The 57,671-nt window shown below is 58.6% G+C and carries 48 protein-coding genes, 1 other RNA gene and 2 pseudogenes (1 of these 51 running past the window's edge); 22 read left to right on the plus strand and 29 right to left on the minus strand.

Annotated features, from left to right (window positions below; genetic code table 11):
• Nucleotides 1–28: 28 nt before the first annotated feature.
• Nucleotides 29–1,222 carry a glycosyltransferase family 2 protein gene (locus tag G5168_RS01270; protein WP_421251738.1) on the plus strand — a complete coding sequence of 398 codons (1,194 nt, stop codon included), beginning with the start codon at nt 29–31 and terminating at the stop codon, nt 1,220–1,222.
• A complete protein-coding gene (locus tag G5168_RS01275) occupies nt 1,219–1,854 on the plus strand; it encodes a sugar transferase (RefSeq protein ID WP_421251739.1) in 636 nt (211 codons plus the stop codon). Before G5168_RS01270 ends, G5168_RS01275 begins: the two co-directional genes overlap by 4 nt.
• A 282-nt stretch (nt 1,855–2,136) precedes the next feature.
• Here G5168_RS01275 and G5168_RS01280 read toward each other — a convergent pair whose 3' ends face one another.
• The 6 genes from G5168_RS01280 to G5168_RS01305 form a co-directional block, all read right to left on the minus strand.
• Nucleotides 2,137–3,138: a glycosyltransferase family 4 protein gene (locus tag G5168_RS01280; RefSeq protein ID WP_069527367.1), complete on the minus strand. Its 1,002-nt coding sequence runs from the start codon at nt 3,136–3,138 to the stop codon at nt 2,137–2,139.
• A gap of 80 nt (nt 3,139–3,218) precedes the next feature.
• A complete protein-coding gene (locus tag G5168_RS01285; RefSeq protein ID WP_005351421.1) occupies nt 3,219–4,709 on the minus strand; it encodes a SpoIIE family protein phosphatase in 1,491 nt (496 codons plus the stop codon).
• A gap of 23 nt (nt 4,710–4,732) precedes the next feature.
• The gene (locus G5168_RS01290; protein WP_005333403.1) at nt 4,733–5,401 is read right to left on the minus strand and encodes a tyrosine-protein kinase family protein; all 669 of its coding nucleotides are present in this window, start codon (nt 5,399–5,401) and stop codon (nt 4,733–4,735) included.
• A 1-nt stretch (nt 5,402) separates the two neighbouring features.
• On the minus strand, nt 5,403–7,508 hold the full coding sequence (locus G5168_RS01295; protein ID WP_224969957.1) for an SLBB domain-containing protein: 2,106 nt from the start codon (nt 7,506–7,508) through the stop codon (nt 5,403–5,405).
• 18 nt (nt 7,509–7,526) lie between these two features.
• Complete coding sequence (locus tag G5168_RS01300) at nt 7,527–7,943, minus strand: hypothetical protein (RefSeq protein ID WP_019445317.1); 417 nt, start codon at nt 7,941–7,943, stop codon at nt 7,527–7,529.
• Nucleotides 7,940–8,290, minus strand: coding sequence for an STAS domain-containing protein (locus G5168_RS01305; RefSeq protein WP_005333409.1), 351 nt, complete (start codon nt 8,288–8,290; stop codon nt 7,940–7,942). The genes G5168_RS01300 and G5168_RS01305 overlap by 4 nt, the downstream gene beginning before the upstream one ends.
• Before the next feature lie 338 nt (nt 8,291–8,628).
• On the opposite strand from G5168_RS01305, the gene G5168_RS01310 reads away from it, so the two are divergent.
• The gene (locus G5168_RS01310; RefSeq protein ID WP_005351410.1) at nt 8,629–9,120 is read left to right on the plus strand and encodes a molybdopterin-dependent oxidoreductase; all 492 of its coding nucleotides are present in this window, start codon (nt 8,629–8,631) and stop codon (nt 9,118–9,120) included.
• Between the two features lie 8 nt (nt 9,121–9,128).
• Nucleotides 9,129–10,955: an ATP-binding protein gene (locus tag G5168_RS01315; protein WP_216977570.1), complete on the plus strand. Its 1,827-nt coding sequence runs from the start codon at nt 9,129–9,131 to the stop codon at nt 10,953–10,955.
• A gap of 317 nt (nt 10,956–11,272) precedes the next feature.
• Here the strand turns inward: G5168_RS01315 and ffs are convergent.
• The 8 genes from ffs to G5168_RS01355 form a co-directional block, all read right to left on the minus strand.
• An RNA gene (gene ffs / locus G5168_RS01320) (signal recognition particle sRNA small type) lies at nt 11,273–11,369 on the minus strand.
• A gap of 102 nt (nt 11,370–11,471) precedes the next feature.
• Nucleotides 11,472–12,260 carry a sulfite exporter TauE/SafE family protein gene (locus G5168_RS01325; RefSeq protein WP_421172156.1) on the minus strand — a complete coding sequence of 263 codons (789 nt, stop codon included), beginning with the start codon at nt 12,258–12,260 and terminating at the stop codon, nt 11,472–11,474.
• Between the two features lie 105 nt (nt 12,261–12,365).
• Nucleotides 12,366–13,802 carry an arginine-ornithine antiporter gene (gene arcD, locus G5168_RS01330; RefSeq protein ID WP_005336921.1) on the minus strand — a complete coding sequence of 479 codons (1,437 nt, stop codon included), beginning with the start codon at nt 13,800–13,802 and terminating at the stop codon, nt 12,366–12,368.
• Nucleotides 13,803–14,160: 358 nt separating this feature from the next.
• Nucleotides 14,161–14,940 carry an SDR family oxidoreductase gene (locus tag G5168_RS01335; RefSeq protein ID WP_421172157.1) on the minus strand — a complete coding sequence of 260 codons (780 nt, stop codon included), beginning with the start codon at nt 14,938–14,940 and terminating at the stop codon, nt 14,161–14,163.
• A 51-nt stretch (nt 14,941–14,991) separates the two neighbouring features.
• Nucleotides 14,992–15,894 carry a 3-hydroxyisobutyrate dehydrogenase gene (gene mmsB, locus G5168_RS01340; protein ID WP_421251740.1) on the minus strand — a complete coding sequence of 301 codons (903 nt, stop codon included), beginning with the start codon at nt 15,892–15,894 and terminating at the stop codon, nt 14,992–14,994.
• A 51-nt stretch (nt 15,895–15,945) separates the two neighbouring features.
• Nucleotides 15,946–17,058 carry an enoyl-CoA hydratase/isomerase family protein gene (locus tag G5168_RS01345; RefSeq protein WP_421172158.1) on the minus strand — a complete coding sequence of 371 codons (1,113 nt, stop codon included), beginning with the start codon at nt 17,056–17,058 and terminating at the stop codon, nt 15,946–15,948.
• A gap of 18 nt (nt 17,059–17,076) precedes the next feature.
• Nucleotides 17,077–17,859, minus strand: a complete 783-nt coding sequence (locus tag G5168_RS01350; protein WP_005345131.1) for an enoyl-CoA hydratase — start codon at nt 17,857–17,859, stop codon at nt 17,077–17,079.
• Between the two features lie 140 nt (nt 17,860–17,999).
• Entirely contained in the window at nt 18,000–19,157 is a 1,158-nt protein-coding gene (locus G5168_RS01355; protein ID WP_421172159.1) for an acyl-CoA dehydrogenase family protein, read from the minus strand.
• Between the two features lie 304 nt (nt 19,158–19,461).
• On the opposite strand from G5168_RS01355, the gene G5168_RS01360 reads away from it, so the two are divergent.
• From G5168_RS01360 to G5168_RS01400, 9 genes are all read left to right on the plus strand, one after another.
• Nucleotides 19,462–20,604 carry an isovaleryl-CoA dehydrogenase gene (locus G5168_RS01360; RefSeq protein WP_100645989.1) on the plus strand — a complete coding sequence of 381 codons (1,143 nt, stop codon included), beginning with the start codon at nt 19,462–19,464 and terminating at the stop codon, nt 20,602–20,604.
• Nucleotides 20,601–22,202: a carboxyl transferase domain-containing protein gene (locus G5168_RS01365; protein WP_421251741.1), complete on the plus strand. Its 1,602-nt coding sequence runs from the start codon at nt 20,601–20,603 to the stop codon at nt 22,200–22,202. Before G5168_RS01360 ends, G5168_RS01365 begins: the two co-directional genes overlap by 4 nt.
• 10 nt (nt 22,203–22,212) lie before the next feature.
• A complete protein-coding gene (locus G5168_RS01370; RefSeq protein ID WP_421251742.1) occupies nt 22,213–23,067 on the plus strand; it encodes an enoyl-CoA hydratase-related protein in 855 nt (284 codons plus the stop codon).
• Entirely contained in the window at nt 23,064–25,034 is a 1,971-nt protein-coding gene (locus G5168_RS01375) for a biotin carboxylase N-terminal domain-containing protein (protein WP_421251743.1), read from the plus strand. Before G5168_RS01370 ends, G5168_RS01375 begins: the two co-directional genes overlap by 4 nt.
• On the plus strand, nt 25,031–25,999 hold the full coding sequence (locus tag G5168_RS01380) for a hydroxymethylglutaryl-CoA lyase (protein WP_421251744.1): 969 nt from the start codon (nt 25,031–25,033) through the stop codon (nt 25,997–25,999). The genes G5168_RS01375 and G5168_RS01380 overlap by 4 nt, the downstream gene beginning before the upstream one ends.
• Before the next feature lie 2 nt (nt 26,000–26,001).
• Nucleotides 26,002–26,412 carry a MerR family transcriptional regulator gene (locus G5168_RS01385; protein ID WP_047436889.1) on the plus strand — a complete coding sequence of 137 codons (411 nt, stop codon included), beginning with the start codon at nt 26,002–26,004 and terminating at the stop codon, nt 26,410–26,412.
• A gap of 36 nt (nt 26,413–26,448) precedes the next feature.
• A complete protein-coding gene (locus tag G5168_RS01390) occupies nt 26,449–27,210 on the plus strand; it encodes a substrate-binding periplasmic protein (protein ID WP_421251745.1) in 762 nt (253 codons plus the stop codon).
• Nucleotides 27,211–27,262: 52 nt separating this feature from the next.
• A complete protein-coding gene (locus tag G5168_RS01395; RefSeq protein ID WP_421251746.1) occupies nt 27,263–30,265 on the plus strand; it encodes a DUF748 domain-containing protein in 3,003 nt (1,000 codons plus the stop codon).
• 224 nt (nt 30,266–30,489) lie between these two features.
• Nucleotides 30,490–31,086: an acetate uptake transporter gene (locus G5168_RS01400; RefSeq protein ID WP_005336948.1), complete on the plus strand. Its 597-nt coding sequence runs from the start codon at nt 30,490–30,492 to the stop codon at nt 31,084–31,086.
• An 81-nt stretch (nt 31,087–31,167) separates the two neighbouring features.
• Here the strand turns inward: G5168_RS01400 and G5168_RS01405 are convergent, their stop codons facing one another.
• A complete protein-coding gene (locus G5168_RS01405; RefSeq protein ID WP_421251794.1) occupies nt 31,168–31,938 on the minus strand; it encodes a zinc-dependent peptidase in 771 nt (256 codons plus the stop codon).
• A 76-nt stretch (nt 31,939–32,014) separates the two neighbouring features.
• Nucleotides 32,015–32,452: a GNAT family N-acetyltransferase gene (locus tag G5168_RS01410; protein WP_204483368.1), complete on the minus strand. Its 438-nt coding sequence runs from the start codon at nt 32,450–32,452 to the stop codon at nt 32,015–32,017.
• Nucleotides 32,453–32,801: 349 nt separating this feature from the next.
• Between G5168_RS01410 and G5168_RS01415 the strand changes: the two genes are divergently transcribed.
• Both G5168_RS01415 and G5168_RS01420 read left to right on the plus strand, forming a co-directional pair.
• Nucleotides 32,802–34,301, plus strand: coding sequence for an alanine/glycine:cation symporter family protein (locus tag G5168_RS01415; RefSeq protein ID WP_421251747.1), 1,500 nt, complete (start codon nt 32,802–32,804; stop codon nt 34,299–34,301).
• A 250-nt stretch (nt 34,302–34,551) separates the two neighbouring features.
• Nucleotides 34,552–35,395: pseudogene (locus G5168_RS01420) on the plus strand (replication endonuclease); the annotation flags it as partial.
• A 190-nt stretch (nt 35,396–35,585) separates the two neighbouring features.
• On the opposite strand, the gene G5168_RS01425 reads toward G5168_RS01420, so the two are convergent.
• From G5168_RS01425 to G5168_RS01445, 5 genes and pseudogenes are all read right to left on the minus strand, one after another.
• Nucleotides 35,586–36,869, minus strand: coding sequence for an ATP-dependent nuclease (locus G5168_RS01425; RefSeq protein ID WP_421251748.1), 1,284 nt, complete (start codon nt 36,867–36,869; stop codon nt 35,586–35,588).
• A 66-nt stretch (nt 36,870–36,935) separates the two neighbouring features.
• Nucleotides 36,936–37,415, minus strand: a complete 480-nt coding sequence (locus G5168_RS01430; protein WP_421251749.1) for an AAA family ATPase — start codon at nt 37,413–37,415, stop codon at nt 36,936–36,938.
• A 319-nt stretch (nt 37,416–37,734) separates the two neighbouring features.
• Nucleotides 37,735–37,986: an ogr/Delta-like zinc finger family protein gene (locus G5168_RS01435; protein ID WP_042067783.1), complete on the minus strand. Its 252-nt coding sequence runs from the start codon at nt 37,984–37,986 to the stop codon at nt 37,735–37,737.
• Between the two features lie 58 nt (nt 37,987–38,044).
• Nucleotides 38,045–38,571 (minus strand): annotated as a pseudogene (locus tag G5168_RS01440) (phage portal protein); the annotation flags it as partial.
• Nucleotides 38,572–38,589: 18 nt separating this feature from the next.
• On the minus strand, nt 38,590–39,396 hold the full coding sequence (locus G5168_RS01445; protein ID WP_421251750.1) for a crotonase/enoyl-CoA hydratase family protein: 807 nt from the start codon (nt 39,394–39,396) through the stop codon (nt 38,590–38,592).
• Between the two features lie 168 nt (nt 39,397–39,564).
• On the opposite strand from G5168_RS01445, the gene G5168_RS01450 reads away from it, so the two are divergent.
• The 5 genes from G5168_RS01450 to G5168_RS01470 all read left to right on the plus strand — a co-directional run bounded on the left by G5168_RS01450 (nt 39,565) and on the right by G5168_RS01470 (nt 45,807).
• On the plus strand, nt 39,565–41,352 hold the full coding sequence (locus tag G5168_RS01450) for a putative nucleotidyltransferase substrate binding domain-containing protein (protein ID WP_421251751.1): 1,788 nt from the start codon (nt 39,565–39,567) through the stop codon (nt 41,350–41,352).
• A 2-nt stretch (nt 41,353–41,354) separates the two neighbouring features.
• Entirely contained in the window at nt 41,355–41,981 is a 627-nt protein-coding gene (locus G5168_RS01455) for a 3'-5' exonuclease (RefSeq protein ID WP_421251752.1), read from the plus strand.
• Nucleotides 41,982–42,086: 105 nt separating this feature from the next.
• Nucleotides 42,087–42,398: a DUF485 domain-containing protein gene (locus tag G5168_RS01460; RefSeq protein WP_040068110.1), complete on the plus strand. Its 312-nt coding sequence runs from the start codon at nt 42,087–42,089 to the stop codon at nt 42,396–42,398.
• Nucleotides 42,395–44,047 carry a cation acetate symporter gene (locus G5168_RS01465; RefSeq protein ID WP_040068108.1) on the plus strand — a complete coding sequence of 551 codons (1,653 nt, stop codon included), beginning with the start codon at nt 42,395–42,397 and terminating at the stop codon, nt 44,045–44,047. Before G5168_RS01460 ends, G5168_RS01465 begins: the two co-directional genes overlap by 4 nt.
• A 167-nt stretch (nt 44,048–44,214) precedes the next feature.
• Complete coding sequence (locus G5168_RS01470; protein WP_040068106.1) at nt 44,215–45,807, plus strand: ABC-F family ATPase; 1,593 nt, start codon at nt 44,215–44,217, stop codon at nt 45,805–45,807.
• 274 nt (nt 45,808–46,081) lie between these two features.
• On the opposite strand, the gene ppiD is transcribed toward G5168_RS01470, so the two are convergent.
• The 6 genes from ppiD to tig form a co-directional block, all read right to left on the minus strand.
• Nucleotides 46,082–47,995 (minus strand): peptidylprolyl isomerase, encoded by a 1,914-nt coding sequence (gene ppiD / locus G5168_RS01475; protein ID WP_421251753.1) that lies wholly within the window; start codon nt 47,993–47,995, stop codon nt 46,082–46,084.
• Between the two features lie 150 nt (nt 47,996–48,145).
• Nucleotides 48,146–48,418, minus strand: a complete 273-nt coding sequence (gene hupB / locus G5168_RS01480) for a nucleoid-associated protein HU-beta (protein ID WP_005315375.1) — start codon at nt 48,416–48,418, stop codon at nt 48,146–48,148.
• A gap of 240 nt (nt 48,419–48,658) precedes the next feature.
• The gene (gene lon / locus G5168_RS01485; protein WP_005336976.1) at nt 48,659–51,013 is read right to left on the minus strand and encodes an endopeptidase La; all 2,355 of its coding nucleotides are present in this window, start codon (nt 51,011–51,013) and stop codon (nt 48,659–48,661) included.
• Nucleotides 51,014–51,154: 141 nt separating this feature from the next.
• Entirely contained in the window at nt 51,155–52,429 is a 1,275-nt protein-coding gene (gene clpX / locus G5168_RS01490) for an ATP-dependent protease ATP-binding subunit ClpX (RefSeq protein ID WP_005336977.1), read from the minus strand.
• A gap of 70 nt (nt 52,430–52,499) precedes the next feature.
• Complete coding sequence (clpP, locus tag G5168_RS01495; protein WP_005336979.1) at nt 52,500–53,123, minus strand: ATP-dependent Clp endopeptidase proteolytic subunit ClpP; 624 nt, start codon at nt 53,121–53,123, stop codon at nt 52,500–52,502.
• An 86-nt stretch (nt 53,124–53,209) separates the two neighbouring features.
• Complete coding sequence (gene tig / locus G5168_RS01500) at nt 53,210–54,520, minus strand: trigger factor (protein ID WP_005345092.1); 1,311 nt, start codon at nt 54,518–54,520, stop codon at nt 53,210–53,212.
• 441 nt (nt 54,521–54,961) lie between these two features.
• Here tig and G5168_RS01505 point away from each other — a divergent pair, with 441 nt between their 5' ends.
• Both G5168_RS01505 and yfbR read left to right on the plus strand, forming a co-directional pair.
• Nucleotides 54,962–55,396 (plus strand): YccF domain-containing protein, encoded by a 435-nt coding sequence (locus G5168_RS01505; RefSeq protein ID WP_005336982.1) that lies wholly within the window; start codon nt 54,962–54,964, stop codon nt 55,394–55,396.
• A 92-nt stretch (nt 55,397–55,488) separates the two neighbouring features.
• Nucleotides 55,489–56,079, plus strand: coding sequence for a 5'-deoxynucleotidase (gene yfbR / locus G5168_RS01510; protein WP_421172170.1), 591 nt, complete (start codon nt 55,489–55,491; stop codon nt 56,077–56,079).
• Nucleotides 56,080–56,167: 88 nt separating this feature from the next.
• On the opposite strand, the gene lolE is transcribed toward yfbR, so the two are convergent.
• Together lolE and lolD are read right to left on the minus strand one after the other, a co-directional pair.
• Nucleotides 56,168–57,409, minus strand: a complete 1,242-nt coding sequence (gene lolE, locus G5168_RS01515) for a lipoprotein-releasing ABC transporter permease subunit LolE (RefSeq protein ID WP_421172171.1) — start codon at nt 57,407–57,409, stop codon at nt 56,168–56,170.
• Nucleotides 57,409–57,671, minus strand: partial view of a lipoprotein-releasing ABC transporter ATP-binding protein LolD gene (gene lolD, locus G5168_RS01520; protein WP_005336988.1) — the end only. It continues 436 nt past the right edge of the window; the window shows 263 of its 699 coding nt (coding positions 437–699); its start codon lies beyond the right edge, outside the window; the stop codon is at nt 57,409–57,411. The genes lolE and lolD overlap by 1 nt, the downstream gene beginning before the upstream one ends.

Consider the following 57,671-nt stretch of genomic DNA (forward strand, 5'->3'; position numbering starts at 1 on the left):
AGCGACCCGATGACCAGAGGAGCATCCCATGGAATGGATCATGATCGTGTTCTGGCTGTGCGCTGTACTGGTGGTCTACCACCATGTCGGCTATCCCCTGCTGCTCAAATTCGGTGGTCGGCAGGCGCGCAAGGTCGCCAATCCGCCCCGCCCTCTGGATCGGGGATTCAAAGCAGAGGCCGCCGATGAGGCGCTGCCGACCATCACTTTGCTGATGCCGGTCTACAACGAGGCGGCGACCATCGGGGCCAAGCTGCAAAACCTCGCCAGCCTCGATTACCCCGCCGACAAGCTGTGGGTGCATGTGCATTTCGACGGCTGCAGCGACAACAGCTACCCCATTGCGCTCAGCCAGCTCGGTGATCCCGCCCTGCAGCAGTTGCAGATCAGGCTGTTTGATCACCCCCGCAATCGCGGCAAGGTCGCCGTGCTCAACGAGGCCATGACCCGGGTGCACAGCGATCTGGTAGCCCTCACCGATGTCTCGGCCCTGCTGCCCATCGACAGCCTGCTGCTGGCGGTCGCCCATTTTGCCGATCCCAAGGTAGGGGTGGTCGGGGAAGCGTACCGCTTCTGGCAACCGGGCTCCCAGGGCGAGGAGAGTTACTGGCACTATCAAAGCCAGATCAAGCTCTGCGAGTCGGCCCTTGGCGGCATGCTGGGGGCCCACGGGGCCTTTTACATGATGCGCCGGGAGTGCCTCACCCCGCTGGCCGCCGATACCATCAACGACGATTTCATCCTGCCGATGCAGGCCATCGCCAAAGGGTATCGGGCTGTCTATGACAATCGCTGCGCCGCACTGGAGCTGGAAGTTTCCGATGCCGCGCTGGAGGCGACACGGCGCAAGCGGATCGGCGCTGGCAACACCCAGCAGTTGTTGCGGTTGCTGCCCCTGCTGCACCCCAAATTCGGCTGGGTTGCCTTCAACTTTGCCAGTGGCAAGGGGCTGCGGGTGTTGATGCCGCTCTGCCTGACCCTGCTGTGGCTCTGCGCCATCCCGCTGGCCACCCAATCCCTGCTGTTTCAGCTGTTACTGGGGCTGCAACTGCTGGGGTATCTGCTGGTCATCCTGATCCAGCTGACCCCTGTGCACCCCTGGCCCAATCTGTTTCGCAAGATCCACTATCTGGTGATCGGACACTGGTACAACGGCATGGGCACCCTGCGCTACTGCCTGCGCGCCCCCATACGTTTCATGTCACAGGAGAAAGCCGTATGACACACCCCATTCCAAGATTGACCCTGGTGGTCAAACGCAGCATGGATCTGTTCGGTGCCACTCTTGGCCTGCTGCTGACGCTGCCGCTGTGGCCACTGATCATGCTGGCCATCCGACTCGATAGCCCGGGGCCGGTGTTCTTTCGTCAGCTGCGGATCGGGCGCAGCCACGCCACCCATACCGAGCTCTTTTTCATGATCAAGTTTCGCACCATGCGCGCCGACGCCGAGGCGGCCACCGGGCCAGTCTGGTGTGGCAAGGGGGACAGCCGGATCACCCGCAGCGGCGACTTTCTGCGCAAAACCCGGCTCGATGAGCTGCCGCAGTTTATCAATGTGCTCAAGGGGGAGATGTCACTGATCGGCCCCCGCCCGGAGCGACCCGGGATCGCCAATCGGCTGGAAAATGCGGTGCCGTACTTTATCGAACGCACCTATGAAGTGGCCCCCGGCATTACCGGTCTGGCGCAGGTCAATCAGGGCTACGACGAGTCGCTGGATGATGTGCGCAGCAAGCTCGCGTTCGATCTGGCCTACTCGGTCGCCCTGCTCCACCCCTGGCGCTGGCTGGTGCAGGATGTGCATATCATCGGCAAGACGATTGCCATCATGGTTGGCAAGAAGGGGCGCTAATCCCGCCAATCTCAGCCACATCTCAACCCCATCAGGCCATTGCCACTGCAATGGCCTTTTTTATGGCGCATCGTTGTGGCACGTCCGCGGTGATCACCGAGAAGTCAGCGACCTGATAGCCATCATCTGGCCCCATCCACAGGCCTGATGTCCGCTTGCCCCACCGCAGAAACCCGAGCGTTGCGTGATCACAGAAGCAATCCGCCCCCTGCAACCCCTAACACCGGCACATAAAAAAACGAGTAGCCAGCGGCCACTCGTTTTGACAGGTTTCTCCGTGATTCAGGCGCCGTAGACGGCCAGAATATCGGTCACTCGGTTGTTGACGCTGTACCCGCGGGCTATGGTGTTGCGGGCCGCCTGACTCATTTTGCTGCGCACCACCCCATCGCTGCGCAGCCAGTAGTTGACCAGCTCCGCCATATCCCGCACATGGCCTGGCTCCACCAGCCAGCCATTGGATTTGTGGTCGATCAGATTGACCAGGCCCCCCACTGCAAAGGTACAAACCGGTATGCCGTGAGCCATCGCCTCCAGGGCCACCAGCGGCAACCCTTCAAAGCGGGAGGTGATGCAGAGCAGGTCGATGTTGTGCCACTCATTGGCCATGTTTTGGAAACCATGAAGCTGGACGCGATCACCATACTGCTGCAACAAGGCGCTTTTCATGGGGCCATCCCCGTAGAGATGAAACGCCCCATCCGGGCAGAAGGCGGCCAGCTGGCAAAACGCCTCCGGCCCCTTTTCCGGCGAGAGGCGGCCGACAAAGGCAATCCGGTTGCCAGTTACCGTAGCCGGCGTCGCAGGCATGGGGACAAAGTTGCTGATCACCGTGCTTGGCACAGGCAATTTGCGAGCGATGGGCTCGCTTACTGCAATACACTTCGCAAAACGCGCTGTGGTGCGATCCAGCCAGCTGTAAAACTTCAGCAATCCCTCCCCGTCATCCCCGCTGTGAAAAGTCGAGACCACCGATTTACCGGTGAACCAGGCTGTCAGCCGCCCCAGCACCCCGGCCTTGTAGCCGTGGGTATGGATCAGCACAGAGGCAGGCTGGCGGGCCAGACGGCGCATAAAATCGCGGCTGTTGTGGCACACCTCGTAAGGCAAGCCCTGCTGTTTGAGCAGGGTTGTAAACGGGGTCATGCCATGGTTGCTCACCAGCACTATGGTGGGGCGAAATCCCCTGGCCAACAGATCGTTGGCGAGATGGATAATGTGAACTTCTATTCCACCGACCTGACGTGCATCGATGGCCAGCCAGATCTGCTGCATGGGTAACATAAGGCCCTCCTCCCGTGGCTCCATGCCACCTGAAATGAGGCGCTGCATAGAGCGGGCCAGTCAGGCAAAGAGGGGCAGGATCAGGCGCCGGGACAGGCGACCAGCAAGAGGGTCATGTCATCGAGGGCGGCATCATTGATGCGCTCATCAAACCAGCGGGCGATGCGATGAGCCAGTTGCTCAAGACCGGGCCCCGAAGTCAGGCAGATCTCTTTTAGCTGCGACTCCCAGCGCTGGCGCTCTGCGGCATCACGGCTATCGAGCAGGCCGTCGGTCCAGAACAGCAGGATCTCGCCGGGCTTGAGCTGACGCTCATTGGTCACGAAGTGGGGATCCGGGCGCAAACCGGGCAAGGGGCCGGTCACGCCGACCTGACGGATGGTGCCGGGCCCGACCAGCCAGGGCGCAGGGTGGCCCGCGCTGGCCCACTGCACCCGCCCCTCGTTGCCGAGCTCAATGCAGAGGGTGGTGAGCAGGGTAGCCCCGAGGAGCGGATCACTGTGAACCGCATTGGACAAGATGGTCAGCAAGCGGGCGGGGGCGCGCTCCAGATCGTGGGCGGTCAGCAAACCGCGCAGATAACCGGCATAGGCATGGGCAAAGAACTTGGCTTCTGCATCGTGGCCCATCACATCCCCGAGCCACAGCACCCGATCCTTGACCAGCAGAAAGTCCCCGCCCCCCACGGTGGCCGCGCGGGTTTGCAACGCCAGCTGGTATCCCCCTATGGAGGTGGCGGGCAATAACGGGCGCAGCGCCGAGGTCATGCGCTGATCCAGCTGTTCGCCCCATTGCGACTTGAGCTGCTGCGAGCGTTGCAGCACCCGCGAAACCGCCAGCAACAGGTCCTGCTTGGTGATGGGCTTGACCAGAAAGTCATCGATCCCCAGCGCCCCCGCCCGACTCTGGGTCCACTGATCCTGATGACCGGTCAGGAAGATAAAGGGCACCCCCTTCATCTTGGGATCCTTCATCAACTGCTGGCGCAGCCCAAAGCCATCGATCCCCTCCATCTCGATATCGGAGAGCACCAGCGCGGGGGGTTGCTTCCCGAGCGCCAGCAGGGCGGCATGGGAGTCGGCATAACTTTCAACCCGGTAGTGCTCATGAAGGTAGGCGGTGAGCAAGGCACGCATCACCTTGTCATCGTCGATCACCGCGATCACCGGCAGTTGGTTGACCGGGCCTTGTTGGCGAAGGGTCACGCGATTGCGCTCACCGTCGCGAGAGAAGTGCACCTCGGCAAATAGCTGGTGCACCAGCGCCAGCCCGTATCCCCCCTCCTGCAGCTCATCGGGTAACGGCGCACTGGCAAGACCGGGTTGCGGGCCGCCATCATCCTCCAGTATCAGACTCAAGCCCGTTTCATCCTCTTTCAGAGTGAGCCAGAGCCGGGTCGCGGGAGGAGCTGTGTGTTTGACGCTATTGGTGGCCAGCTCACTGAAACAGAGCAGCCAGTTGGCTTGATCCTTTGGGGAGACCTGAAACAGGGAGAGCCCCTGTGCCAGCCGGTTGCGCAGTTCGCGCACCGCCTGCAGGGTTGCCGGAGCAGATCGCAACCAGTCATCCATATCGGGTCTCCATCAGCGGGCGATCAGATCCGGAAATTGAGCAAGGCACTACGCCGGCACCAGCGCTTGAGCCATTCGGTCACCCGGTTGCTGGGCAGCCGGTTGAGCTCGCGCAGGATCTCGCTGGCCAGCCCCGGGTTGAGCTTGTCGTTATAGACAGCGCCAATAAGATTGGCCTCGGCACGGGTCAGTTTATCCACCGCACTTTGTACCACGGTCGTCGGCGTCACCCCCGCCAGCACCACCAGCAGCGCCCCTTCACAGGCACCACACACCTGATCGGCCGGAATATTGCCCCGATTGAGGGCGGTGAGCGGCGAAGTATCGAAGATCACCACATCGTAATGCTCGAGCCAGCGAACCAGCAGCTGACGCAAGGTATCCTTGTTGCGAAAGGCCATCAGATCCTTGCCTGGCGCCGGGAGCAAGGACAAGGAGCGGCCAGTGGCTACCGGCTCGGGCACATCATTGGGCCCCCAGGCAATCGCCGTGGCGCGGCCGGGATGATAGAGGTTGAGATCCACCAGCAGGGTGCGCAGCCCATCCGCCTCCGAGCGCCTTGCCAGCGCATCGCAGATGGAGCTCACCCCCTCTCCCCCTTCCGACGAGGTGACCGCCAGCGAGCGGATCCCCCGGGCGACCGTCGCCGCGTAGAGGGATTCGAGCTCCAGATATTGAATGGGGATGCTCATATCAAAGCGTCCCGACCAGGGCCACCACCGAGATCGTGGTCAGGATGTCGCGCATGCCATCCATGAAAATGGCCCAGTTGCTGCTCTTGCTGTCAGGGATAAATACGGTGTCCCCTGCGCGCAGCACCGGCAACTGGCTAAAGTCGGGCTCTTTGGCAAAGCCGTCGAGATCGAAGCTGCGGGCCTGATCCCCCTGACCACTGGTAGCCATGTTGATCACCACAATCTTCTTGATATAGGCGCTGCTGGTCGGGCCCCCTGCCTCGGCCAGCAGATCCAGCAGGGTCATGGAGGAGTCAAAGCGGTAGCGACCGGGACGGGCTATCGCTCCCAGCACCCGAATGGTGTTCTCCTTCGGCTCGTCGAGCCAGGGACGATTCTTCTCCGGCAGGTAGATGGAGTCACCGGGCAGCACCTTGGGCAGCAAGGTTTCATCGCCAGTTTCAAAGTAGAGAGCAAGGTCGAGCTTGCTGACCCGCGCAGTGCTGCCACTGCGATGGGCGATACGCACATTGCGCAGATCCGCCGCCGCAGTCGGACCATCGGCGGCCGACAGGATGTCGATAAAGCCCATCTGCTCATTGAAGGCATAGCGACCGGGGGCCCCGACCTGACCGAAGATATAGATGGAACTGTCCGGTGACTGGCGCACCCACTGGGATTTGTTGTCACTGGGATCGGTGGGCAGCTCGGGGATCATGATGGTGAATCCGGCCCGGATCTTTGGCAGGCTGGCCAGCGCCCCGCCCTGATGGAGAAACTTGTCGAGATCAAACAGGGTCGGCGTGGCCTGCCCCCCTTCGGCGGTCAGGATCTGCACCTTGGCGATATCGGCCCGCTCGTTGGGGCCACCGGCGTGGGCGATCAGATCCAGCAGCGACATTTCGTCAGACCATTCATAACGACCCGGGATCCGCACCGCCCCCATCACCATCACCGCCCGCCCGGGGGCCACCTTCAACCAGGACTTCTCGTTGATATCGGTCTTTTCCGGCACAAAGATGGCATCACCGGGTTTGACTTGGGGCAGCGCCTTTTGCATCCCTTCGGTATAGGCCTGCAAGTCGATGGGTTCGATCGTGCCATCGGTGCGCAGCAAACGGATCTGGCGACTCTCGGCATAGCGGGTCGGGCCACCGGCATTGGCCAGAATATCGAGGAAGGAGTCCCCTTCCCGCCCCTCATAGGCGCCGGGTTTGAACACCTCGCCCATGATGTAGATGGTGCGTGCCCCCCGTTTTATCTGCTCTTCATCCTTGGGCACGAAGATGGTGGCGCCCGGCGCCAGATTGGGCAGCAGCTTGTTGTTGCCGGAGTCGAGATAGGCTTTGAGATCGAACAGTTCGGGGGCATCACCATTGATCACCCGGATCCGCTCCACCCCGGCAAAACGGGTTACCCCACCGGCTCGCATCAGCAGATCCACGATGGAGTTGCCACTCTTGAAACTGAAGGCGCCGGGGCTGTTGACCTCGCCAAACACCTTGATCGCCTTGCCGGTATCGCCATCCCCGCCTGCCGCCAGGGTTGCCGCATCAAAATCTATTTGCACGTTGCCGATCAGCGGAGAGGCGGGTACGAACACCACATCAAGGGATTGCAATGGCGGCAGCACGCTGGCATCACCGGTATCGAGATAACGCTTGTAGTCGAAGCTCGAGACCGTACTGCCGCGCCGCACCTGCATGTTGTTGAGCTGGGCACCGGGCACCAGACCGCCAGCGGCATCGAGGGCCATCTGCACGTTGCCATCGGGCGCCAGATCATAACTGCCGGGTTTTTTGACATAGCCCATCACGCTGATCAGCAGCCGCTTCTCCAGCAAGGTGACGGTCAATTGAGAGAGGTTGTTGTAAACAGGTTTGAGGGCGGTGCGGATCAGCTCATCCGCCTGTTGCAGGGTCTTCCCCCCCACCACGACGTTGCCAACTTCAGGCAGTGCAATCTCCCCCTGCTTGTTGATCTGGAAAGGCTGATCAAAAGCAGGCTCACCGGGTTGCACTATGGCCAACCGATCACCGGGAGCCAACAAGGCGGAGGCCAGTAACGGGCAGGTGAACAACAGCAAGAGAACACAGATCAATCCTTCGAGAGCGCCCCGTTTCATAGACATCCTTTTCGTCTGTTACGTCTGCCCCCATTGGCGTAAGGGGAGCCCTGACCAATCAGCACGACAGCCATCCGCTGTTGTCTGTTGCAGCCGCAAACGTACTTGTTGTAGTGATTGTGCCAACACGGTCTGACGCCAGGCTACATCCGACCAGAGCCGTCCGTGCATATCCCGTTCGATATCAATACGTTGAGATTGTAGCCGTTTCAACTCGGCAGGCATACACCCCTGCAGACTCGCCTGCTTTAATTCCGTCAGCTGCAAGTCGAGTTCCTTCTGACGCTCATCATAACGAGACCAGACCCGCCGTTCATCCTCATTGACCGGAATACGGGTGGGTCTTGCCTCTGCCATGCCGCCATACCCCTGTGGCGGCCACTGCGCACAACCCGACAGCAGAATGGACGATAGCAGGATACCAAAGCGTTTCATGATGCAGCGGCCATCATGCCACGGGAACGCATATAGGCCTTGATGCTCTCATGGCAGGGGATCACCCGGTCGATATGCAGCATCTCCAGCAGGTCATGGGGTTGACCGGGTCCGCAGACAAGGGCCATCTGATGCCCGTTCATAATCAATCTTTTATAGAGAAATACCAAGGCTCCGATCCCTGACGAGTCGATAAAATGAACATCGCTGATATCGGCCAGGATATCTCCCGGGTGGGTCGAGAGGGTTTCAAACAACGGGCGGAGCTCACTGACGGCCATCGCGTCAAACTCGTTTTCCAGTACCACTACCTGGATATCATTAAGGGTGTAAGTCATGCTTTCCATCGCTAGCTCCTTGTCGATTCTCAGACTATTTGCTGTCACGGCATTCAGCACGTTGCAAATGTTATGCCGGGCAGTGCCACGGCTCTTGTTCCCCAAATGATACTCTTTGCGCCTTATTCGCCGACACCCACTCCTCGTTTTGATTGCCAAATTGCAATTGACCTCCCCCGCACGTTGCAAACTGCAATTCACCTTCGCCGAGATCGCCCGATAACAGGCTAAATGGCTGATAATTCAAGCCCATTAGACTGGGCCCGATTATTGCTTGCCTTTGGACACACTTCACAAGCCACCTTTGGCTCGGCCCCCATGCCGCCATTTTCCAGGAAGGAGAGATCATGAAAGCAGGCCTTTACATCGCACCGCTGCTGGCAGCCCTTTGCGGCACCGCATACGCAGCCCCCTCCCCTGACAGCGCCGTGTTGAAGGTTGAAGGCGCCATCAGCAGCCCCACTCATCAGGCTCTGGCTCTGTGGGACAGCGCCATGCTGGATCAACTGCCGGTACACGAAATCAAAACCCATACCCCCTGGTATGACGAAGCCAAGACTTTTCGCGGCCCGCTGCTGCAAGATGTATTGGCCAAGGTCGGGGCTACCGGCAAACAGCTCACCATTACCGCGCTCAATGACTACTCGGTACAGGTGCCGACAAGCGATGCCGAGCAGTATCGGGTCATCCTCGCCCGCACGATCAATGGCAAGCCACTGTCGGTGCGCGACAAAGGGCCGCTGTTCCTTGTCTATCCGTTTGATCAATATCCCGAACTGCAAAACAAGCTCTATTACGGTCGGGCTATCTGGCAGATCAGTGCGATAAAAGTGGAGTAAATCCCATCATGCGTTCCATGGCGGCCAGTCAACGTTTCTTGTTTGTGGTGCTCTGCGTGCTGCTCCTTGCCTTTGCCGGTATTGGTACCATCCAGTACCGGCAATTTCAGGATCTGCAGCGCAGTACCAGCCAGGGCGAAGACAACGTGATGTGGAACTATTTCCAGCTCTATAACGAAGCGCTGCGTTTTCAAAGCTCGCTGCTCCATGAGTCGCAACCGACCTTCCAGCTCAGATACGATATTCTGGTCAGCCGCATGGATCTGGTGCTGGAGAGCAAGGATCGCAGCCTGCTTCAGCAAACAGAGATCTACCAGCAGGCAAGCAAAGCCATTCGATCCTACATCTCTCTGGCGGATATCTGGCTCGGCCCGGAAGCCACCAAGCCGCTCGACAATCTAGCCCATCAGGAGCTGCGCCAACAGCTTGCCTCCCTGCTCCCCCTGCTCCATCAGCTGACTCTGGAGGTGAACCAGCAGGCGACCCTGTTTGATGTGGCGCGTCGCGACAGCGTGAGGGAGCAGATCATCACGACGACACTCATCGCGACCCTGCAGTTTGCGCTGCTCTTTGTGCTCGCCCTGCTGATCTGGCGGCAAATGAATATCTCGTTTCTGCAGCACAAACTGATGCAGCAGCTCAATGACAAACTGCTGCGGGCAAATCAGGCGGCAGAGGCAGGCACAAGAGCCAAAAGCAGCTTTTTGGCCAACATGAGCCATGAAATTCGCACCCCCATGAATGGCATTCTCGGCATGCTCTCACTGCTGGCCGACCGGGATATGGATCCGAGGGAGCGAGACTATCTGGAGACGGCGCGCGAATCGGCAAACCATCTGCTCGGTCTGCTCAACGACATTCTGGATGTATCCAAGCTGGAAGAGGGCAAGATCGAGCTGCAACTGGCCCCCCATCACTTGCCCCAGCTGCTGGAGGATATCCGGGCCCTGATGCAGAGCAACTGCGATGCAAAAGGGATCAAGCTGACCCTGGCTGTTGCCCCCGATACGCCGGAGTGGTTGATGATCGACCCGCTGAGGGTGCGCCAGATCCTCTTCAACCTGGTGAGCAATGCCATCAAGTTCACCCATCAGGGGGAAGTAAAGATCCATGTTGATAGCACCCTGTTGGAGCAGGATCGCCACTCGATACGCATCTCGATCCAGGACACCGGGATCGGCATGAGCAAAAGTCAGCTAAAGAACCTGTTTCAACGTTTCGCCCAGGCGGATGTCTCGATCACCCGCCAATATGGCGGATCTGGCCTGGGACTTGAAATATCCCGTAACCTCGCACGTCTGATGGGCGGCGATATCTCGGTAGAGAGCAGCGAGGGACATGGCAGTACTTTTACCTACATCTGGCCCGCCAGAGCCACGATCCCCTCGATTGTTTGCCTGCCGTCCAAGCCGCTGGATCAGGAGAGCTATCGCATCTTGCTGGTTGATGACAATGCCACCAACCGCAAGGTGATCGGCGCCATGCTCGACTCCGTGGGCCATCAGGTCACACTGGCCGTTCAGGGAGAAGAGGCGCTGGAGAAACTGGGTCACACCGAATTTGATCTGGTGTTGATGGATGTCCAGATGCCAGTGATGGATGGTCTGGTGGCCACCACCCGGATCCGCACCTCCCAAATGCCTTGGGCAGATATTCCCATCATCGCCCTGACGGCGGATGCGATGCCGGAATCCAAGCAATACTATCTTTCCCATGGCATGAACGGGTATATCACCAAGCCCATCAATAAAGAGACGCTGCTAAGCGAGATAAACAGACATATTTCCCATGGTCGGCTTAAATACAACGCAGCCATGCGTGTCACCAAGCAATAAAACCGCGGATTCCGGACTACTGATTGCTCATCTGGGGCCACATTGTCGTCTGCAGGCAACTGCATGGGCTTGGGTCTGAAACGCATACAAGCAAACAGCTTGGCCACCTTTTTGCGTGCCCAAAGCTTGTCTCGGGTATGCAGGGATTTTTTGATCTCTTTGCGGCGACCACAGGGGAGCGTGGTGACTTTTCGGTAATACCAGATGCCGTGGGGACTGAGCCAGAGATTCATCGATGAGCTCCTCGTCGTCCACACAAAGTGGATGACCAAGGGCTTTAGGAAGCTAACTTATTGAATTATAGAAACAAGTGGTGGCCCTACCAGCCACATCCCGGCACTCGAGTCCCCCGCCTTGGCTGCTACCTTCCGGTCCTGACCAGGTCGACGGGTTATCAATGCGAGAGGACCAATAGGACCACCGGCGAGGAGAATAGGCAAACTGGGCGTTCAATGCAACGGCTTTCTACCCTCCAACAGATCGTTTGCCTTATTTTTCAACAATCTGCCGAATGAATCAGCTAAACAGCATAAATTTCGCCCCCACCAGCAGCATCAGCAGGGCAAAGGCCTGCTTGAGGCGTGTGGGTGACAGGCGGTGTGCCAGCTTGGCGCCAATGCGTGCGAACTGGGTACTGGTCAGCACAATGCCCAGCAGGGCGGGCAGATAGATGTAGCCCACACTCCACTCGGGCAGATCGGCATGACCCCAACCCGCATAGAGGTAGCTGAGGCTCCCCGCCAGCGCGATGGGCATGCTGCAGGCTGCAGAGGCTGCTACCGCATTGCGCATTGGCACCGAGTTCCAGCTCAGATAAGGGACCGTGAGCGAGCCACCGCCAATACCAAACAGGGCTGACATCCAGCCAATGATGGTACCGGCGATGCCTGTGCCGAGCGGACCCGGCATATGGCGTTCCGCTTTGGGTTTAAGGTTGAGCCCCATCTGCAGCGCCATGCTCCAGGCGAAACAACCGATGATGATATTGAGGGTGCTGGTGCTAAGCAGATTGGCCGTCATACCACCGAGCCAGGCACCAACCAACATACCAGCCCCCAATCTGCGGATTATCACCCAGTCGACGGCGCCCGCCTCCCGGTGGGCCCGCAGCGAGCTGAATCCGGTAAAGATCATGGTGGGCAACGAGGTGCCGAGGGCCAGATGGGTAATGATTTCAGGGTCGATGCCCTGGGCGCGAAAGGTCATGACCAGCACGGGGACAATGATAAGACCGCCGCCGATCCCGAACAGTCCCGCCAGCATACCGGCAAAGGCGCCCAGCAGGAGGTAACCCATAAACAGCATAAAAATTCCTGTGTTAAACAAAAACTGGCCAACACGGCCGGGCAACAGTGGATATCTGCATGAAAAAAAAGAGATGGCGCGAGGGCCATCTCTTCATTGTGCCGGTTAGTGCAGTGGAATGGTACCGTCCATCACCTTGTAGAAGGCCAGCACGGCACAGCCGAGCAGGGCCGCCGTCATCCCCTGCTCCAACCGGTTAAGGCCGCGCAAACCGTGATGCTGACGTGCCTTCCAGTAGATGAAGATGCCCGGACTATAGAGCAGCGCCACCAGCAACAGGTACTCCACACCGGCAGCGTAGACCAGCCAGCAGCCGTAAACCGTCGCCACCAGGGCCAGCAGCAGGTCACGCTTGCGCTGATGAGGTTGACCCTGATAGGTCTCCCCTTTCAATGCCAGCTTCAGGCCATAAGCGCCCGAAAAGACGTAAGGCACCAGCGCCGCCGAGGTGGCGATGTTGACCAGCGCCAGATAGGTGCTGCTCTGGAAGTAGATGATGATCAGGAAGATCTGCACCAGACAGGTAGAGCACCAGAGGGACACCTGCGGCGAGCCGTTCTTGTTCTCCTTGGCAAACCAGCCCGGGAACACGCCTGTTTTGCCTGCGATGTAAGGTACTTCAGCGGCCAGCACTGTCCAGCTCAGCAAGGCTCCCATCACCGATACAACCAGACCGATATTGATAAGCCAGGCACCCCAGGGGCCGACCACGGCTTCGAGGATCATGGCGGTAGAGGGGTTCTTGAGCGCCGCCAGTTGCGGCTGGCTCATGACACCCAGCGAGAACAGGGTCACCATCACATAGAGTGTCAGGGCGCCGAGCAGCGCCAGCACGGTGGCACGGCCCACATCCTTGCGATGACGGGCACGGGCAGAGACCACCACGGCCCCTTCAATCCCGATAAAGACCCAGAGGGTCACCTTCATGGTGGACTTGACTTGATCCATCACGGAGCCCAGCTCCATGTTGTTCTGGCCCCAGATATCCAGAGTGAAGGTATCCATGTTGAAGGCCAGCAGGATCGCAACACAGAAGACGATGAGCGGCACCATCTTGGCGATGGTGGTGACGATATTCACCAGCGCAGCAACCTGTACCCCGCGCAGCACCAGCGCATGCACCGACCAGATCAGGATGGAGGCCAGCGTGATGGCCACCGGCGTATTGCCGTCACCGAAGATGACGTTGTCCGGCGTATCGAAGAAGTAGCTCAGGGCGCTGAACACCACGATGGCGTAAGAGACGTTGGCCAGCAGTTGGCAGAGCCAGTAACCCCAAGCGGCGTTGAAACCGATGAAATCGCCGAAACCGGCTTTGGCATAGCTGAAGATACCGCCATCGAGATCGGGGCGGCGCATGGAGAGGTTCTGATAGACTAGCGCGAGACAGATCATGCCAAGACCGGTGATGGCCCAACCCAGGGCGACCGCCCCGGCACTGGCATGCGCAGCAATGTTTTGTGGCAGACTGAAGACCCCGGCGCCGACCATGGAGCCGATCACCAGCGAAATGAGGGCGCCCAGCCCTAGTTTCTTGTCCATTTCAATCCTGTTTATTTAGGCGGCGGCAGAGCGTCCGTATTCATACTGCGCGCAATATGGGAGGGGCTGGGAATCCTGACCCCGTGAAAAAGGCGGCAACTATATTGCATGACTATTCCGACCGCAATCCCTCGTCCCGTCAATCATGCACCGCCTTGACCGCGCGCAATTTTACAGCACTGACCCATATGGCCTGTGAGCTGGCTCAAATTAACCAAGACCCATTGATATTTCTCATTTTTCTGCCAACACAACCTGACTCGCATGGTTCCTATGCATCGCCATTCAGGCACTCTCTGTATAAATAATCTGCATAAAAAAGCCCCGGTGGAAACACCGGGGCCCATTATGTAAATCCCTATAAACGCAAACCGCCATCCAGTTCTATCATCCTTCCCGACAGATAGTCGTTGGCAAAAATAAAGCTCACCGTCTCGGCCAGCTGTTGCGCCTCGCCAAGGGTGCCGACCGGAATGGCCTGCCGCATCCGCGCCATCGCCTCCGGCTTCATCGCCGCCGTCATGTCGGTGGCAAACACCCCGGGGGCAATCCCCATCACCCGAATGCCATGGCGCGCCAACTCCCGCGCCCAGGTCACCACCAGCGAGGCAACCCCCGCCTTGCTGGCGGCATAGTTGCTCTGGCCAATATTGCCAGCGCGGGCGATGGAGGAGATGTTGATGATGACGCCCCCCTGCCCCCCTTGCGCCATCAGCGCCGCTCCCTCGCGACCGCAGAGGAAGGTACCTGTGAGGTTGACGTCAATCACGCTCTGCCACTGGGCCAGCGTCATCTTCTCCACCAGCTCACCCTCTTTCACCTTGATCAGCATGCCATCGCGTAAAATGCCGGCGCAGTTGATAAGACCGTGCAGCACGCCAAAACGCTCCTTGATGCCAGCAAAAACCGACTCAACCTCGGCTTCGCTCGCCACATTGCAGACAAACAGCTCGCACTGGCTATCTTGATCGCACTGATCATTCTGACTGCGCACCAGGGCTGCGGTCGCCTCCAGATCGGCGCGATTGATGTCGAGCAGCGCCAGCGTCGCCCCCTGTGCGCCCAGGGCCAGCGCAATGGCCCGTCCCAAGCCACGTCCAGCGCCGGTAATAACGATGACCTTATCTTTGATATCCATCAATGCTCCTTGTAGCGGTCGAAGGGAGATGCCTTGAAGAGAGGTGGCCCGTCAGGCGGGATCCTGTTTATCCAGATAGAGTTCGACGATGCTGGAGAAATCACGGCTCCCCTGCCCCTGAGCAGCATGCAGGTTGAACAGGTTACGGGCGAGCGCCCCCATCGGCACAGCGCTGTGGCCATGCTCGGCCAGCGCCATGGCCAGCCCCAAATCTTTCACCATCAGACGGGTCATAAAGCCCCCCTGATAGTTGCGGGCGGCAGGGACATTCTCCATCACCCCGGGCCAGGGGTTGTAGCGCTCCAGACTCCAGTTGTTGCCGGAGCTCTTGCCCATGATGGTGGAGAGCACGGCGGGATCCAGTCCCTCCTTCACCCCGAGGGCCAGCGCCTCGGCGGTACCCGTCATATGGATCGCAAGCAGCATGTTGTTGCACATCTTGGCGATCTGCCCGGCACCCAGCGCCCCGGCGTGAAACAGGTTCTGCCCCATGCAGGCGAGCAGAGGTTTTGCCGACTCGAAATCCGCCCTATCGCCGCCAACGATAAAGGTGAGCGTCCCGGCGGCCGCACCGGCGACACCGCCCGATACGGGGGCATCAATAAAGCGCAAACCGCGTGCGCGGGCCGCCTCCCCGACCTGACGGGCAGAGTCGACATCTATGGTGGAGCAGTCGATCACCAGTGCACCAACCGGCAGGGCTGCCAGCAGATCCTGCCCCTCAGACAACCAAAGGTCGCGCACATGCTCCCCCGCAGGTAGCATGCTGATCACCACCTCGCAGCCGGTCACCGCCTCACGGGCATCCCCCGCGGCGATGCAGCCAGCGGCGATAGCGCGCTCAATGTTTTGGGCAACCAGATCAAACACCTGCACCCTGTGCCCGGCCCTGGCCAGATTGGCCGCCATGGGCCCCCCCATGTTGCCGAGCCCGATAAACCCTATCCTTGTCATCCCGCTTGCTCCTTGCGTTGCTGATGGCGGCGTGCGCCGGTTGCCAAGATGTTATTCCTTGCAGGCCAACGGATTGCGCCCCTGCGGCCAGCGATAGAACTCGTCCAGCCACTCCCCCTCCGGTGGCAACTGTTGCCAGCGGGGATCTTTATCCTTGTCGATCAGCAGTGCCCGTACCCCTTCCACAAAATCCCCCTTCAGCACGCAGTTGACCGAGAGGGTCAGCTCCTCGGCAAATACCTCTGCCAGTGAGTTGCGGCGAGCCTGCCAATATTGACGCCACAAAATGGCGCGGCTGATGGGGCTGCCGGTGCGGCAGAGCTGCTGCGCCTGCTGGAGTACCGTCTCCTGTTCATCGAACTGAGCTTCGAACAACCGCGCCAATACCCCTTGCAGCGTGCGCCCCGCCAGCAGGACATCGATTTTCTGTTGATGGGGTAGCAATACTGGCGCTGGCAAGCGGGCCGCTACCTCACGGTGCAATCCCCTGAGCAGCAGATCGATCTGCTCACGGGGCTCACCACTAGCAGCCCAGTCGAGCACGGCGAGGCGTGACAACAGCGCACTGCGCTCGCCACTGGCGATAGCGTGATCCGCCAGCCCAAGACCGATGGCATCACTCCCGTTGAAGCGGGCGCCAGTCAGACCGAGCCAGAGCCCCAGCCGCCCCGGCATCCGGCTTAAAAACCAGCTTGCTCCCACGTCGGGGTAGAGGCCTATGGTCACCTCCGGCATGGCGAACAGGCTCTTTTCGGTCACCACCCGAAAATCGGCTCCGGCAAACAGGCCAATACCGCCCCCCATGCAGATACCGTCCGCCACGCAGATCAGGGGCTTGCGGTAAGAGTGGATGTGGTGGTCGAGCCGGTACTCCTGCTCGAAAAAGTCGCGGGCATATTCGAACAGTTCCGCCTCGCTCGCCTCCTGCTTGCGGTAATAGAAGGAGCGGATATCGCCACCGGCACAAAATGCCTTCTCACCCGCTCCCTGCAGCAGCACACAGACGATGGCGGGATCCTGCTCCCAACGGGTCAGCGTCTGTTGCAGGAGCTGGATCATCGGCAGGCTCAATGCGTTGAGAGACGATGGGCTATCGAGGGTCAACACCCCGACCTGATGGCCATCTTCGGTGGGATAACAGCTAACCTTGACCGGCTCACTCATAAACGGCTCCGTATGGATTTATTCTGTTGGGCCATATTGCCAGCGCGGTAAGCGTTTCTCCAGGAAGGCGGCCACCCCTTCACGCTGGTTGGCATCGCTAAAGAGATCGAGAAACAGCGCTCGCTCAAGGGGCAAGGCGGCATCCCGTGGGCCACTGCGCCCCTGATTGATCAGGGTTTTGCAGGCGCGCAGGGCGCTCGGGCTCTGGCGCTCCACCAGATGGGCCATCTGGTGCGCCGCCTCCCACGCCTGACCGGTTTTCACCACCTCCTCCACCAGCCCCATCTCGTAGGCCAGCGAGGCACTCACCTTCTCACCGCAGAGGATCATCCGCTTGGCCCAGCCCGGCCCCACCAGCTCGGTCAAACGCTGGGTGCCACCGGCACAGGGAAGCAAGCCCACCGAGGCTTCCGGCAGTCCCAGCAACGCCTGCTGCTCGGCGATGCGGATATCACAGGCCAGCGCCACTTCCAGGCCACCGCCCATGGCATAACCATTGATGGCGGCGATACTGACGCCGTGAAAACGGGCCAGCGCCTCGAAGGCCTTGCCAAAGGCCTCGGCTACTTCACGGGCCAGCTCGACATTCCCCTCGACAAACATATTGAGGTCGGCACCGGCGCAGAAAAATTTGTCGCCCGCACCACGGATCACCAGCGCCACCACGTCGGGACGACTGTCGAGCTCCACCATCATCTGCAAAAAGGCCTGCAGGCTGGCGAGGGTCCAGGTGTTGGCAGGGGGATGGTCGAGGGTGATATAGGCCACGTGGCCATGATATTCGAGTCTGATCCTTGTCATAGCATTGTCCTTGTCGATGAAGCTGCCGCCATGATGACAGGCTTGAATGACACCAACCTGTGGCTGGCTCACAAAGCCGAAACCGGCATGGCATGGTGCAAATCGGGTGGCAGGCAACACACCCTTGATGCGACCACCGGTTAGCCCAGCGACAAACCGGGATCGGCCAGCATGCGGCGCGCGATGATGAGTCGCATCATCTCGTTGGTGCCCTCCAGAATGCGGTGTACCCGTGTATCGCGCAGATAGCGCTCGAGCGGATACTCGCGGATATAACCATAGCCGCCAAAGAGTTGCAGAGCCTCATCACAGATTCGATAACCCACATCGGTGGCAAACCGTTTGGCCATGGCACACCAGGCACTCTTGTCCGGTGCCCCGCGATCCAGCTTGTCGGCGGCCTGACGTACCAGCAAACGGGCGGCAGCCAGCTCGGTCGCCATATCGGCCAGGCGAAACTGCACGCTCTGGAATTCGCTGATCGGGTGACCAAATTGCTGGCGCTGCTGCACATAAGCCAGCGCATCGTCCAGCGCCTGCTGGGCGGTGCCCACCGAACAGGTGGCAATATTGATGCGCCCCCCATCGAGGGCCTGCATGGCGAACTTGAACCCTTCCCCCTCCTCACCCAACCGGTAGCGGGCGGGAATACGCACCCTGTTGAAAACAACCTCCCGGGTCGGCTGGCTGTTCCAGCCCATCTTCTCTTCTGCCTTGCCATAGCTCACGCCGGGGGCATTAGCCGGCACCATAAAGGCAGAGATCCCCTTCGCACCTTCACCACCGGTACGGGCCATCACCACCAGCACATTGCTGCTGCCTGCTCCCGAGATAAAGACCTTGGTTCCCTCGATGAGGTAGCTGTCACCCTCACGCACCGCCCGGGTCTTGAGTGCCGCAGCATCGGAACCCGCCCCCGGCTCGGTGAGGCAATAGGAGCCCAGCAATTCGCCGCTAGCCAGTTTGGGCACCCACTCCTTGGCAACCTCGGTGGGCAACCAACTACCCAGCATCCAGCTCACCATGTTGTGAATGGTCAGATACGCAGTAGTCGAGGTACAGCCCATGGCAAGACGCTCGAAGATGAGGCTCGCATCGAGGCGCGGCAGCCCCAATCCGCCAAACTGCTCCGGAGTATAGAGACCACAAAAACCTAGCTCGGCCGCCTGCTTGATGGTCGGGATCGGAAACTCATGCTCCTTGTCCCAGCGCGCGGCATGGGGTTTGAGCGCCTCATCGGCAAAGGCGGCGGCCGCCTCCACATACGCCTGTTGATCATCGGTCAGGGTAAAATCCATCTTGTCGTTCGCTCCCTTGTTGTCCCGCGCTTATTTTCCTGAGTTAGCGCTTTATGACGCGGCGCCCACACACTGGTCATTCGGATCTGCCACTATGGCGCTGTTGTCGTGGTAGCTGATGACGCTCTCACTACCACCTATCTATCGACACACAACAGATTAACAATTGATTTACGTTTACGCTAACGTAAACTTGTGGCAGAAGTGAAGTACAAAATGGACCGACCACTGCCAGCCGTAACGCCGAGTCAGCCGGTCGAGCCAACCTTCCAACCCGACTGTCATATCCGCAAGGAGAGCATGGATGCAGATGGATGAGACCCTGAATGCCCTGACCGAACAGGTTGCGGCCTTCTGCCAGAAAGTGATCGCCCCGCGCGCCAGCGAGATCGATCAGAGCAACGCCTTTCCCCGTGATCTCTGGCCCCGGATGGGTGAACTGGGGCTGCACGGCATCACGGTGGCGGAGGAGTATGACGGGGTGAACCTCGGCTATCTGGCCCACGTGCTGGTGATGGAACAGGTAAGCCGCGCCAGCGCCTCGGTCGGCCTCTCCTACGGCGCCCACTCCAATCTCTGCATCAATCAGATCCACCGCCACGGCACGGCGGAGCAAAAAGCACGCTACCTTCCCCCGCTGGTGAGCGGCGAGCATGTGGGGGCGCTGGCCATGAGCGAGCCGGGAGCCGGGTCCGATGTGGTCAGCATGCGCCTCACCGCGGAGCGCGAGGGCGATCACTTCGTGCTCAACGGCAACAAGATGTGGATCACCAACGGACCCGATGCCGACACCTTCGTCATCTATGCCAAGACAGATACCAGTGCGGGCCCCAAAGGGATTTCTGCCTTTATCGTTGAAGCCGGCACTCCCGGTTTTTCTACCGCCCAGAAGCTCGACAAGCTGGGGATGCGCGGCTCCAGCACCTGCGAGCTGGTGTTCGACAACTGCCGAGTGCCGCAGGAAAACCTGCTGGGCACCCTGCACGGCGGGGTCAAGGTGCTGATGAGCGGGCTCGATTACGAGCGGGTGGTGTTGGCTGCGGGCCCCCTTGGCATCATGCAGGCCTGCATGGATGTAGTGCTGCCCTATGTGCGTGAGCGCAAGCAGTTTGGTCAAGCCATCGGCGAGTTCCAGCTGGTGCAGGGCAAGCTCGCCGACATGTATACCCGCCTCGCCAGCAGCCGGGCGCTGGTCTACTCGGTGGCGAGCGCCTGCGATCAGGGGCGCACCAGCCGTAAAGATTGCGCCGCAGCCATCCTGTTTGCCGCCGAAAACGCCACCCAGATGGCTCTCGACGCGATCCAGCTGCTCGGCGGCAACGGCTACATCAACGAATACCCCACTGGCCGCCTGCTGCGGGACGCCAAACTCTACGAGATCGGCGCCGGCACCTCGGAGATCCGCCGCTGGCTCATCGGCCGCGAGCTGATGGGAGAAAATGCATGAGTCGTATCCACTCCCGCCTCGACACGGCGAGCCCGGAATATGCGGCCAATCGGGCCGCCATGCAGGGGCTGGTCGATGATCTCCATGCCCGCATTGCCGAGATCGCGCAAGGGGGCGGCGCGGCCAACAACGCCCGCCATCAGGCCCGTGGCAAGCTGCTGCCCCGCGAGCGCATCAATCAGCTGCTGGACCCGGGATCCCCGTTTCTCGAACTCTCGGCGCTTGCTGGCTGGCAGGTCTATGACGAGCCGGTGCCCGCCGCCGGTATCATCACCGGCATCGGCCGGGTTTCGGGCCGGCTCTGCATGCTGGTGGTGAACGACGCCACCGTGAAAGGCGGCACCTACTACCCGCTCACGGTAAAAAAACACCTGCGCGCCCAGGCCATCGCCGAGCGGCTGCGCCTCCCCTGCCTCTATCTGGTGGATTCCGGCGGCGCCTTCTTGCCGATGCAGGACGAGGTGTTCCCCGACCGGGATCACTTTGGCCGCATCTTCTACAACCAGGCCCGCATGTCGGCCCAAAACATCCCTCAACTGGCAGTGGTGATGGGGCTCTGCACCGCTGGCGGCGCCTATGTGCCCGCCATGGCTGATGAATCCATCATGGTCAGGGAGCAAGCCACCATCTTTCTGGCGGGTCCGCCGCTGGTCAAGGCCGCCACCGGCGAGGAGATCAGCGCCGAGGCCCTGGGCGGCGCCGAGGTACACTGCGCCCACTCGGGAGTTGCTGATCATATGGCCCGTGACGATGCCCATGCGCTGGCCATCGCCCGCACGCTGGTTACTCATCTGGGTAACGAGCCGATAGAGAGCAGCCCCGGCTACGAGCCACCCTGCTACCCGATCGAGGAGCTCTACGGTCTGGTGGGCACCAGTCTCAAACGCCCTTACGACGCCCGTGAACTGATTGCACGACTGGTGGATAGCTCTGACTTTGACGAATTCAAGGCGCTGTTCGGCACCACTCTGGTGACCGGCTTTGCCCGTATTTGCGGCATGGAAGTGGGGATCCTCGCTAACAACGGCGTGCTGCACAGCGACAGTGCCCAGAAGGGGGCCCACTTTATCCAACTCTGTAATCGCCGCGCCATCCCACTGCTCTTTTTGCAGAACATCACCGGTTTTATGGTGGGGAGTAGCGCAGAAAAAGAGGGGATCGCCAAGCACGGCGCCAAGCTGGTAACCGCAGTGGCCTGCAGCCGGGTGCCCAAGATCACCCTGATCGTCGGCGGCAGCTTTGGTGCCGGCAACTACGGCATGTGCGGCCGCGCTTATGAACCCGATTTTCTCTTTAGCTGGCCCAACAGCCGCATCTCCGTCATGGGGGGCGAGCAAGCGGCCGGGGTGCTGGTGCAGGTGCGCCGGGACAAGCTGGCTGCCGAGGGCAAAGATTTGAGCGAGCAGGAGGCGGCCGCCATCCGTGCCCCGGTGATCGAGCAGTATGAGCGGCAGGGTCACCCCTACTACGCCAGCGCCCGCCTCTGGGATGATGGCGTCATTGACCCGGCCCAGAGCCGCACCGTGCTGGCGCTGGCGCTCGCCGCCTGTCAGGGTGCCCACATTGAACCCGAGCAGTACGGCATCTTTCGGATGTAAGGAGCAACCTATGTCAGATCCACTTACTTCCTCAGCACTTGGCTCTTCAACACAGGGCCCGTTTCGGCTGGAGCGGCACGGCCCAGTGGCCGAGCTGGTGCTGTCGCGCCCAGCCCGCCACAACGCCTTTGATGCCGACCTGATGCTGGGGCTGCTCGACTGCCTCGATGATCTGGCCCATCTCCATGGTCATGATCTCGCCGAACGCCCTCACGCCCTGCTGCTACGGGCAGAGGGCAAACACTTTTGCGCGGGCGCCGATCTCAACTGGATGCGCAATCTGGCTCACGCCGATTTTGAGCACAATCGCGAAGACGCCCGGGTATTGGCGCGGCTGATGCAGACCCTCGATGAGCTCCCCTTCCCCACGGTGGCGCTGGTGCAAGGGGCCGCCTATGGCGGGGCGCTGGGGCTGATCTGTGCCTGCGATCTGGTGTTGGCCAGCGATGATGCGCGCTTCTGCCTCTCAGAGGTGAGCCTGGGCCTGGTGCCTGCGGTGATCAGCCCCTACGTGGTACGCACCATGGGGATGCGTCAGGCGCGCCGCTACATGCTCAGTGCCGAGCCGTTCGATGCCATTACCGCCTGTCGGCTCAATGTGGCACACCAACTCTGCAAACCGGATCAACTGCTGGCGGAGGGGCGAGCGCAGGCCCTTCGTCTGTGCCGCAACGGGCCGGAGGCGATGAAAGAGACCAAACGACTGCTGGCGGCCATAGAGGCCCATCCTTCCCGCCTGCACGAAGAGAAAACCGTCGAGACCATCGCCCGGGTTCGGGTGGGGCTCGAAGCCCAGGAGGGGATGCAGGCCTTCTTCGACAAACGCCCTCCCGCCTGGCGTCCCCGTTTCAAGGATGAGACATGACCCATCACACTCAGATTAAGCGCCTGCTGATCGCCAATCGCGGCGAAATCGCTGTGCGCATCATCAAAACGGCGAAACGCCTTGGCATTCACACCATCGCCCTCTACTCCGATGCCGACGCCCATGCCATGCACACCCGTCTGGCCGATGAGGCCTGGCATCTGGGGCCCGCACCGGCCAGAGAGAGCTATCTCGACACCGGCAAGGTGCTGAAGATTGCCAAAGAGGCGCGCGCCGATGCTATCCATCCCGGTTACGGCTTTCTGTCGGAAAACAGCGATTTTGCCACCGCCTGCGAACAGCGCGGCCTGCGCTTTGTCGGCCCAAGCGGCGCCGCCATTCTCGCCATGGGCGACAAATCGGGCGCCAAGGCGCTGATGCAGGCTGCCGGCGTACCTGTGCTGCCTGGCTATCACGGCACGGATCAGCGGCCGGACTTTTTGCGCGATCAGGCGAGCCAGATTGGCTTCCCGCTACTTATCAAGGCGGCCAGTGGCGGCGGTGGCAAGGGGATGCGCCGGGTCGATCAGCTGGCCGACTTTGACGAGTCGCTGGCGGCAGTCAAACGGGAAGCCAAGGCCGCCTTTGGTAACGATCTGGTGCTGCTGGAGCGCTATCTGCCCCAAGCTCGACATGTGGAAGTACAGGTCTTTGCCGATAGCCTCGGCAACGCCATCTATCTGGGGGATAGGGACTGCTCCTTGCAGCGACGCCATCAGAAGGTGATCGAAGAGGCGCCCGCCCCCGACATACCTCCGGCTCTGCGCCGCGCCATGGGGGAGGCAGCCGTGGCCGCAGCCAAGGCCATCCACTATCAGGGGGCTGGCACCATCGAGTTCCTACTCTGCAAGGATGAGTTCTTCTTTATGGAGATGAACACCCGGCTGCAGGTAGAGCATCCGGTCACCGAAGCGGTGACCGGGCAGGATCTGGTGGCCTGGCAACTGGCCGTGGCAGAAGGCAAGCCGCTGCCACTCACCCAGGAGGAAGTGGTGCTGCGCGGCCATGCGGTGGAGGCGCGCCTCTACGCCGAGGATGTGGCGGCCGGTTTTCTGCCCGCCAGCGGGCCTATCCACTGGCTCCACTGGCCAGATGGCGTGCGTATCGACACCGGCGTCACCGCTGGCGATGAGGTGAGCCCCTATTACGATCCCATGATCGCCAAGCTGATCGCCCACGGCCAGAGCCGCGCCGAGGCGTTCGCCAAACTGGCAGATGCGCTGGCGGCACTGGATCTCGGGCCGCTGGTGCACAACGGCCCGTTGCTGCTGCGCCTGTGTGAAGAGCCCGACGTCCTGGCCATGGGCCACCATACCCAGTGGCCCATTCCCACCACAGCACAGCCCATTCCTGAGCTCGCCTGGCCGCTGGCAACCCTCTGGCTGGCGAGCCGCCCTGCAGGCACCTCCCCCTGGCAGCAAGCCTGCGGATTTCGGCTGGGGCCGGTTCGCTGCTGGACAGCGGCGGTGCGCATCGGTGATGAGCACCGGGTATTGACCCTTCACGATCATGGCGGCCAGTTTGAGTGGCAAGGAGAGACCCGTTGCCACCAAAGAAGTGACGACCATATCCGACTACAACAGGGTGGCGGCTGGCAACAGATCCCCATTCAGACGGTCGCAGGCTCGGAGGCAGCCTTCATCATGACCCTGGGGGGCCAGCGCATCCGCTTCGCGGCCGATGATCGGCAGCACAGTCACCACCATGATCAGGAAAACGAGAAGGCACAAGGCGCCATCGCCCCCATGCACGGCATCGTGGTAGCCGTGCTGGTCGAGCAGGGGCAAACGGTCAGCAAGGGGCAACCCCTGCTGGTGCTGGAGGCGATGAAGATGGAGCACCAGTTGCGCGCAGAGCGGGACGGGGTAATTGAGGCGCTGCAGTGCAAGCAGGGTGAGCAGGTGAGCCAGGGGGCCATGCTGGTGCGCTTTGCCGAAGAGATTGCCACACAGGAGGATCACCCATGAACCGATCACAGGACATCCGTGACGACAGGGTCAGTCTGGTGGAGATGGGGCCGCGCGATGGCCTGCAAAATGAAGCTGCGCCCCTCTCCCTGGTACAGCGGCTGGAGTTGATCCAGCGCCTTACCGACAGCGGCCTGCAACGCATCGAGGTGGGTGCCTTTGTCTCTGCCAAAAAAGTGCCGCAGATGGCGGACTCCGCAGCGCTGTTCGAGGCACTGCCGCGCAAGGGCTCAACCCGTTACGGCGCCCTGGTGCCCAATCTGCAAGGCTTGCAGGCAGCCATTGCCGCCCGCGCCGATGAGATTGGCCTCTTCACCGCCTGCTCCGACGGTTTTACCCGGGCCAATATCGGCATCAGCGTGGAGGAGTCGCTGGTGCGCTTCGCCCCGCTGGTGCAGGAGGCTCGCCGCCTCGGCATCAAGGTGCGTGGCTACCTCTCCACCGTCATCGCCTGTCCGTTCGATGGCCCGACCCGCCCGAAACGGGTCGCTGCCATGGCCGAGCAACTGCTGGATCTCGGTTGCCACGAAATTTCGCTGGGGGACACCATAGGCGTTGGCACCCCGGGCACGGTGGCCCCCATGCTGGATGCGGTGCTGCACGAGATCCCGGCGGGGCGACTCGCGGTCCATTTTCACGACACCTACGGCCAGGGGTTGGCCAACCTGCTACCCGCGCTGGAGCGCGGCATTCGCACCATCGACTGCTCGGTGGCGGGACTTGGCGGCTGCCCCTATGCGCCGGGCGCCTCCGGCAATGTGGCGTCAGAAGAGGTGGTCTACCTGCTACACGGCCTTGGCATGACGACGGGGGTGGATCTCGACAAACTGGCGGCCACCGGCCAGTGGGTGAGCGAGCAGCTCGCTCGCCCCAACGGCTCGCGGGTCGGTCAGGCCTTGCACGCCAATGCCGAACGGCTGCGTGCCCGCCTCTGTCAGCCACACGCCCAGCAACAGGAGTCATGACCATGTCCCGTTCCCTGCCCGGCAAGGAGATCACCTACAGCATCTCGGAGCTGGCCCACGAATTCGATGTCACGCCGCGCACCATCCGCTACTACGAGGATGAGGGGCTGCTCACCCCGCTGCGGGAGGGGCAAACCCGCATCTACAGCCACCGGGACAAGATCCGGCTCAAATTGACCCTGCGCGGCAAACGGCTGGGGTTTAGCCTGGCCGAGATCCGCGAGCTGTTCGATATGTACGACACCGACAAATCGAGCAAAACCCAGCTCCACTCCATGATCCAGCTGATCGATGAAAAGCGCGACGCACTGCGCCAACAACTGGAGGATATCCAGATGGTGATGGCCGAGCTGGAAGCCGCCGAACAGCGCTGTGTTAATTCCCTTAACAGCTTGAAAACTGGCGCAGATTAACCGAATCTGGGAGCAAGCTATTGCCCTGGGGATCCCATGAGATATTGGTGCTGGTTTTTGCTCTTGTTCAGCCTCTCTGGCTGGAGCCATCCCCTCATCAAGGTTGGCGGATACCCCTATGCCCCCTTTGTGGTCAAACTCTCCGATTCCCGCTATGAAGGGCTGACGCTGGACCTCATCGCCAAGCTAAACGAGATCCAGCAAGAGGTAAGATTCGTGTTTGTTCCCACCTCGGCCGCCAACCGTTACAAGGCGCTCGATCTGGGCCGTTTCTCGCTGATGCTGTTTGAAGACAGCAAGTGGGGCTGGGACACAGATAAATTCAAGATGACAGCCCCCTTTCTCGGTGGTGGTGAGGTCTATGTGGCCCTGAACAAAACGGGCCGGGATCAGCGCTTTTTCGATGACCCCTCTCGGCATCATCTTATCGGGGTGACCGGCTACCACTACGGCGTCGGCCAGTTCAATGCTGATCCCCTCTACCTGCAGCGCAAGCTCAATATCACCCTGGTCAAGGACAACGCCAGTGCCCTGCAAGCCCTGCTCAAAGGACGTGGTGAGGTAGCCATTCTCAACGTCTCCTACCTTAACCAGTATCTGCTGGCCCATCCCGGTACTGCCGAGCGACTTCTTGTCTCTGACAAATGGGACCAACAGTATCAGCACCGCGCCATTCTTCACCCTGAGGCCTCCATTACCCCTGCCCAGCTGGAACAGTGGTTGGCTGCGCTGCAACAAAAGGGGGAACTGGATCGCCTTTGGACAAAGTACGGCGTACAACAGCACGCAACCCCATGATTACTATCCAGCTTTTCTGTACCATGGCGGGAACCAAATGGGAGTGCACCAAATGAACACCACCGAGCCCGCGTCCCCCAAGCTCCGCTTGCTGCGCTACCTTGCCTACGCTTTCCTGCTGCTTCTTATCCTGATCACCCTGCTGCTGTGGCAAACCCCCCGTCTGATCCAGCGCTATCTGCCCGGCTGGCTGGCCGAGCACTACGGCCTGCAGCTGACGCTGGGGGAAATTGACGTAGGTCTGCGCAACCCTTCTATCTCCCTCGGCGCGACTGCCCTGCTCGATGCCAAGCAGCAGACCATCATCGGTTTTGAACAGCTCTTTATCACCCCAAACCTGCAAGCCAGCTGGCAGCAGAAAGGGATCGTGCTTTCCACCGTCACCCTGACCAAACCCGCGGTGCTGCTGCAACGGCTGACAGATAAAAAAGGAGATGTTCGACTCAATCTGACCGATGCGCTGGCGACCCTGCTCGCCCCTTCGCCCTCCCCCGAGCCCGAAACAGCCAGAGCCCCGCTGCTGGTCGACATTGCAAGTGTCAATGTCACTGACGGGCATGTGCGCTATCAGGATCAGCGCAAGGAGAGCGAACCCGGCTGGTTGCCGCTCCTCAATCTGGAGAAAGTGACCCTCAAGCTCGATAACCTGCGCACCGAGGCAAATCACCCGACCGCCTATCAGCTGAACGCAGCCATCAACGGCAAAAGCAGCCTCGCCGCTCACGGCAAGCTCGATGTGATGAGCGGCATGGGTCAGGGCAAGGTGAGCCTCAAGCAGGTCGAGCTGAAACCCTTCGCCCCGCTCTGGGCACCCTATCTCAAGCTGGATCTGGCCAAGGGCCACGCCAATGCAGAGGTGGAGTACCAGCTTAAAGAGGGCAAGCAAGGAGTGCTGTGGCAATTGTCCAAAGGCAAGCTGACGCTAGACAACTGGCAGCTTAAAAAACACAAGGGCGACGAATTTGCCCGCTTCGGCCAGTTGGCCCTTAGCGAGCTGGCGGTCGATGGCCAGAAACAGTCGCTCCAGATCGGCAAGGTCACTCTGCAACAACCCCTGCTCAAGGCAACCCTCAACCCACAGCAGGAGCTGGATCTGGCTGACTTGCTGATTGAACAGGCCCCCGCCAAGCCCGTCAAAGGGGCCCACACCGCAAACGAGGTGGCCAACAATGCGGCACCCAAGTCGGCACAGCAAGCAAAGGGAGCCGGTAACAGCAAGAAACACGGGGCAGACAAACCCTGGCAGTGGCAGATCAAGCAGATCCTTATCGACAAGGGCGATCTCACCCTCACCGAATCGAGCAGCGGCAAACCGCAGGCACGCCAGCTATCCGGCCTCAAGCTGGCGCTGGGGCCACTGGGCAGCAAGGGGGAGCAACCGAGCAAACTGACTCTGGCCACCCAGTTCAACCAGAGCAGCACCCTCGCCTTTGATGGCCAACTGACCCTGACTCCTTTCACCTTAAGCGGCGACATCAACCAGCAGGGGCTGCCCCTGACGCTGGCACAGCCCTATCTGGCCGATCTGGTACGCATCAAGGTGCAAAACGGGCTGCTGAGCAGCAACACCCGCCTTGATCTCGCCACCACCGCCCAGGGAGATCTGAGCAAGCTGACCCTGCAGGGGGGGCTCGATATCAACGGGCTCAAAGTAGTCGATCGGGCAGACAATCAGCGGCTGCTGGAGTTCAACGCCCTGGCTCTCACCGGTCTGACGTACGACGGCATCAGCCAGCAGATGCGGATCAAGGACATTGCTCTGAACAAGCCCTTCGCCCGCATCGAGATCAACGAAGATGGCACCACCAACATGCAACAGCTGCTGCTGCCGCAATCGGCGGCAGCAAAAAGTAGTGAAGCAAAGGCAGGCAGCAAGGCTCCCGACTTTCGTTTCACCATCGACCAGCTGCGCACCGAGCAGGGCAACCTGCGCTTTGCCGATCGCAGTCTGAGTCAGGATTTTGTGGCCGATATCGCCTCGCTGGGCGGCCAGAGTCGCCATATCAGCAATATTCCGGGGCAACGCTCCGATCTCGCCTTCAACGGCAAGGTGGATCGCTATGCGCCAGTGACCATTCGCGGCGGTACCAACCTGCTGGTCGCCAACCCGATCCTCGACATCGCGGTCGCTTTCCACAATCTGGAGCTCACCACCTTCACCCCCTACTCGGGCACCTATGCCGGTTATGCCATCGACAAAGGACAGCTCTCCATGAAGCTGCACTACAAGCTGGAGGGCAACCGACTGGAAGGGGATAACGACATCACCATCAAGAAGCTGCAACTGGGCGAGAAGATCAAGAGCGATCAGGCCAAGGATCTGCCGCTGGGGCTGGCCATCGCCCTGCTAAGCGATGCCAACGGGGTGATACAGATGAACCTCAAGGTGAAGGGGGATCTCGATCAACCGGACTTCAGCATCGGCAATATCTTCTGGGATGTACTGGGCAACACCCTGAGCAAGGCGATCACCTCCCCCTTCTCCCTGCTCGCCTCGCTGGCCGATGGTACCGAAGATCTCGACGAACTTCCCTTCCTGCCGGGGGATCCCGATCTCACCCCCACCCAGCAGGAGAAACTGGTCAAGCTGGCGCAGGCCCTCAAGGATAGACCCAAGCTCAGCATGAACATTCGCGGCAAGGTCAACTTCAACGAGGAGCGCCCCATCCTGCAACGGCAAAAGCTGGAACGGGTACTGGCCAAGCTCACCGGCAATCAGGCGGATCTCGACCTGCTGGAACAGGACTCAGCCCTGCAAGAGGCGCTGGCCCGGGCCTATGAAGAGCGCTTTGGCGAAGATCTGGATGACCTGGCCGATCGCCTCCATCTGGATGAAGAGAGCGCGGCACTGCGGGCCCAGGCGGTGATCCTGCTGCGGGATCAGCAGCTCATCACCGCCAAATCCCTGCGCAATCTCGCCATGCGCCGGGCGCAAAATACCAAGGAGTTTCTGGTCGACAGCCAGGGGATCGCCCCGGAGCGGCTGTTCGTGCTCGACAGCCAGGTCAAGGAAGAGGACAAGGAAGCCAAAGTGATCCTGACACTGGATCAGTAAGGCCGCCGCACTGCGCAAATGCGTAATAAAAATACAACTCCTCAACTATTTTGACACCTTTTGCTCACCAAACAGCCTGTCCTGGTGAGCATTTGGCCTCTGATGCAAATAATCACGTAGTTTTTTTACGATTTATCCCCCTTGCCCCCTTGCGGGCACGCCACAGCCTGCCTAAAATCGCGCGTCTTTTGTTAACCCCCACCTCTATTTTTGGAGAACGCCACGTGAGCGAAAAATTGGCCAACCCTGCCCCTCTGGGTCTGATGGGTTTCGGTATGACCACCATCCTGCTGAACATCCATAACGCAGGTTTCTTCCCCATCAGCGCCATGATCCTGGCCATGGGCCTGTGCTACGGCGGCATCGCCCAGATCATTGCTGGCATCATGGAGTACAAGCGTGGCAACACCTTCGGTGTGACCGCGTTCACCTCCTACGGCCTGTTCTGGCTGAGCCTGGTGTTCCTGCTGATCATGCCGACCATGGGTCTGGCCGAAGCGACTCCACACGCCTACATGGGTTGGTATCTGCTGATGTGGGGCATGTTCACCCTGTTCATGCTGGTTGGCACCATCAACTACCCGCGCGCCAAGCAGTTCGTGTTCGCCTCCCTGACCGTGCTGTTCTTCTTGCTGGCCGCCCGTGACTTCACCGGCAGCACCCTGATCGGCACCATCGCCGGTTTCGAAGGCATCATCTGTGGCGCCAGCGCCATCTACCTGGCCATGGCCACCGTGATCAACGAGCAGTTCGGCCGCACCGTGATGCCGATCGGCGATCACAAGAAAGCCGCCGCAGTACAGCTGAAAGCCGCTGCCTGATAGGCAAGCCACTCAGATTGTGAAAAAGGCACCCTCGGGTGCCTTTTTGCTATCTCGAATAACCGTTCAACAGATCGATTATCAGTCAAGTGACTCGACGTCGACGTCCACCTCCCCCGCCAGCAAGCGGGTCGCGGGGAAACGCAGTGCGGGATCCTGGCTAAAGAACTGGCTCAGTTGCCGGTATACCGCGGGATAGACCTGCTGCAGCCGCAGCGGATCGGTAAAGAAACACTCGCAGCAGACGGCGAAAAACTCCGCGGGATGTTCAGCAGCATAGGGATCGATGGCGGTCACTTCGTCCCGGTCGAGCTGCTGGCACAACTCGTCGAAGGCGGTCTGAAAGGCCTGCTGCCAGAGCTGACTGCTCATCTGCCCCGGCAACGGCGGCGCACCGTCCGCCTCACCGCCCAGCATGTCGAGCTTGTGAGCCAGCTCGTGGATCACCAGATTAAAGCCGTCCCAGTCACCATCCTGCTGCAGTTCGCTCCAGGCCAGCACCAGCGGCCCTTGCGGCCAGGATTCACCGGCGTTCTCCTCTTCAAACTCGCTCACCAGCCCGAACTCATCCTGTACTTCCTGGCGCCGGGTGACGGGCTCGGGAATGATGATGATTTCGTGAAAGCCGCGATACCAGTCAAGGCCGAGGTGCAGAATAGGCAACGCCGCCTGCAGCGCCAGCACCGCCTGTTGACGGCTGCTGAGCTCGACCCCGATCAGGGTCAGGGTCTTGCGCTTGAGCAGCTGTTGCCCCAAGCCGATAAGCATTGTCTGCTCGGTGTCGCTGAGCCCTTGCAAGATGGGCACAGCCGCCAGCGCCTGACGCCACAGCGCCAACTCATCCTCACTCATGGGCGTTTGCGGGCGACCACCCAGCCATTTGAACCATCCCAGCACGCCTACTCCTTCTTTTGATGCAAAAAACAGATTACAACAGTTTGACGAACCGTTTCGGCCGCTCCTGATAATCCTGCGCCAGATAGAAACGGTGGGCCGCCTCGCGCTTGAGGCTACTGGATAGCTCCAGCTGGGCGCAACCTGCGGCCCGCGCTATCGCTTCGGCGCCCTTGAGCAGGGCTGCGCCCACTCCCGCCCCTCTTGCCCCTTCATCGACAACCAGCGCCGAGATCAGGCCCCAAGCTGGTGCAACATGCAGCGGTGCCAGTTTGTGCCACACCAGCACACCGACCACTCTGTCGGCCAGGGAGGCGAGCAGCACAACGCTCGCGGGATCCGGCGCCAACAGGCGCGCCGTCACGTCAGCGCCTTCGGCAGGATACCCCAATTGGCTGAACAGGTGGGCGATGGCGCTCCCGTCGTCGGCCTCAGGGGGACGGATCGTCAACGTCTCAGGATCATTTTTCATTGTTGGCCTCATGTTTGCTTTCCATTGTGTTACGCCCGTCACATTGTCTGGCGCAGATCAACAAGGAGGATCTCATCTTTACTCATAGAAAACGCTGCCTGCCATTATCCCCCCACCCTTGTCAATTCACAAATTTGCAACAAGACAACATTTTTAGCTGGGAAGAATGGATGCAACTCGATATGTTACCTCCCATGCATGGCGCGGGTTTGCGCCCTGCCAAACCACTCGGAGCCACCCTCGTTTGCTTACCTCAGACTGTTAACAAATGAGCCCCTAACTGTGACAGAGAGCGAGGCCAAGATCTCGCCAAGACAGCGCCACAAACACAACAAAGGAGTTGTTGTACATGAATGAAATCGTCAATGCCATCAATGGTGTAATCTGGAGCCCTGCGCTCATCTACCTGTGTCTGGGGGTCGGTCTTTACTTCTCCCTGCGCACCCGTTTTTTGCAACTGCGTCATATGAAAGAGATGGTGCGCCTGATGTTTGATGGCAAGAGCACCGATGCCGGTGTCTCCTCCTTCCAGGCGCTGGCCATGACCCTGGCAGGTCGCGTGGGTACCGGTAACATCGCCGGTGTGGCCACCGCCATCACCTTCGGTGGCCCGGGCGCCCTGTTCTGGATGTGGATGGTTGCCTTCCTCGGCGCCAGCTCCGCCTTCGTGGAGTCCACTCTGGGTCAAGTTTACAAAGAGAAGATCAACGGTGAATACCGCGGCGGCCCGGCCTTCTATATCGAGAAAGGGCTTGGCATGAAGTGGTACGCCTGGACCTTCGCCATCGCTACCGTCTTCGCCTGCGGCGTGCTGCTGCCGGGCGTGCAGGCCAACTCCATCGGCTCCAGCCTGCAGACCGCCTTTAATATTGATCCGAACGTCACCGCCGCCGGTCTGGCGCTGCTGCTCGGCTTTATTATCTTCGGCGGCGTCAAGCGTATCGCCAGCTTTGCCAGTACCGTAGTACCCTTTATGGCGCTGGGCTACATCATCGTGGCTTGCGTCATCATCGCCCTCAATATCGGCCAGCTGCCGGGCGTGATCCTGCTGATCTGGAAGAGCGCCTTCGGTCTGGATGCCGGTTTCGGTGCCATTCTGGGTCTGGCCATCATGTGGGGGGTAAAACGCGGGGTCTACTCCAACGAAGCCGGTCAGGGTACCGGGCCGCACGCCTCCTCTGCGGCGGCAGTGAGTCACCCGGCCAAGCAGGGTTTGGTTCAGGCGTTCTCCGTCTATATCGACACCCTGTTCGTCTGCTCCGCCACCGGCTTTATGCTGCTGATCACCGGGCTCTATAACGTACAAGGGCCGGACGGCGCTGCTATCTACACAGGTATTGCCGGTATCGCAGCAGGCCCGGGCTATGTGCAGACCGCCATGGAGAGCATGATGCCGGGCTTTGGCAGCATTTTCGTGGCCATCGCGTTGTTCTTCTTCGCGTTCACCACCATCGTTGCCTACTACTACATCGCCGAAACCAACATCGCCTACATCAACCGCAAGATTAATCGCCCCTGGCTCACCTTCTTGCTGAAGATTGCGCTGATGGCTGCCACCGTCTACGGCACCGTCAAGACTGCGGATCTGGCGTGGGGCATGGGTGATATCGGGGTTGGCCTGATGGCCTGGCTCAACATCATCGCCATTCTGCTGCTGCAAAAGACCGCCTTCACCTGTCTGAAGGATTATGAAGCGCAGCAGGCACAAGGGATTGACCCCGTATTCCACCCGGAGAAGCTCGGCATCAAGAACGCCGATTACTGGGTGGGCAAACGCTCTGAAGAGAACCTGGAGCTGGAGAGATCGGGCCATCAGTTCGAGCCGGATCAGGAGCGCAAGACCTCCTGAACCAGAACGACATAAGACATCAATAAAAAATGGCAGCCTCGGCTGCCATTTTTTATTTAATTTCAACAGGTTATATTAAAACAAAGGAGTTAAGTGCCACACAATGGGACATTTTTGGACGTGAAAAGACACCAAAATTGGCAAAATGTGGACACTTTTTTCTGCCCGTTCCCGGGGGAAATCACGCTGGTTGAAGATGGTTTTCCAACGGGTTAAAGCGGACTGCGTCATTGAGATAATCCGGTGCAAAGTGGGCGTATGTCATCGTCTGATGAAATATCAAGTGGCCGCCCTCAAGAAGCATGCCGAACTGGTTGGCCCGCCCAAGCCCGTGCTGCAAGACCCGCGCTTTGAGGCTGCCCGCTTTGCCGCAGATAACGGCATCTTTCGCTGCTACCTGCACGCCATGGGCGGTGCACTGGCCACCCGTGCCGAACACCCCATCAAGCTGGCCCACCTCATCGAGGAGCAGGCCAACAGCTATGGCGAAGACATCAAACGCCTGATGGGCATTACCTCCGCTCGCCTGGGCATCAAGACCCGCCTGCAAGGGTGGGAAATTGTGCCTGCCGGTACCCATGAAGCCAGGAAAGCCGCCGAAGCTGCAGCGAGGAGGGGTGGGTTTAAGACGGGCGACAGCCCGGCACCTTGGAGCTCTGACAATAACTGTACGCGGCCAGATCCTGGTGCCTTCGCAGACCAGATCATGAGGGAACAATGGGGGTTATCGCCCTTCTCTATCGAGCGTTTGCAGGCTGGCGCAAGTATCAGCTCGGACGGTTTCACCCTTTGGCTAGAGAACGGACAGCTGCAGTCGTGCCGATCGTTACCAAGCGAACCAGATTGGCTGCCAGAAGGCCTGCAGCCTAACGAACAGAGTCTGCCGGATGAGTATGCGGTACCGGAAGACAATCCGGACTGGCCGATGCTGGTAGAGCTGTGCAGCGAGGTCTACCAGGCACAAGGCCACGACGGGACACATCGCTGGATCGAGATGCTGCCACAGCCCTATCAGTCGGAGATCTGGCGCGTGCTGGAGTGGCTAGATGCACCAAAGTGGATGCAGGTACAGGACCGACTATAACGAGGAGTAGGCATGAAGCTGAAGGAAAAGGGAAGGTGCGAATATGTATCTCATGAATAAAAATGAAAACTTTAGTCATTTAATATCAATGGGTTACATGTCATCATTTTCGTGTTATGTGACTTGTTCGCACCTTCCCTATGTCTTCATAGGGACTTAAATTTTATTATACTGCCTTGTCACTCTCAAATTGCATGACTTTAATGAGCCTCTCTCAAATGGTCTAAGTATGGACTACATAATTGAATGAACGTAGACCTCCAATCTCCTGGCAACTCATTAAAGTTATCTGGCCAATTCTCTTGAATGTGCTGGTAAGCCTTATATGGCTTTTCATAGGATGGAGCATCGTAACCTAATAAATCCTCAATACACTCTTCAATCATTATTCTTCGTGCTTCACCTGTTTGCGCAAGTATTGGGGCATTCATAGCTTCAGCACGAGCGGTTCCGTTATCACGATCATGCATAATTATATAATTGACATCCAAAGCATTTAGATATTTAGCAATAGACACCAATACCGCTTTTCCTCTTGCTCTAAGAAATTCACAATTACCAACAACCTTTGCTTTATCTTCCGCTGATAATCTCTTGATTGTCTCTCTTACTACAACCTCTTCTGTATCACCTTCAACAAAAATACTCTTCTTGGTAAAAAACATTCTCGATATATAATCATCCACTTTCAATAACATTTTTAGATTTTGTTTTTCATCTGCTTGAAGTGATACGAAAGCATTTTCAAGATTGAATGAATTTGAAATAGAAAAATTTGTTTCTGAAACACTAAACTTAGTAAGACTCACACTTTTCTCAGAACCAAGATTAAGCATGTAAGGTGAATGTGTTGTTGCTACTATTTGACAACTCTGTCCAGCAAGCTCATATAGAGCATCACGCATTTGATTTGCCGCTGCCGGATGAAGATATATTTCTGGCTCCTCGAAACAAAAAATTGTGGAGCGAGGTGTATCAGTTTCCCTATTTATAAACTCTTGTACATATCTCAGTAACTGAAAAGCAGTGGCACGAATCATACCATGCCCTTGGTAATTCACTGCTGTTTTAACATTGCTTTCCATTTCCACATTAAATTGAGGTTTGATTGACTTTTCAGGAACATCAAGTGTCGCATTTACATGAACTGCTGAATCTGGAAATAAATTACCAACCATCCCATTCAATTCATTCATCAACCGACCAAAATCAGTCCTAGCATCATTTGGGTCAAGTTCCGCAGCAAGATTTTTAAGAAACGCCTGAGCTTGTAAATAATTTGGTGAATCTCGACGAACTTTTTCAAAAAGCTCACTAAGCAATGTCAACAATGCACCACCTGAACCAGTTAGCTCTGAGATACAGGATTCCGCTGGTATAACTACAACTCTTGGTAACTTTGATAATACATTACCCGGAATTCCACCTGGGTTCTCTACCCAAGTTGGCTCTTGATCAACCCGAATATCCCAACACTCTGGCAAATCATCGAATCTCGATTTTGTAGCAGCAATTGTTAAGCCTTTTTCAAAATTCGCCTCTCCGAAATGCTATTTAAGAAATGCCTCACTATAATCATCCCCAACAAGGTCAGACACTCTATTGCATTGTGAATAGCGAGCACTTCTTGTTCTTGGATATTCTTTCATATATATCTTTGGCTTCGATTGATTCAAATGCCACACTTTCTTATAGATAATAGAATGCCCACTTTCACCATCTAGTCTCTCTTGTGAAGTAATTACACGCCCTTTAAATCCTAACCAACTACGGGATTCCGCAGGTAAATTATGATATTCTGCTACAACCTCAACTTCATCCTCATATGTATAGGCTCCATCTGTATTACTATACTCTTTGGAAAAATCCTCTCGATCTAAGCTAGAATTTTTGTGTAAATGCTGAAGTGCAGCAAAGACACTTGATTTACCTGCATTGTTAGGACCAATTAAAAATGTAGTATCCCTGAATTTAATGCGGCAATCTTTTAATTTTCTGAAATTTTTTATATGTAATTCATGCAGTCTCATATCGCCACCATTTTGTTAATAAAAAATCTACCAGGCTATCAATTAAATATCTTCAGGCTCTCGGCTAGCAGCGTACAGCTTTTTGAGGGAACAACCGTCAGATAGACCTCAGGTACTTTTGGTACAGTCGAGGTCATATGGAAATGGTATCAAATGCAGACCATCTTAGTGAGTTGAAAGTTATTAGCTGGATTCTTTTTGATTAATTTTTTGATGAAGATCAGTATTCTTGAGGTGATGAAGATGAAACTTTGTGACCATCTGAATGGGGGCTGTATAAGGTTGTAATAATTCGAGATATAAAACACAACCAAGGGCGCTACTGCGCCCCCAGACCTTTGAGTACCAACTGCCGCCCTTCTGGCGTGAGTGACCCCATCAAGCTAAGCACCAGCTGGTTGGTAGTCTTGGCCGAGGGGCTTAAGGTGTGGGCGAACGACAAGGTAGCCACCCAGCTGTGGCCACACTCGGCATCGGTGCACTGACAGTAGAGATCCGAGACATCATCGCTCAGTCGGTTGGTCTTGGTAATGCGGCCCCGCTGGCCACACACTTTGCAATAAACCCGCATTACGCCCCCTTTTCTATCCAAATCAACAGCCTATCTTGCCACAGCAAACACTGTTTGTTTATACAGTTGAACCGATATTCTCCCGAAAATCGACCCGCAGGGAGACGGGAGTCCCGCGCTGTTGATGGCATCCTGGATAAGCTCGCACAGCGGCAGCACCTCGTTGCGGGCATAGGTCGCATCGTACTTCTCGGGATCCCCGAGCCCTCCCCCGCCATTGGTCGGAATGATACCAGCCAGCGCCGCCGGAAAGCGGTGGCTGGTCAATACGTCCTGAGCGGTGATCCCCTTGATGGCCGCGAACTCGTCCTTGGTGGCGATATCCCCCACCGGGATCAGCTTGATGCCATCGGGCTTGCCGTCCGGGATGTTGACGAACATGGAACGGAAATTCCCCACCCCCTTGCTGCTCGCAATCATCTCCTTCATCTCCTCCTCGGTGTCATCGTCCATGTTCGGGTCGGTGGCGTAGAAGATGAAGCCCATGTGGGCGCCGTTGAGGAAGTATTTGCGCCGAAACAGGGTGGCATCCTGGTTGAGCAGCGCCGACTGCAGGCCACCCAGGTAATCGGGCATACCGTAGATCGCTCGTGCAGCTCGCAGTCAGAGCGGATTGCGGAGCGGCCCGAAGGGCAGCCGCCAGCGAAACAGGCTGTTAAGGGTGGCCCGCCACTGATTGGGTCGCCCCAGGATCTGCTTTTGCAGCCGGGTCTCCTCTTTGAGCATCGCCTCGTCACTACGAGCCCAGGCCTGGCTGTAGAGCTGCTTGATCCCCGCCAGTGCATCCGGTGACTTGGTGATAAGGGTGCGGGCAAACTCCCGCGCCTCCACCAGCGGATCGGCGCAGACCCGGCTTACCAGCCCGAGGGATTTGGCCTCGACGGCATCCAGCTCGCGCCCGCTCATGGCCAGCTCCATGGCGGTATCCAGCCCCATCAGGTTGCGCATGGTGACGCTGCCACTCATATCGGGGATGATGCCCCACTTGATCTCCATCACCGAGAAGCGGCAATCGGGGGTGCTGAAGCGAAAATCGGCGCCGAGCGCAATCTGCAAGCCACCGCCAAAACAGACCCCCTGGGTCACCGCAATCACCGGCACCGGCAGCTGGTGCCAACCATAGGCAACCCGCTGGGCCAGATTGGTCGCCTCGTCCGCTTCGCGCTTGAGGATATCGAGCGCCGCCACCGGCTGTCTCAGCATGGATTTCACATCCAGCCCGGCACAGAAGGCCCGCCCCTCGCCATGCAGGATCACCGCCCGCAGCCCCTTGTGCCGGGCGAGCTGCGTCAGCGTCTCGTCGATGGTGCTGAACATGGCGCGGTCCAGCGCATTCAGTTTATCCCCCCGCGTCAGCATCACTTCGGCAATCCCGTCGTGGATCTCGCATTTGATCCTTGGTTTTTCCATCTCCCTTGTCCTCTCCTTGATCCCTGAAACTGACTCACTGGTCATACCACTACGTTATCAGAGTGTGAACAGGCGGTACAGCTGAGACTAAAGTCGGCTGGTCGCCTCCCCCTCCCTTTGTCACACTGGGAGCTGCATGAGTGCCGCAAGCCAGCAGAGGACGCTGTCATGTCAACCCTGTTCAATTTTGCCAGACCACCGTTCGACCGACTGGATGAGGAGGCGCGCGAGCGGCTCTCTCGTCACCTCTCGCTCTGCTATTTTCGGGCCGGGGATCTGCTGCTAAAAGAGGGGGACGAGCCTCCCGGCCTCTATCTCATCATCAAGGGGGCGGTGGAAGAGTCTGCCCCTCACCACCAGTTTGGTGATTACGGGGTCGATGATCTGTTCGATGTGCGCGCCCAGTTTGATGGCCGCTGCCGCCACCGCTTCACCGCGCTGGAAGATAGCCTTTGTCAGCTCATTCCTCGCCACACCTTTCTGGCGCTCTGTGAGCAGGATCCGCAGTTTGCCAGCTACTTCACCGCCAATCTGGCCGAGCGCCAGCGCCAGCAGGAGCAACGCGAACAACTGGGTCAGAAGAATCTGGCTGAATTTATCCTGACCCGCATCGAACCGGGCCACCTGCAGGCACCGCTTATCGTCGATAGCAAGCTGTCACTGCTCGCGGCGACCGAAGCCATGGTGAGCAAGGGGACTGATTGTCTGCTCTACCCGGCCCACGACGGCTCCCTCACGCTGGCAACCCGCAAGACCCTGCTCCACGCCCTGACCCTCAAGGGATTGCCGCTGACGGCCCCGCTCTCGGTGCTGACCCCCACGCCCCTGATTGGTCTGCCGCTGGAGAGCTATCTGTTTGATGCCCTGCTGCTGATGACCCGCCATCGCATCAAGCGACTGGTGGTGTGGCGTGGCAACGAGGTGGCGGGGATCCTGCAACTGACCCAGGTGCTGGGGCTCTTCTCTACCCACTCCCACGTGCTGACCCTGCGCATTGCCCGCGCCGACAGCCTGCCGGCGCTGGAGGCGGTCGCCCGCGAGCAGCAGCAATTGACCCGCTCGCTGTTTGCCCAGGGGATCCACACCGCCTTTTTGATGAAACTGATCGCCACCATCAACGAACAGCTGATCGCCAAAGCCTTTGCGCTGGTGATCCCCCCCGAGGTGCAGGATAAGGTCTGCCTGCTGATGCTGGGCTCGGAGGGGCGCGGCGAGCAGATCCTCAAAACCGATCAGGACAACGCCCTGATCCTGCCGGAAGCGCTGGCATGGCCCACCCAGGCAGCCGATCTGGCCGAATTCAGCGCCCTGCTGGAGCGACTCGGCTACCCCCTCTGCCCCGGGCAGGTGATGGTGAACAATCCGGCCTGGGTAAAAACAGGCGATGAGTGGCAAAGCGCCATTGCCAGCGCCTGCACCACGGCCAGTGAGGAGGAGCTGCTCTGGCTCGCCACCCTTGCTGACGCCCACCCCATCGCGGGAGATCGTCAGCTCCATCTGCCGGTTGCCAGAGCGCTGCGCGAGCAGTTGGCGGACAGGCGGGATCTGCTGGCAGAGATGGTGCGACCGGCGGTGGCCTTTCATGCCCCCCTCACTCTGTTTGGCAGGCTGGAGCAGCCACCGGAAGGGCTGGATCTGAAACGGGGCGGCCTGTTCCCGCTGGTGCACGGCATCCGCATGCTGGCCCTTGAGGCAGGCATTCTGGAGACTTCAACCCTGGGGCGTATCGACGCACTGGTGGCCGCCGATCGGCTCAGTGCCGACTATGGCAGCAATCTGGCAGAGGCGTTTCGGCTCTTTATCCGGCTGAGGCTGCGCAGCCAGCTCAAGGGGGGCAATAGTCGGGTGCAGACAAGCGAGCTGAGCCACAGCGAGCGGGATCTGTTGCGTCAGGCGCTGCATCAGGTGAAGAAATTCCAGCAGTGGCTCACCTTGCACTTTCGTCTGAGACAATAGTCATGTTGAGCCGCGCTCGACGCTACTGGTATGGCCGCACGTTCCGAACGGGCGAGTTCGCGCCGCTCTTTGCCACCCCACCGAAAGATGAACAGGTCGCCCTCGATTTCGAGACCACCAGTCTCGATCCCGAGCAGGCGGAGATCGTCTCCATCGGGGCGGTGCGCATTCAGGGTAACCGGCTGCTGACCGGCGAGGCCCTCGCCATCAAAATACAGCCACCGGCCAGCCTGACCAGCCAATCTGTGGTGATCCACGGTCTGCGCCATCAGGATCTGCAACAGGGGATGGAGCTGGAAGCCGCGCTGCGCCTGCTGCTTCACTTTATCGGCCCCCGTGAACTGGTGGGCTATCACATAGCCTACGATCTGCGTATTCTCAATCTCGCCTGCCAGAAATTGTGGGGATTGACCCTGCCCCAGCGAGGGATCGAGGTGAGCCAGCTCTATCACGACCACCTCTATCGCCGCTATCCCGATGCGGCTATTGACCTCCATTTGAGTGCCATCTGCAGCCACCTTGAACTCCCATCCCTGCCCGCCCACGATGCCCTTGCCGATGCCACCACGGCCGCGCTCATCTACCTGCGCCTGACCTGCGGCTCGCCGCTCACTTATCCCAAAGTCTAATTGTCGAGAAATAACATTTAATTCACATTTTGCTTACATGAGCAGATTACCTGCTCGTCGGGGTTACCCCATCCACCGCTGACACTCATGTCATGGAGAACTGCAATGGAACAGCAAAGCTATCTGAGGATCCAGCAAGATCCCAACTTCCAGGAGCTGGTCGCCAAGCGCCAGCGTTTTGCCTGGGCCCTCTCGGCTCTGATGCTGGGACTCTACCTGGCGTTTATTCTGCTCATCGCCTTTGCCCCCGGTTGGCTCGGCACCCCCTTGAGCGAAGGGTCGACCATTACTCGCGGCATTCCTGTCGGGGTAGGATTGATCCTCTCCTCCTTCGTGTTGACCGGCGTCTATGTGTTTCGGGCCAACGGCGAGTTTGATGAACTGAACCAGAAGATCCTCAAAGGGGTGCAATCATGAAAGGCAAGTTGCTGCTGTTGACCTCACTGGCCTCCTCTCCCCTGCTGGCGGCCGATGCAATCTCTGGCGCCGTGGAGCGTCAGCCCCTTAATGTCGCCGCTATCGTGATGTTTCTGGTGTTTGTGGCCGCTACCCTGTTCATCACCTACTGGGCCTCCAAGCGCAACCGCTCGGCTTCCGACTACTATGCCGCCGGTGGCCGTATCACCGGCTTCCAGAACGGTCTGGCCATCGCCGGTGACTATATGTCCGCCGCCTCCTTCCTCGGGATCTCCGCGCTGGTCTACACCTCCGGCTATGACGGCCTCATCTACTCCATCGGCTTTCTGGTGGGCTGGCCCATCATTCTGTTCCTGATCGCCGAACGGCTGCGCAATCTCGGCAAATACACCTTCGCCGATGTCGCCTCCTATCGTCTGAAGCAGACTGAAGTGCGTACCCTCTCCGCCTGCGGCTCGCTGGTGGTGGTCGCCCTCTACCTGATCGCCCAGATGGTCGGTGCCGGCAAACTGATCGAGCTGCTGTTTGGCCTGCAATACCATGTGGCCGTGGTGCTGGTCGGTATCCTGATGGTGCTCTACGTGCTGTTTGGCGGCATGCTGGCTACCACCTGGGTGCAGATCATCAAGGCAGTGATGCTGCTCTCCGGTGCCAGCTTCATGGCCATCATGGTGATGAAGTCAGTCAACTTCGACATCGGCGCCCTGTTTAGCGAAGCGGTCAAAGTGCACGAGAAAGGCTCCGCCATCATGAGCCCGGGCGGGCTGGTCTCCGACCCCATCTCCGCCATCTCGCTCGGTCTGGCATTGATGTTCGGTACCGCCGGCCTGCCCCACATCCTGATGCGCTTCTTCACCGTAAGTGACGCCAAAGAGGCGCGTAAATCGGTGTTCTACGCCACAGGCTTTATCGGTTACTTCTACATTCTCACCTTCATCATCGGTTTTGGCGCCATCTTGCTGGTGAGCACCAACCCGGCCTTCAAGGATGCCACCGGCGCCCTGCTGGGCGGCACCAACATGGCAGCCGTCCACCTGGCTGATGCAGTGGGTGGAAGTCTGTTCCTTGGCTTCATCTCTGCCGTGGCATTTGCCACCATTCTGGCGGTAGTCGCCGGATTGACCCTGGCCGGTGCCTCTGCGGTCTCCCATGACCTCTATGCCAGCGTGTTGAAGAAGGGCAAGGCCAACGAGACCGATGAACTGCGCGTCTCCAAGATGACGACTCTGGTGCTGGGTGTGGTTGCCATTGGTCTGGGGATCCTGTTCGAGAAGCAGAACATCGCCTTCATGGTCGGTCTGGCCTTCTCCATCGCCGCCAGCTGCAACTTCCCGGTGCTGTTCCTCTCCATGTTCTGGTCACGCCTGACCACCCGTGGCGCCGTCTACGGTGGCTGGCTGGGACTGGCGAGCGCAGTGACCCTGATGATCCTGGGTCCGACCGTGTGGGTGAAAGTGCTGGGCCATGCCCAGGCCATCTTCCCCTACGAATACCCTGCCCTCTTCTCCATGGGGTTGGCCTTCATCGGGATCTGGTTCTTCTCCATCACCGACAGTTCCCAGAACGCCGCCGACGAGCATGCCAAGTTCCTGCCGCAGTTCGTTCGCTCCCAAACCGGGCTGGGGGCCTCTGGCGCAACTTCCCACTAACAGATCAAGTTCATCCTTCCAAGCCGGCTTCAAGCCGGCTTTTTTTATTGCCCATCAATCGGCTGCACGCCCCGCTTGCCCCGATCAAGATCACACTTCTCGCTAAAACTTTCGGGGGATCTGTGCCATAATGCGCGCCATTTGACAGACCAATCGGGACACATACCTTGTTAAGCAGCAACAACATCACCATGCAGTTCGGCGCCAAGCCGCTGTTTGAGAACATCAACGTCAAGTTTGGCGGCGGCAACCGCTATGGCCTTATCGGCGCCAACGGCTGTGGCAAGTCCACCTTTATGAAGATCCTCGGTGGTGATCTGGAGCCCACTGGCGGTAATGTGAGCCTGGACGTCAACGAGCGCATCGGTAAGCTGCGTCAGGATCAGTTCGCCTACGAAGATATGCGCGTACTGGACGTGGTCATGATGGGTCACACCGAGCTGTGGGCGGCTATCGCCGAGCGCGATGCCATCTACGCCAACCTCGAAGCCACCGACGAAGACTATATGAAGGCCGCCGAGCTGGAAGGTCTGGTTGCCGAGTATGACGGCTACACCGCCGAAGCGCGCGCAGGCGAGCTGCTGCTGGGTGTCGGCATTCCCCTTGAGCAGCACAACGGCCCAATGAGCGAAGTGGCCCCAGGCTGGAAACTGCGGGTGCTGCTGGCACAGGCCCTCTTCTCCAACCCTGACATCCTGCTGCTGGACGAACCGACCAACAACCTGGATATCAACACCATTCGCTGGCTGGAGCAGGTGCTCAACGAACGTGAAAGCACCATGATCATCATCTCTCACGACCGTCACTTCCTGAACTCCGTCTGTACCCACATGGCGGATCTGGACTACGGCGAGCTGCGCGTCTACCCGGGCAACTACGACGACTACATGCTGGCCGCCACCCAGGCGCGCGAGCGTCTGCTGGCCGACAACGCCAAGAAGAAGGCCCAGATCGCCGATCTGCAATCCTTCGTCTCCCGTTTCAGCGCCAACGCCTCCAAGTCCCGTCAGGCGACCTCCCGTCTCAAGCAGATCGACAAGATCAAGATTGAGGACGTCAAGGTCTCCAGCCGCCAGAACCCCTTCATCCGCTTCGAGCAGGACAAAAAGCTCTATCGCAACATCCTGGAAGTGGAAGGTGTATCCAAGGGTTATGGCGACGGTCCCCTGTTCAAGGGCCTCAACATGATGATGGAAGTGGGCGAGAAGGTCGCCATTCTGGGTACCAACGGTATCGGTAAATCCACTCTGATCAAGACCCTTGTCGGCGCACTGGCACCGGATACCGGCACCATCAAGTGGTCCGAGAACGCCCAGATCGGTTACTACGCTCAGGATCACGCCGAAGACTTCGACACTGATCTCAACGTGTTCGACTGGATGGCCCAGTGGAAACAGGAGAACGAAGACGAGCAGGCTGTACGCTCCATACTGGGCCGTCTGCTCTTCTCTCAGGACGACATCAAGAAGCCGGTCAAGGTGCTCTCCGGTGGTGAGCAGGGTCGCATGCTGTTCGGCAAGCTGATGATGCAGCGCCCCAATATCCTGATCATGGATGAGCCGACCAACCACCTGGACATGGAATCCATCGAATCCTTGAACATGGCACTGGAGCTCTACCAGGGGACCCTGATCTTCGTCTCCCACGACCGCGAGTTCGTCTCCTCCCTGGCGACCCGTATCCTGGAACTGACTGAAGATGGTATCCGCGACTTTGGCGGCACCTACGAGGATTACCTGCGCACCCAGGGCGTGGTATAACCCCGCTCCTGCACAAGTTCGCAATGAAAGACCGGCACTCAGGTGCCGGTTTTTTTATATCCCGTATTTGGACGACTGATATGGCGTATAACTGTGGTGTGACTGCACGCCACAGAGCAGATAGCAGATAGCAGATAGCAGATAGCAGATAGCAGATAGCAGATAGCAGATAGCAGATAGCAGATAGCAGAGCTTGAGTATCCCCCCTCTTTTGCCCACAGATAAAAAAACGGCTCCATCAAGGAGCCGTTTTCAATGGATTGCGCAGTGCCGATTACTCGACGGTCGCTTCCACACTGGTGAAGTACTCGATCTTGGCCGCTTTGCGCAGCTCGTCGATCAGAGACTTATAATCCACCTGGGCTTTGCCCTGACCCAGCTGAGCTTGCAGCATGGCGGCCATGCCGGATGCGGCGGCAGGGACGTTGACCTTGTCCAGCGCAACCACAACGCGGTCACCATTGGTCTCGGCAACCAGAGCCACGCTCGGCTTGCCGTCGATCGGATGGGGCAGCGTGAACGCCTGGGCAATCAGGTTCTGATCCAGCTCACGATCGAAGCGGGCAACCCCTTTGTGGGTCTCCACTTTCAGACCGAGTGCAGTCAGATCGGCTGTGATGCTCTCACCGACTTTCAGCTTGTCCAGCAGGCCCTGGGCCTTGCCACGGGCCACTTCGCTGGCCTTGTCATGCTTGATGGCGGCAATCACCTGCTCTTTCACCTCGGCCAGCGGCTTGACCGCTTTGGGCTTGTGACCAGTGATGTGCAGCACCAGCGCCTTGCCGTCAGCCAGCTCGATCACGTCGGAGTTGGTGTTGTCATCGCGCAGCTGCTCGGAGAATGCCACGGAGAGCACCTTGGGATCGTTCAGTGGAGCCGGAGCAGTGGCCTGGGTGAAGAAATCGGAAGATTGGACCTTCATCCCCATGGCATCAGCGGTCAGATCCAGCGAGTCCGGGTTTTCGAAGCTGTTGTCAGCCATCTTCTGCTGCTCAGCGAAGAACTTCTCCTTGGCCTTGTCAGCTTGCAGACGAGTGATGGTCTCTTCTTTCACATCGGCAAACGGCTTGGTCTGGGCTGCTTCAACCCCCAGCAGCTTGATGATGTGGAAACCGAACGGGCTCTTCACCACGCCGGAGAGATCGCCAGCCTTGTCCAGGGCGAACGCGGCTTTCTCGAAGGCCGGATCCATCACCCCTTTCTCGAACCAGTCCAGCTCGCCGCCTTTTTTGGCAGAGAAGGTATCGGAAGAGTCAGCCTTGGCCAGCGCAGCGAAATCATCACCCCCCTTGGCTTTGGCCAGCACGGCTTCTGCTTTCTGCTCGGCCGCTTTCTCATCCTTGCCAAACGGGATCAGGATGTGAGCCACGTGGCGACGCTCGGCACGCTGGAACAGATCCTGGTGCTGATCGTAGTAATCCTGGGCATCCTGCTCGGTGACCTTGATATCCTTGGCGAGGTTGGCAGCGTCCAGCAGCAGATAGTCGACCTTGACCTGCTCGTCGTTCATGAAACGGGCGCCATTGGTCTTGTAGTACTGCTCCAGCTCGTTGTCGGAGACCTGAACGTCAGCCATGTAGTTGGCAGCAGCCAGACGCACCAGACGCAGATCGCGAGTCTGGTTGTAGAGCTTGTCGAGCTGCTCCGCTTCACCCTTGAGGGAGAATTCGGTGCCCAGCAGGGCGCTCATCAACTGTTGACGCACCATGTCCTGACGCAGGGAGTCACGGAACATTTCGGGAGTCATGCCGGCACGACGGATCAGCTGCAGATAGCGGTCATTGTTGAACTTGCCGTTCTCGGCAAACTCCGGCATGGCCACGATGGCTTGCTTGATCTGTTCGTCACTGATACGCAGACCCAGTTCACGGGCCTTGCTGTCCAGCAGCGCCTGATCGATCAGCCGATCCAGCACGCCGCGGCGGAACTGTTTCATGTAATCGGGGTTCGCGGCCAGCTGGCTGAATGCCTCTCCCATCTGGGATTCCATGCGGGCGCGCTCGTTACGGTAGGCATTTTCCAGTGCGGTTGCACTGATCTCGGTGCCATTGACGGTGGCGGGGGCGGTACGGGCCGGGCCGTTCAGGTAACTACCTACACCAGCCAAGGCAAAGGAGAGGATGATCAGGCCCAAGATAACCTTGGCTACCTTGCCCTGCGCCCCTTCGCGTAGTTTATCCAACATCATGTTTGTACTTATGCTCCCGAACTCAATGGGCGTAAACAATAAAAAGGCGCACCGATTGCGATGCGCCTTGGTCAATCAGTATGAGAGAAGACTCTCTAACTTGTCTTGTCTGCGACCAAGGACGGTAGCCGACGGATATCAGCGACCGACTTAGTTAACAGCGTCTTTCAGGGCCTTACCGGCTTTGAAGGCAGGAACTTTACCAGCAGCGATTTCGATGGTCGCGCCAGTCTGCGGGTTACGGCCTGAACGGGCAGCACGCTCGCGTACAGCGAAAGTACCAAAACCAACCAGAGCAACCTGGTCACCCTCTTTCAGCGCTTCACCAACAGCATCAATGAAGGCATCCAACGCACGGCCAGCGGCAGCTTTGGAGATATCGGCACCGTCTGCAATCTTGTCAATCAGTTGAGATTTATTCACTCTTATATTCCCCTTTTATCAAACACCGCTGCGGCGCTGATTTCCCTGGCCACAACAAGTGGAGGTTTTATAGCAAGCCTCCTGATCAGTTGCAAGTGACAATCTGGCGCAAACCCGCGCCACACAACGCATTGCGACTCATCACGAGTACCCGATCGGTGGTCAAGGCTACTTCCGTTATCGGGCGCATGCAAGCCTTAACCACCCGTCGAATGCGCCAAATTTGCGGCGCATCAACATTTACACGACAGAAACGCGCTCAAACCCCTGTGGATTGTCCTGCAACGCCAATTCCAGCACCTCGTCAATCCAGCGAACCGGATAAATTTCAAGGTCTTGTTTGACGTTTGCCGGGATCTCCTCAAGGTCACGCTCGTTCTCTTTCGGAATAAGCACTCGCTTGATGCCGCCACGGTGGGCTGCCAGCAACTTCTCCTTGAGACCGCCGATGGGCAGCACTTCGCCGCGCAAGGTGATCTCCCCTGTCATCGCCACATCAGCACGAACCGGATTACCGGTCAAGCTGGAGACCAGGGCGGTACACATGGCGATACCGGCGCTCGGACCATCTTTCGGGGTTGCCCCTTCCGGTACGTGCACGTGGATATCGCGCTTCTCGTAGAAGTCGGCATTGATGCGCAGCTTCTCGGCACGGGCTCGTACGACCGTCATGGCCGCCTGAATGGACTCCTGCATTACGTCACCGAGGGAACCGGTATAAGTGAGCTTGCCCTTGCCCGGCATGTTGGTGGTCTCGATGGTGAGCAGATCGCCCCCCACTTCGGTCCACGCCAGACCACACACTTGACCCACTTGATTCTGGTCGGTGGCCTTGCCGTAATCGAAACGCTGCACCCCGAGGAACTCCTTGAGGTTCTCCTGATTGACCTGAACATGCTTGATGCTCTTGTCCAGCAGGATGCGCTTGACCGCCTTGCGACAAATCTTGGAGATCTCGCGCTCCAGACTCCGCACCCCCGCCTCGCGGGTGTAGTAGCGGATCACTCCGACCAGGGCAGAATCTTCGATGGTGATCTCGGACTCTTTCAGGCCGTTGCGCTGGATCTGCTTGGCAACCAGATGCTGCTTGGCAATGTTGAGCTTCTCATCTTCGGTGTAACCGGAGAGACGGATCACTTCCATCCGGTCCAGCAAGGGACCCGGGATGTTCATGGAGTTGGAGGTGGCCACGAACATCACGTCCGACAGGTCATAATCCACTTCCAGATAGTGATCGTTGAAGCTGTTGTTCTGCTCCGGATCCAGCACTTCCAGCAAGGCGGATGCGGGATCGCCACGCATGTCCGAGCTCATCTTGTCGATCTCGTCGAGCAGGAACAGCGGGTTCTTCACGCCAACTTTCGCCATCTTCTGGATGAGCTTGCCGGGCATGGAACCGATATAGGTACGGCGGTGACCGCGGATCTCCGCTTCGTCACGCACCCCACCGAGGGCCATCCGCACATATTTGCGGCCTGTCGCCTTGGCAATGGATTGGCCCAGCGAGGTCTTGCCTACACCGGGAGGCCCAACCAGACAGAGGATGGGGCCCTTGAGTTTGTTCACCCGTGCCTGTACCGCCAGATATTCGAGGATGCGATCCTTGACCTTCTCGAGGCCATAGTGATCGGCATCCAGCACCTCTTGCGCCTTGCCAAGGTCTTTCTTGACCTTGGATCGCGCCTTCCACGGCACCTGTACCATCCAGTCCACATAGCTGCGCACCACGGTAGCCTCGGCGGACATGGGAGACATCATCTTCAGCTTGGCAAGCTCGGCCTGGGCCTTTTCACGGGCATCTTCCGGCATGCCAGCTTCTTCAATCTTGCGATTGAGGGCTTCAAACTCATCCGGGCTATCTTCCAGCTCACCCAGCTCTTTCTGGATGGCCTTCATCTGCTCGTTGAGGTAATACTCGCGCTGGCTCTTTTCCATCTGCTTCTTGACGCGAGTACGGATGCGCTTCTCGACCTGCAGCAGGTCAATTTCCGACTCCATCATCGCCATCAGGAATTCGATGCGCTCGGAAACCGAGACGATCTCCAGCACCTTCTGCTTGTCTTCCAGCTTGAGCGGCATATGGGCCGCCATAGTGTCAGCCAGACGCGCAGCATCGTCGATCGCCGAGATCGAGGTCAGTACCTCGGGCGGGATCTTCTTGTTGAGCTTGATATAGCCTTCAAACTGGCCGATGGCGGAGCGAACCAGTACTTCCTGATCCTTCTCCTCAATGGCTTGGGAGGGGATGTACTGGGCCTCGCAGACAAAGAAATCCTTGTCGTCGATCATCCGCTCCAGGCGGGCACGCTGCCCACCCTCTACCAGCACCTTGACGGTGCCGTCCGGCAGCTTGAGCATCTGCAGAATATTGGCCACTGTCCCGACGGTGAAGATCTCCTCCACCGTTGGCTCATCGGTTGACGCATCCTTCTGGGCCACCAGCAGAACTTTCTTGTCCTGCTCCATGGCCGCTTCCAGACAGCGAATGGATTTTTCCCGCCCCACAAAGAGTGGAATGACCATGTGGGGATAAACCACCACGTCACGAAGAGGCAGGACGGGAATCTCGATGCGTTCTGAACGCTCTAGGTTCATATATGTCCTCTCGGCTTGTTATACCGTTGGCAAAGCGCTTGGCTGAGTATATGGGGGCGCTGAGATGAGATTCAATCGCCGAAACCGTAAAAAGCATGAAAGGGGCAAAAAGCCCCTTCCATTTGATTAAAAATCAGACATTTACTCTGATGCAGCAGCCTGGGTTTCGGGATTCTCGTAGATCATCAAGGGCGCAGAGTCCCCTTTGATCACGGTCTCGTCGATCACCACCTTGCTGACCCCTTCCAGAGAAGGCAGGTCATACATGGTATCCAGCAGCACGGCTTCCACGATGGAACGCAGACCACGAGCACCGGTTTTACGCTCCATCGCCTTGCGGGCAATGGCGTTGAGTGCGTCGTCACGGAACTCCAGCTCAACCCCTTCCAGGTCGAACAACGCAGCGTACTGTTTGGTCAGCGCGTTTTTCGGCTCTTTCAGGATCTGGATAAGGGCAGACTCATCCAGCTCGGTCAGGGTCGCGACCACCGGCAGACGGCCGATGAACTCGGGGATCAGACCATACTTGATCAGATCTTCCGGCTCTACCTTGGCGAAGGTCTCGCTCAGGGTGGCCTTGGCATCCTTGGATTTCACCTCGGCGCCAAAACCGATACCGGTTCCCTTCACGGAACGCTGCTCGATCACCTTGTCCAGACCGGCAAAGGCACCGCCGCAGATGAAGAGGATCTTGGAGGTATCAACCTGCAAGAACTCCTGCTGCGGATGCTTGCGACCACCTTGCGGCGGCACGGAAGCGATGGTCCCTTCGATCAGCTTGAGCAGTGCCTGCTGTACCCCTTCCCCGGAGACATCGCGGGTAATGGAGGGGTTGTCCGACTTGCGGGAGATCTTGTCGATCTCGTCGATATAGACGATGCCACGCTGGGCCTTCTCTACGTCGTAGTCGCACTTTTGCAGCAGCTTCTGGATGATGTTCTCCACGTCCTCGCCCACATAACCGGCTTCGGTCAGGGTGGTCGCATCGGCCATGGTGAACGGCACATCCAGCAGACGAGCCAGAGTCTCGGCCAGCAGGGTTTTGCCGCTACCGGTCGGGCCAATCAGCAGGATGTTGGACTTGCCGAGCTCCACACCACTGTTTTCGCCGCTGTTGCGCAGACGCTTGTAGTGGTTGTAGACGGCAACGGCCAACACCTTCTTGGCGTACTCCTGCCCGATCACATAGTCATCGAGATGAGCGCGGATCTGATGAGGGGTCGGCAGCTCGTTACCATCGCGCTTGGGCGAGATCTCGCGGATCTCTTCGCGGATGATGTCGTTGCACAGCTCGACGCACTCATCACATATGTAGACGGAAGGGCCAGCGATCAGCTTGCGCACTTCATGCTGGCTTTTGCCGCAAAAAGAGCAGTAGAGCAGCTTATCACCCTCACCCTTGCGTTTCTCTGTCATTCAGCAACCTCGTTTTATCAATAGAGGATGGATCGGCCTGTTGAGTTTACAACAGACCGGGACACCCTGCTCAGCTACGCTGGCTCAGGACACCGTCTACCAGACCATAGGCCACGGCCTGCTCGGCGGACATGAAGTTGTCACGATCGGTGTCACGCTCGATGGTAGCCATGTCCTGACCGGTGTGGAACGCCAGGCGCTCGTTCAGGGTATTTTTGATCTTCAGGATCTCCTGGGCGTGGATCTGGATATCAGATGCCTGACCCTGGAAGCCACCCAGCGGCTGGTGGATCATCACGCGGGCGTTAGGCAGGCAGAAACGCTTGCCCTTGGCGCCACCGGCCAGCAGGAAGGCACCCATGGAGCAGGCCTGCCCCATGCAGACGGTGCTGACATCCGGCTTGATGAACTGCATGGTGTCATAGATGGACATGCCCGCAGTCACCGAACCACCCGGCGAGTTGATGTAGATATAGATGTCCTTGTCCGGATTCTCGGACTCGAGGAACAGCAACTGGGCAACCACCAGATTGGCCATGTGATCTTCAACCTGACCAGTCAGGAAGATCACCCGCTCTTTCAGCAGACGGGAGTAAATATCGTAGGAACGTTCACCCTTGGCAGTCTGTTCGACCACGATGGGGACCAGCGCATTGCTGGGAGAATCGGTCATATCGTTATAGTTCTTGTACATAAGGCATTGTCCCTAAAATAAAATGGCCCGAGTGGAGATCACACGAGCCATTATACTTAACAGTCTTGACCTTAAGTCAAATGTTCTTAGGCAGCGGCGCCAGACTTGTTGATCACTTCGTCAAAGGCAACTTCTTTTTCGGTCACTTGCGCTTTGGACAGGATCAGGTCGATGGCTTGATCTTCTACTGCCAGGTTACGAACGCCGTTCAGCATCTGTTCGTTCTTCTGGTAGTACTCGATCACTTCTTTCGGATCTTCGTAGGCAGTCGCCATGGACTCGATGATGCTGTTTACACGGGCATCGTCAGCCTTGATCTCGTTGGTGCGGATCACGTCACCCAGCAGCAGGCCTACGCGTACACGACGCTCGGCTTGAGCCTGGAACAGTTCAGCCGGCAGCTCGGGAGCGTTGCCGCCCTGGAAGCCACCGAAACGCTGCAGAGCCTGCTGACGCAGTGCGTCGATCTCTTGAGCAACGGCAGCTTTCGGCAGGTCGATTTGGTTGGCTTCAACCAGACCGTTCAGAACCTGCTCTTTCACGCTGTTTTTCAGGGCTTGAGCCAGTTCGCGCTCCATGTTCTTGCGCACTTCGGCTTTCAGCTCTTCAACAGAACCGCTTTCGATACCGAAACGCTTCACGAACTCTTCGGTCAGCTCAGGCAGGATCTGCTCTTCAACCTTGATCAGCTTGGAAGCGAACTTGGCTTCTTTGCCTTTCAGGTTTTCAGCGTGGTAGTCAGCCGGGAAGGTCACTTCGATGGTGAACTCGTCGCCTGCTTTCTTGCCCAGGATGGCGTCTTCGAAGCCCGGGATCATACGGCCAGCGCCCAGAACCAGGTTGAAGCCTTCAGCTTTGCCGCCATCGAACTCTTCACCGTCGATGGAACCGACGAAGTCCATGGTCACACGCATGCCATTGGCAGCGGCAACATCGGCATCAGCCCAGGTAGCGTGCTGCTTGCGCAGGGTGTCGATCATGTTGGCCAGATCTTCGTCCTTCACGGTCGCAACCGGCTTCTCGACCTTGATGGTCTCGAGACCTGCAACTTCGAACTCCGGATACACTTCGAAAGTGGCGGTGAATTCGAAATCCTGACCTTCTTTGATCTCTTTCGGATCCATGGTCGGGGCACCAGCCGGGCTCAGTTTGTTTTCGATGATGGCTTTGATGAAGTTGCTCTGCATCATTTCATCAGCAACGCGGGCGTGAGCCATGGCGCCGAACATCTTCTTGATGATGGCAACCGGAGCCTTGCCAGGACGGAAACCGTCGATGCGACGAGTTTTGGCCAGGCCATTCAATTCTTTACGCACAGCGGCGTCTACGGTAGCAGCCGGTACAGTGATGGTAAGACGGCGTTCCAGACCCTGGGTTGTCTCTACAGAAACTTGCATTCTTCTACCTCGTTCAACTCAGCACTGTGTGCTGACCCTTTATTGCCCCTGGGCAAAGCCCGGAGTCTTCCTGTTTATAAAGACAACGATATGTCTTTGTGATGAGAAAATATGACGCGGCATTATAGCGGCGCACTTTGGTCGAGTCGAGCCACACATCCCCCACATTGAGCGGCGTGCAAGCACAATTCGTGCAAAACAGCCCTTTATATGGGGAGAGAGGTGTCCGACTTCAACTATCCGATGGCAATAATTTTGCGTTTGCTCACCTTTTTTCATCCGAACGCCGCTTTATTACCCATCTTTCGCCGAAAAACAGCCCACCGTTGCGGGCGGCGACTCAATTTGACCAGCCAAATGGCGATTGGACCAATCAACCATTGCGTCCCTACCCCTCCCTCGTTATGGTGGCAACCAAATTGATGATCTGGAGTCACTCACATGGCCTTTTTCCGCTTCTTGTTCAATCTGCTCTGGTTTGTACTGGGAGGTGTCTTTATGGGCCTGGCCTGGTGGCTGGCCGGTCTTGTCTGCTTTATCTCGCTGGTCGGCATCCCCTGGGGACGTGCCTGCTTCGTGATCGGCACCTTTACCTTCTTCCCGTTTGGCAAGCAGGCCGTCAATCGCAAGACCATGACCGGCCAGAGCGATATCGGCACCGGCACTCTGGGGCTGATTGGCAATATCCTCTGGTTTGTGCTGATCGGTGTCTGGCTGGCCATCGGCCACATCGCTTCCGCGCTGGCCTGCTTCGTGACCATTATCGGTATCCCGTTCGGTATCCAGCACCTCAAGCTGGCACTCATCAGTCTGGCGCCCATCGGCCAGATGATTGTGACCAACCAGGAAGCGGAATCGGGTCGCTATATCCGCTAAACACGGGAAATGCGCGGGCAGACGCTGCCCTGCAACGAAAAAAAGGGCAGACTAGGGTCTGCCCTTTTCTATTCTCTTTTGTTGAGGCCGTCATGTTACCCAGCCACTTTTTCGCCAATCTCGCCCGCATGAAACTCATCTACCGCTGGCCCCTGATGCGCAACATCCAGCCGGAAAACATTGCCGAGCACAGCCTTCAAGTGGCCATGGTGGCCCATGCCCTCGGCATCATCAAAAATCGACTGTTTGGCGGCAGCGTGAATGCCGACCGCGCCGCCGTGATGGCCCTCTACCACGATAGCAGCGAGGTGCTGACCGGCGATCTGCCCACCCCGGTCAAATACTTCAACCCCGAAATTGCCCGCGAGTACAAGAAGATAGAGCTGGCCGCCGAGCAGCGTCTGCTTGGCATGCTGCCGCCGGAACTGGTAGAGGATTTTCGCCCGCTGCTCGATTCGGCAGCCCAAGATGGCGAGCTGGTCAGGCTGGTCAAGGATGCCGATACCCTCTGCGCCTATACCAAGTGCCTCGAAGAGATTAATGCTGGCAACCGGGAGTTCGAACCGGCTCGCAAGCGCCTTGAAGCCATGCTGGCAGCCCGGATGAGCAATGAGATGCGCTACTTTATCGACACCTTTGTGGCCAGCTTCTCCCTGCCGCTCGATGAGCTGAACGCTCACTAAGCCAGTCTACATGACCTGAAAACAGAAGAGCCCGCCGGTTTAACACCGGCGGGCTCTCCGTCTTTATCAGCGGATTAGATGCAACCCATCAGTGACCCAGCTCGCGGGACGGTACCAGACCGCTCGCCCGCCAGGCGGGATAGAGGGTCGCCACCAGACTCATCAGGATGGCGGCACCCGTCACGATGAGCAGATCCTGCATATGCAACTCAGTCGGCAAAAAGTCGATGAAATAGATATCCGGATTGAGGAAGCGATGGCCGATGAGCTTTTCGACAACGCTCAGGATCTGGGTCAGCTTGCTCGAAAGCAGCCCACCCAGCAGGGCGCCGAGCAGGGCACCGGCCATGCCGTTGACCATCCCCTGAATGACGAAGGTGAGCCGGATCTGGCCGGGGCTCGCCCCCATGGTTTTCAGGATGGCGATTTCGCTGCGCTTCTCGTTCACCGCCATCACCAGGGTGGAGACAATGTTGAAGCAGGCGACGGCCACCACCATCAGCATCACCACATACATGACGGTACGCACCATCTGGATGTCCTGATAGAGATAACCCTGGCTGTTCATCCAGCTGCGGATGTAAACATGATGAGGGAACTGCTGCGCGGCGGCGATCGTAATATTTTGTGCATTAAGCACATCGCTCACCCGCAGGCTGAAGCCCTCCACGCCGCTGCCCATGCCGGTGATCGCTTGCGCATCGGCCAGATGCATAAAGCCGAGCAGACCGTCGAGCTGACCACCGATCTCCAGCAGCCCCACCACGGTCAGGGCTTCGCGCCGAGGATTCTTGATCCCGGCCTGATCACCCCCTTGCGGCAGCAGCAGGGCGACCGAATCCCCCACCTTGACCCCCAGCTTGTCGGCGATGGTCTTGCCAAGGATCACCCCACGTTCACCCGGTTGCAGCTCACGCAGACCACGGCCCGTCATGTATTTGCCGGCATCCGACAGATTGGCTTCCAGATCGGGCAGCACGGCGCGCAGTTGCACCCCCTTGAGGGCAGAGCCATGCTCCAGCAGGCCATTGAGGCGAATGACCGGCGCGGCCGCCTCAACGCCCGGCTGGGCCAGCAGGTAGTCGCGCAGACGGGGCCAATCCGGCAGCGGCCGCTCGACGGCGTCCAGCTCACCTTGCGGCACGACCGAGAGCACCCGATCTTTAAGCTCCCGCTCGAAACCGTTCATGGCGGAGAGGCCCAGGATCAGCGCCATCACCCCGAGGGCAATACCGATCAGGGAAGAGGCAGAGATAAAGGCGATAAACCCGTTGCGACGGCGGGAGCGGCTGTAACGCAGGCCCAGAAAGAGGGGCAGCGGTTTGAACATCAGGCAACCTCCGCCATCACGCCGCTCACCAGGGTCACCCGGCGATGGAGCTTGGCCGCGAGGCTCAAGTCGTGAGTCACTACCACAAACGCAGTGCCCAGTTCACGATTCAGTTCACACAGCAGTTCGTACACCGCCGTGGCACTGGCGTGATCTAGATTGCCGGTAGGCTCATCCGCCAGCACCAAGCTCGGTTCGTTGACCAGCGCCCGGGCGATCGCCACCCGCTGACGTTCGCCACCAGAAAGCTCGGAGGGACGGT

This window comes from Aeromonas sp. 600724 (assembly GCF_049175135.1).
Lineage (GTDB): Bacteria > Pseudomonadota > Gammaproteobacteria > Enterobacterales > Aeromonadaceae > Aeromonas > Aeromonas veronii_A.

Excerpts from the sequence above, each read along its gene's own strand:
- G5168_RS01270 (WP_421251738.1), top strand. The coding sequence starts at position 29 with ATGGAATGGATCATGATCGTGTTCTGGCTGTGCGCTGTACTGGTGGTC.
- G5168_RS01275 (WP_421251739.1), top strand. The coding sequence starts at position 1,219 with ATGACACACCCCATTCCAAGATTGACCCTGGTGGTCAAACGCAGCATG.
- G5168_RS01280 (WP_069527367.1), bottom strand. The coding sequence starts at position 3,138 with ATGTTACCCATGCAGCAGATCTGGCTGGCCATCGATGCACGTCAGGTC.
- G5168_RS01285 (WP_005351421.1), bottom strand. The coding sequence starts at position 4,709 with ATGGATGACTGGTTGCGATCTGCTCCGGCAACCCTGCAGGCGGTGCGC.
- G5168_RS01290 (WP_005333403.1), bottom strand. The coding sequence starts at position 5,401 with ATGAGCATCCCCATTCAATATCTGGAGCTCGAATCCCTCTACGCGGCG.
- G5168_RS01295 (WP_224969957.1), bottom strand. The coding sequence starts at position 7,508 with ATGAAACGGGGCGCTCTCGAAGGATTGATCTGTGTTCTCTTGCTGTTG.
- G5168_RS01300 (WP_019445317.1), bottom strand. The coding sequence starts at position 7,943 with ATGAAACGCTTTGGTATCCTGCTATCGTCCATTCTGCTGTCGGGTTGT.
- G5168_RS01305 (WP_005333409.1), bottom strand. The coding sequence starts at position 8,290 with ATGGAAAGCATGACTTACACCCTTAATGATATCCAGGTAGTGGTACTG.
- G5168_RS01310 (WP_005351410.1), top strand. The coding sequence starts at position 8,629 with ATGAAAGCAGGCCTTTACATCGCACCGCTGCTGGCAGCCCTTTGCGGC.
- G5168_RS01315 (WP_216977570.1), top strand. The coding sequence starts at position 9,129 with ATGCGTTCCATGGCGGCCAGTCAACGTTTCTTGTTTGTGGTGCTCTGC.
- G5168_RS01325 (WP_421172156.1), bottom strand. The coding sequence starts at position 12,260 with ATGCTGTTTATGGGTTACCTCCTGCTGGGCGCCTTTGCCGGTATGCTG.
- arcD (WP_005336921.1), bottom strand. The coding sequence starts at position 13,802 with ATGGACAAGAAACTAGGGCTGGGCGCCCTCATTTCGCTGGTGATCGGC.
- G5168_RS01335 (WP_421172157.1), bottom strand. The coding sequence starts at position 14,940 with ATGGATATCAAAGATAAGGTCATCGTTATTACCGGCGCTGGACGTGGC.
- mmsB (WP_421251740.1), bottom strand. The coding sequence starts at position 15,894 with ATGACAAGGATAGGGTTTATCGGGCTCGGCAACATGGGGGGGCCCATG.
- G5168_RS01345 (WP_421172158.1), bottom strand. The coding sequence starts at position 17,058 with ATGAGTGAGCCGGTCAAGGTTAGCTGTTATCCCACCGAAGATGGCCAT.
- G5168_RS01350 (WP_005345131.1), bottom strand. The coding sequence starts at position 17,859 with ATGACAAGGATCAGACTCGAATATCATGGCCACGTGGCCTATATCACC.
- G5168_RS01355 (WP_421172159.1), bottom strand. The coding sequence starts at position 19,157 with ATGGATTTTACCCTGACCGATGATCAACAGGCGTATGTGGAGGCGGCC.
- G5168_RS01360 (WP_100645989.1), top strand. The coding sequence starts at position 19,462 with ATGCAGATGGATGAGACCCTGAATGCCCTGACCGAACAGGTTGCGGCC.
- G5168_RS01365 (WP_421251741.1), top strand. The coding sequence starts at position 20,601 with ATGAGTCGTATCCACTCCCGCCTCGACACGGCGAGCCCGGAATATGCG.
- G5168_RS01370 (WP_421251742.1), top strand. The coding sequence starts at position 22,213 with ATGTCAGATCCACTTACTTCCTCAGCACTTGGCTCTTCAACACAGGGC.
- G5168_RS01375 (WP_421251743.1), top strand. The coding sequence starts at position 23,064 with ATGACCCATCACACTCAGATTAAGCGCCTGCTGATCGCCAATCGCGGC.
- G5168_RS01380 (WP_421251744.1), top strand. The coding sequence starts at position 25,031 with ATGAACCGATCACAGGACATCCGTGACGACAGGGTCAGTCTGGTGGAG.
- G5168_RS01385 (WP_047436889.1), top strand. The coding sequence starts at position 26,002 with ATGTCCCGTTCCCTGCCCGGCAAGGAGATCACCTACAGCATCTCGGAG.
- G5168_RS01390 (WP_421251745.1), top strand. The coding sequence starts at position 26,449 with ATGAGATATTGGTGCTGGTTTTTGCTCTTGTTCAGCCTCTCTGGCTGG.
- G5168_RS01395 (WP_421251746.1), top strand. The coding sequence starts at position 27,263 with ATGAACACCACCGAGCCCGCGTCCCCCAAGCTCCGCTTGCTGCGCTAC.
- G5168_RS01405 (WP_421251794.1), bottom strand. The coding sequence starts at position 31,938 with ATGAGTGAGGATGAGTTGGCGCTGTGGCGTCAGGCGCTGGCGGCTGTG.
- G5168_RS01410 (WP_204483368.1), bottom strand. The coding sequence starts at position 32,452 with ATGAAAAATGATCCTGAGACGTTGACGATCCGTCCCCCTGAGGCCGAC.
- G5168_RS01415 (WP_421251747.1), top strand. The coding sequence starts at position 32,802 with ATGAATGAAATCGTCAATGCCATCAATGGTGTAATCTGGAGCCCTGCG.
- G5168_RS01430 (WP_421251749.1), bottom strand. The coding sequence starts at position 37,415 with ATGAGACTGCATGAATTACATATAAAAAATTTCAGAAAATTAAAAGAT.
- G5168_RS01435 (WP_042067783.1), bottom strand. The coding sequence starts at position 37,986 with ATGCGGGTTTATTGCAAAGTGTGTGGCCAGCGGGGCCGCATTACCAAG.
- G5168_RS01445 (WP_421251750.1), bottom strand. The coding sequence starts at position 39,396 with ATGGAAAAACCAAGGATCAAATGCGAGATCCACGACGGGATTGCCGAA.
- G5168_RS01450 (WP_421251751.1), top strand. The coding sequence starts at position 39,565 with ATGTCAACCCTGTTCAATTTTGCCAGACCACCGTTCGACCGACTGGAT.
- G5168_RS01455 (WP_421251752.1), top strand. The coding sequence starts at position 41,355 with ATGTTGAGCCGCGCTCGACGCTACTGGTATGGCCGCACGTTCCGAACG.
- G5168_RS01460 (WP_040068110.1), top strand. The coding sequence starts at position 42,087 with ATGGAACAGCAAAGCTATCTGAGGATCCAGCAAGATCCCAACTTCCAG.
- G5168_RS01465 (WP_040068108.1), top strand. The coding sequence starts at position 42,395 with ATGAAAGGCAAGTTGCTGCTGTTGACCTCACTGGCCTCCTCTCCCCTG.
- ppiD (WP_421251753.1), bottom strand. The coding sequence starts at position 47,995 with ATGATGTTGGATAAACTACGCGAAGGGGCGCAGGGCAAGGTAGCCAAG.
- lon (WP_005336976.1), bottom strand. The coding sequence starts at position 51,013 with ATGAACCTAGAGCGTTCAGAACGCATCGAGATTCCCGTCCTGCCTCTT.
- clpX (WP_005336977.1), bottom strand. The coding sequence starts at position 52,429 with ATGACAGAGAAACGCAAGGGTGAGGGTGATAAGCTGCTCTACTGCTCT.
- clpP (WP_005336979.1), bottom strand. The coding sequence starts at position 53,123 with ATGTACAAGAACTATAACGATATGACCGATTCTCCCAGCAATGCGCTG.
- tig (WP_005345092.1), bottom strand. The coding sequence starts at position 54,520 with ATGCAAGTTTCTGTAGAGACAACCCAGGGTCTGGAACGCCGTCTTACC.
- G5168_RS01505 (WP_005336982.1), top strand. The coding sequence starts at position 54,962 with ATGGCCTTTTTCCGCTTCTTGTTCAATCTGCTCTGGTTTGTACTGGGA.
- yfbR (WP_421172170.1), top strand. The coding sequence starts at position 55,489 with ATGTTACCCAGCCACTTTTTCGCCAATCTCGCCCGCATGAAACTCATC.
- lolE (WP_421172171.1), bottom strand. The coding sequence starts at position 57,409 with ATGTTCAAACCGCTGCCCCTCTTTCTGGGCCTGCGTTACAGCCGCTCC.